Below are 57,671 nucleotides of genomic sequence, written 5' to 3'. Positions count from 1 at the left end.
GCCGCCGACCGAGGCCCCGCCGCCGGTCACCACGTTGAACACGCCCGCCGGAATGCCCGCTTCCAGGGCCAGTTCGGCCAGGCGCATGGCGGTCAACGGGGTTTCCATCGCCGGCTTGATGATCACCGTGCAACCGGTGGCCAGCGCCGGCATCAGTTTCCAGGCGGCGATCAGCAGCGGGAAGTTCCACGGCACGATGCCGACCACGACGCCCACCGGCTCACGCTTGGTGAACGCGGTGAATTTGGCGCCCGGCGGCAGCGGGATCGACACATCGAAGGTCTGCCCTTCGATCTTCGTCGCCCAGCCGGACATGTAGCGCATGAACTCCACCGTGGCGTTCAGGTCCAGCGCGCGGGCCATGTTGATCGACTTGCCCTGGCTCAGGGTTTCCAGTTGCGCGAGCTCTTCGGCATGCTCCTCGACCAGGCGGGTGAAGTTCAGCAGGATGCGCTCACGGTCCGCCGGACGCAGGCCCGACCACACGCCGGACTTGAAGGCCTGGTGCGACGACTGCACGGCGCGCTCGACGATTTCCAGGGGCGCGTCGAGGGTTTCGCACAGGGTTTGCCCGGTGGCCGGGTTGACCACGGCAATGCTCGGGCCTTCGGCAAACACCCACTGGCCATCGATGAAGCAGCCGTGCTGGCGATCGAGGAATGCAGCAACCTGCGGCAGGATTTCAACGTTGCTCATGAATCACCTTCAGTTCTGTTGTTCTTTGAGGAAGCACACGACCGCCTGGCGATCATCTGCCGAAGCCATGCCCATGTAGGGCATGTAGGTGCCAGGCACATAGGCCTGGGGTTGGGTGATGAGTTGCGCGATGTTCTCGGCTTGCCAGTTGATGTTCTTGTTGCGCATGGCCTGCGAGTAGTTGAAGCCTTCCACCGAGCCGGACTTGCGCCCGATCACACCCGCCAGGTTCGGCCCCATCATGCCGGTCGTGCCTTTGCTCACCGCATGGCAGACCCCGCATTCATTGGCGAACAGTTCGGCGCCACGACTCTTGACCGGTGCGCAATCGGCCGCCAGGGCGGCCTGGGCCAGGGTGAAGGTCAACAAACCAACGAGGGGCAAACGCAGGGTGGCGAACATGGGAAACGACCTTGAAAATCCACGCGTTCGCCAGCCGGCGAACGTCAACACAGAAAGTGCCGAGGCGACGGGGCTTCGGCAGGTTGAGAGGGATTGTCGGTGCTGCGCGATTCGCAGGTTTTGCCCTGCGTGCCAGTTGTGTTGGCGGTTCTGCCAAACTGCTGCATGGGCACGACGGGTGATGGCAAAGCGACATTCAAAGTTCTGCCTATACTGCAACCCAGCCGCCCTGATCACCTGCGCTGAGGAATTGCTGGATGAATGTGACCGACTATTTTGATCGAGCCAGAATCATCAATATTTCGTCGAGAAAGGATCGCCGTGTAGAAACGGTGGAAGAATTCGCGCGCAACGGTTTTCCCTTCGATCATGAAAAAGTCAGCTTTTTCCAGGCGGTGACGCCCAGTGAGGACGATGGCTTCCCGAGCATCGGCGCCCGGGGCTGCTTCATGAGTCACTTGGGCATTCTGGAAGAGGCGATCCGCCTGAACGTAAGCAACATCCTGATCCTGGAGGATGACATTCAGTTTTCCAGGCGCATTGGCGAGTATGGCAAACAGGCCATCGAGTCCCTGCAAGGCATGGAGTGGGACATCGCCTACTTCGGCCATCCTTTTGAAGGCGACTCTAGCTCGCCCTCCTGGAAAGCGGTCGACCAACCCATACACCTGTCGCATTTCTATGCGGTAAACGGCAAATGCATTGTCAGGCTGAGGGACTTTCTGCTGCAGATCCTCGAGCGCCCGCCGGGGCATCCGGACGGCGGTCCGATGCACTATGACGCGGCCCTCAATACGCTCATTCATTCGAACAAAGACGTGCAGGCCTACTACTTCACCTGGAATCTTGGCTATCAAAGACCCTCGCGCACCGACCTGCATGCACTGTCGCTCTTCGACAGGACTCCTGTGCTGCGGGATGTCATGGGCATGCTCCGCAAGTTGAAGGCCAGGAACCTGAGACGAATTCGCTAGATCGAAAAACGCCCCTTCCCGAGCAGTGCACGGACCTGTGCACTGTCACGCCGCCCTGCAATCTGGCAAGCACAACCAACTCTTTGGCACCGAGGCAACAAGGCGCAAAAAATCCCGGCATTAGTATCTGGCGGGACGCAAACCTGCGCTCAAGAACAAGAACGGATGCCACACCATGCCCAAGTCCCCCTTGCTTCGCCTCTCGACCCTGGCGCTGATGATCAGTGCTGGCCAAGCGAGCGCCTACGAACTCTACGCCACTGACGACAGTCACCTGAACGCCACCCTGGAAGCGGTTTTCGGCGTTTTCCACAGCCAGGAAAACTACGCCCTGTCGGGTCGACTCGACGAAGGTTCGTCGTCGTGGCGCGAGGGCTACATCAAGTACGGCCTGAGCTTCGACCAGGGCCTGGCGGGGGTCGGCACGGCGTACGGCGCGGCGAACATGCTCAGCTCCGGCACCTGGGGCGACGGTGATGCCGCCGGCTTCACCGACGGCTCGGAACGCACCAGCAAGTTCGAAGACGCCTACCTCGGCTGGCGCTCGAGCGACCTGTTCCCGGTGCTGGGCGCTGACGGTATCGACCTGTCGTTCGGCCGCCAGAACATCATGGTCGGCGACGGTTTCCTGATCAACGGCGATGCGCTGAACCTGGGCAAAGGCCTGGCCGACGGCGAGTTCAATCGCGGTGGCGCCTACTGGCTGGCCGCGCGCAAGGCCTTCGATGAAACCGCAGTGCTGCGTATCGGCGGCAAGGAAGGCTGGCGCAGTGACCTGATGTGGCTCAAATCCAACAATCGCGCCCAGGCCATGACCGAAATGTACGTCGGCACCCTGGAACACGTGTCCGAGGCCGGTACTGTCGGCCTGACCTACATCGACACCACGGACGTCGACGAGCAGTACGCCTCCCCCGCGCAACTCGAGCGCGACGGCATGAAGACCTACAGCCTGCGCGCCACCGGCAACGCCGGGGTCAAGGACCTGTTCCTCTCCGGCGAATACGCCAAGCAGGACAAACCCCACACGGCCACCGAGGATGCCTGGTACCTGGAAGCTGGCTGGACCTTTTCCGAAGCACCCTGGACGCCCTATGCCGGCTACCGCTACAGCCGTTTCTCGGAAGGCTACGACACACTGTTCTACGGTTTCAGCCGCGGCTTCGGCACCTGGTTCCAGGGTGAAGTGGCGGGCAACTATGCCGGCCCGTTCAACAGCAACTCGCGCATCCAGCAACTCAAGTTCACCGTCTCGCCGTTGGAGAACCTGACCGTCGGCGCGATGTACTTCAACTTCGACACCATCGACCGCGACCTGGGCAACACCGATGGCCACGAAGTCGACCTGTACGCCGAATGGCACCTCAACGACCACCTCACGGTGATGCCGCTGGTGGGCCTGTTCCAGCCGGACAAGAGCGCCGACCAGGGCGGCACGCAGTTGGGCAACAACGACAAGAACCTCTACAGCCAGCTGATATTCGCCACTACTTTCTAATCTCGAGCCCCTGTAGGAGCTGCCGCAGGCTGCGATCTTTTGATCTTGAAAGTCAAAAGATCGCAGCCTGCGGCAGCTCCTACAGGTTCGTGATGGCAGCGCCAATGCATTCCAGGGAAAAAGGTGTTTCCAATGCACAAAAGATTTCTCACGATACAGAGCAAGATCACCCTGCTCGCCGGCCTCTGCCTGGTGTTGGTGGTGGGCTTGCTGATGGGCCTGTCGCTCTACCAGACGCACCAAAGCAGCCAGCAAGTGGCCCGGGCCAGCAGCGACATGCTCGCCGACGCGGCCAAGGAACACATGCAGGCCCTGGGCAAAGTGCAGGCCATGCAAGTGCAACGCACCTTCATGCAGACCCACGAATACGGCCAGGGATTATCGCGGTACCTGTTGTACCTGAGGCAACTCCAGCACCAGGGCAACCTGACCCGCCAACAACTGCGCCAGGCGCTGAGTACCCAGCTTCATCAAGCCCTGATCGACAAGCCCGACCTGCTCGGGCTTTACGTCATTTTCGAACCCGACGCGCTGGACGGCGCCGATGCCGGTTTCGCCGACAAGCCGGACCTGGGCAGCAACGAAACCGGACGCTTCTCCCAGTACTGGGTGCAGGGCAACCCCGGCGAACTGCAAGCGGTGATCGGCGATGAAGGCCTGCTGGCCAACACCGAGCCGGGCCCCAGCGGCGCACCCTACAACGCCTTCTACACCTGCGCCCGCGACACCCGCCAGGCCTGCGTGCTGGAGCCCTACTTCGACGAGGCATCGGGCAGTCGCAAGCTGGTGACCAGCGTCGCCTTCCCGCTGCTGGAGAACGGCAAAGTCATCGCCGTGGTCGGCCTCGACATCAACCTCGCCGCGTTGCAAAAGAACAGCCAAGCCAGCGCGCTGCAGCTGTTCGACGGCCATGGCCAGATCAGTATCGTCAGTCCCCGTGGCGTGATCTCCGCCAACAGCCAGGACATCAGTCGCCTCGGCCAACCGATGGACAACGCCCAGGTGATGGACGCCTTGCGCCAGGGTCGGCCGAAGGTGTTTGTCGACCCGCAGCAGATCAAGGTCCTCGAACCGCTGCCGCCGATTGCCGGTGCCGCGCCCTGGGGTGTGCTGGTGGGTGTACCACAAGACGTATTGCTGGCACCGGTCACCACCCTGCAAAAACAACTCGATGCCAAAAGCATGCAAAGCACTGCGCTGGAACTGCTGCTCGGTGGCGGCTCGGCCCTGCTCGGCCTGCTGCTGATGGGCTACACGGCACAGCGCATCACCCGGCCGCTAAAAGTGCTGACCCGGGTCATGGAAGATATCTCCCTCGGCGAAGGCGACCTGACCCGGCGCCTGCAAGTGCAATCGCGGGATGAAATCGGCCAGTTGGCCACGGCGTTCAACCGTTTTGTCGAGCGCATTCACCAGTCGATCCGCGAAGTGTCGTCGGCGGCCCATGGCGTCAACGAAGGTGCCCGCCGCGTGCTGGACGCCTCCAATTCGTCCCTGAGCAATTTCGACGATCAATCGAGCCGCACCAACAGCGTCGCCGCCGCCATCAACCAGTTGGGCGCCGCTGCCCAGGAGATCGCGCATAACGCCTCCGATGCCTCACAGCAGGCTTCTTCCGCCCGACAACAAGCCGAAGACGGTCGCCAGGTGGTGCAGCGCACGATAGAAGTGATGAACGAACTGTCCGGCAAGATCAGCGCGTCGTGCAGCAACATCGAAGTGCTCAACGACAAGACCGTGAACATCGGGCAGATCCTCGAAGTGATCAAGGGCATCTCCCAGCAGACCAACCTGCTGGCACTCAACGCCGCCATCGAAGCGGCACGTGCCGGTGAAGCGGGCCGTGGCTTTGCCGTGGTTGCCGACGAAGTGCGCAGCCTCGCTGGCCGCACCCAAACCTCGGCACTGGAGATCCAGCAAATGATCGAGGAGCTGCAAGTGGGCGCCCGCGACTCGGTCACCACCATGACCGAAAGCCAGCAGCACAGCGAAGAAAGCGTCACCATCGCCAACCTCGCCGGCACCCGCTTGAGCAGCGTGACCCAACGCATCGGCGAGATCGACAACGTCAACCAGTCCGTCGCCGCCGCCACCGAAGAACAGACCGCCGTGGTCGAGGCCTTGAACGTCGACATCACCCAGATCAACACGCTGAACCAGCAAGGGGTGGAGAACCTGCAGGCGACGTTGCGGGCTTGTACGGAGCTGGAGCAGCAGGCGGGAAGGTTGAATCAGTTGGTGGGGAGTTTTCGGATCTGAGATAGCTGTTGCCTGATCTACCGTCTTCGCGAGCAAGCCCGCTCCCACAATGGGATCTTCGCCATACACATATCTTGTGTTCACTGAAGATCCCCTGTGGGAGCGGGCTTGCTCGCGAAGAGGCCATCAATCCAGCATCCATGACAACTGACACTCCGCCATCGCGAGCAAGCCCGCTCCCACACTTTGATCTTTGCCACACACAAATCCCGAGTTCACCGAAGATCCCCTGTGGGAGCGGGCTTGCTGGCGAAGGGGCCATCAAATCCAACATCCATGACAACTGACACTCCGCCATCGCGAGCAGGCTCACTCCCACACTTTGATCTTTGCCACACACAAATCCCGTGTTCACTGAAGATCCCCTGTGGGAGCGGGCTTGCTCGCGAAGAGGCCATCAAATCCAACATCCCTGGCGACTGACACTCGCCATCGCGAGCAGGCTCACTCCCACACTTTGATCTTTGCCACACACAAATCCCGTGTTCACTGAAGATCCCCTGTGGGAGCCAGCCTGCTGGCGATGAGGCCATTACTTCCAACATCCCTGGCGACTGACACTCCGCCATCGCGAGCAGGCTCACTCCCACACTTTGATCTTTGCCACACACAAATCCCGTGTTCACTGAAGATCCCCCTGTGGGAGCGGGCTTGCTCGCGAAGAGGCCATCAAATCCAACATCCCTGGCGACTGACACTCCGCCATCGCGAGCAGGCTCACTCCCACACTTTGATCTTTGCCACACACAAATCCCGTGTTCACTGAAGATCCCCTGTGGGAGCGGGCTTGCTGGCGATGAGGCCATCAAATCCAACATCCCTGGCGACTGACACTCCGCCATCGCGAGCAGGCTCACTCCCACACTTTGATCTTTGCCACACACAAATCCCGTGTTCACTGAAGATCCCCCTGTGGGAGCCAGCCTGCTGGCGATGAGGCCATTACTTCCAACATCCCTGGCGACTGACACTCCGCCATCGCGGGCAAGCCCGCTCCCACATTTGATCCTCGGCGAACACAGTCTTTGTGTTCACTGGAGATCGAGTGTGGGAGCGGGCTTGCTCGCGAAGGGGACGGCACATTCAACATCAATGTCGACTGACACACCGCTTTCGCGGGTAAGCCCGCTCCCACATTTGATCCTCGGCGAACACAGTCTTTGTGCTCACTGGAGATCGAGTGTGGGAGCGGGCTTGCTCGCGAAGGGGCCGGCACATTCAACATCGATGTCGACTGACACTCCGCTTTCGCGGGCAAGCCCGCTCCCCCAGGGGGCAGCGGCGAGTCGCTGCGACATTACTCCTCCACCGACAGTGGCTTGTTCAGTTCTCCGATCTTTTCCAGTCGAGCCCTCACGATATTGCGGCTGATGTTCAGCAGTCGTCCGGTCTGCAATTGGTTGCCATGGCAGAAACGGTAGGCCGCACGAAAGATGGTCTCCTCGATGTGCTCGTAGAGGTCTGGAATGTTCTGCTCGAACAGCGCGTTGAGCGCCGTTTCCAGGTCCACCGGGCCGGCAATGGCATGACTCGTTTGAACCGTTTGCTCCTGTTCATGGCGGATGCCTGAGGAGCGCATGTCCACCAGGTGCAAGTCCCCCGGTGCGACTCGCTGGTTACGGCACACCAGCAAAGCGTGGTGAATGGAGTTTTCCAGTTCGCGGATGTTGCCCGGCCAACTGTGTTCCAGCAGTTTTCGCTCCGCCTCGACACTCAATGAGGCGCGGTTGTAACCCAGGCGCTGGCAGTGCTCCTCAAGGAAAAACTCGGCCAGTGGCAGGATGTCGCCCGGCCGTTCGCGCAAGGGCGGCAGGCGAATCGTGGCGACGTGCAGACGGTAGAACAGGTCCTCGCGAAAATGCCCGGCAACGACTGCATCGGCAAGGTTGACGTTGGTCGCGGCGACCAGTCGTACGTTGATCGGAATCGGCGTACGCGAACCCAGGCGCACCACCTCTCGCTCCTGCAATACCCGCAGCAGCTTGACCTGCATGTTCAGTGGCAGATCGCCGATTTCATCGAGAAACAGCGTGCCGCCATTGGCCGCCTCGAACCAACCGGCCTTGGTGGTCGTGGCACCCGTGAATGCGCCTTTCTCATGCCCGAACAACTCGCTTTCCACCAGGGTTTCGGCAAACGCACCGCAATTGACCGCCACAAAGGGCTCACGCCCGCGGCGGCTCAAGTGGTGGATGTGGCGGGCGACCAGCTCCTTGCCGGTACCGGTTTCGCCGATGATCAACGTATTGGCTTCGCTGGGCGCCAGGCGCTCGATTCTACTGAGCAACTCCTGTGAGCGCGGGTCCTTGAACACCAGAACGGTGGCCCGCACCGATTTGGTCAATTCGCGGGCGTTTGGATGTGTGATCAGCGACATGGTGCATTCCTGGCAGTAAAAGCGCGAGCTCAATAGTGCACGAAGATATATAGACTAAAAAATTATTAATTAGTATTTATATATTCCCAATACGAATAAGCCATTGAACTGTTCCTGCCCTGTTGCTGGAGCAGCAATGGGCAAGCATCACCCTGCTGACAGATCAGCACCCAGCCTGGCTTACCACGCTCGCTCACTTCCTCGAAAGCCCCGCCGCGCAAGGCCTGCAGACGTTTTTGCGCGCAGTGGCATGCAATCTGCTCTCTCCCTGGGCGTGTTTGCCAAATAGCCACACAGGGAGATTTCAATGAAAAGTTTCTGGCGCAACGGCCTGGTCGCATTGACCGGCTTACTGCTCAGTGCCATCGCACTGGCCGAACAGGCTCCGACCGCGGTGAAGATCGCCATTGTCGCCTACACCCAAGGTGGCAAACCGGTATTTGGCGGGATCGCCGGGCGAGTGATCGAGGACGGCTGGCTTGAACAACAACTGAGCCAGCGCGACATCAAGCTGGAGTGGATCGCCCTGCCCCACGCCGGCGCCGGTCCGCAGATCAACGAAGGCTTCAGCAACAACAGCATCGACTTTGCCGTGCGCGGCGACCTGCCTTCCGTCATCGCCGGTGCGGGTGGTGTGCCGGGCAAGCTGATCGTGCCCGGTGGTAGCGGTAACAACATCTACCTGGTGGTACCGGCAGGCTCCGAGGCCAAGAGCATCGAAGACCTCAAGGGCAAGCGCGTGGCCCTGCACCGCGGTCGCCCCTGGGAATTTGCCTTCAGTAACTTCCTCGCAAGCAAAAGCCTCAAGCTCGATGATTTCAAGATCGCCAACCTCAACCCGCAGGTCGGCGCGGCAGCCGTGTCCGCCGGTAAAGTCGACGCGGCGGTGCTGCTCAGCGAAGCCTATGCCCTGGAAGACAAAGGCGTAGGCAAGATCATCTGGTCGACCAAACAAGGCGCCAACGACTGGCGCCTGGTCTCCGACCTGTGGGGCACCGACCTTTTTGTCCAGCAACACCCGGACCTGACTCAATTGCTGGCCACTGCCTGGGTCAAGGCTGCCTGGTGGATCTCCCAGGAGCAGAATCAGGACGCGTACTACCAACTCTCCTCCCGCGCCGGCACCGCTGAAAGCGTGTTGCGCCGCGACGACCAGAACGATCCCGTGGCCTGGAAAGATCGTTGGGCGCCCAAAAGCGACCAGCAACTCAAGGCCCACTACCAGGCGCTGACAGCCTACGCCCTGGCTAATCACCTTATCCGCGACAACTACGACATCACCCCATCGCTGGCCACCGGTTTCACCAACCAGGCGCTGATCGATCTGAAGCTCACCGACTACTGGCCGGCCCTGCGTGGCCAGGTCAGCACCCTCCATGAATAGGGAAATCCAGATGAAACTGCCGCAAAAATTCGTCTTCGGGCTGAGCGTCCTGGCGCTGTCCTTGAACGCCATGGCCGCCGGCGTGCATGCACCCAAACCCGATCCGCTGCAAGGCGACGGCCGAGTCTCGGCGTTCTACACCTGGCAAGACGTGATCCCGACCACACCGGGCAAACTGCTGCGCAGCGAGCCGTTGGACAAGACCCTTAGCCTGCCCAACGCCGCCAGCGCCCAGCGGATTCTCTACAGCTCCACCGACGGCATCGACAACAAGACCCCGATCGTGGTCTCGGGCACGCTGTTCCTGCCCAAGGGCAAGGCGCCGGCCGGTGGTTGGCCGGTGGCCAGTTGGGGCCATGGCACCGTCGGTGTAGCGGATGTTTGCGCGCCGTCCTGGCAAGGTCGCTCCTATCGTGACGTGCAATACCTCAGCCGCTGGCTGGACGAAGGTTATGCCATTGTCGCCACCGACTATCAGGGCCTTGGCGTTCCCGGTGGCCATCCGTTGCTGAACAATCGCATGGCGGCCTACGGCATCCTCGATGCGGCCAAAGCCGTGGTCGCCGGAGTTCCGGGGCTGGCCAACAAAGTGCTGATCGTCGGGCAGTCCCAAGGAGGCGCGGGCGCGTTCGCCTCCGCCGCCTACGCGCCGACTTATGCGCCCGACCTCGGCGTCAAAGGCAGCATCGGCACCGGCGTGATCTACACCGTGGGTGCGAAAAACGTCGGTGAACAGGACGTCAACAAGGTCGACGCGTCACTCGCCTACGGCTTCTACACCTTGCTGGCAGCCCAGCAGTATGACCCGAGTATCAACCCCAAGGACTTCTACACCGACAAGGCCTTGCCACTGTTCGAGCAGGCCCGCACCAGTTGCCTGGCGGCGCTGGTCAGCGATGTGGTGGGCGTCGGCCTGACACCGGCCAATGCGAAAAAAGACTACCAGGGCGACCAGCTCGCGGCGTGGCAGAAGCAGGTGTCCTACCCGACATTGAAACTGGCCCAACCGATATTCATCGGCACCGGTGCCGAAGACAAGACCCCGGCCGCCTCGACCCAGGTCGCGCTGATGCAGGACGCCTGCAAGACCGGCTCGGTGGTTGAGGGCCATCTCTACAAAGGGTTGGGCCACAGCGAAACCGTCAACGCCTCCCTCAAGGACTCAGTGCCGTTCGCCCACAAGGTCATCAACGACCAGCCGATCACCCCGATCTGCAATCCCAGCGTGCAGTGAGACGGAGCCCTCGACATGAGCATTGAATTCTTCACCCGCCTGCCCCTGCATGGCGAAACCCAGTTCCTCCCCGGCGACCCGCGCAACCGTGGCGACTGGCACCGTGGCGGCCCGAGCACCGGCGCTGTCTCGGCCTTCAGCGTCGGTGACCACTTCACTTACATCGATTACCTGGGACAGATCGCCAAAGCCGCGGAAATCAACGGCTTCGGTGGCGCGCTGATGGTCAACGCCCCCTCCGGCGAAGAGCCGTGGACGGTCTGCTCGTTGCTGGCACGGGAAACCCGAACGCTGAAATTCGTCACGGCGTTCCAGCCCTATCACTACACGCCGTGGGTGGCGGTGCAGCAAGCCGCGACTTATCAGCGCGCCACCGGCAACCGGTTGGTCTGGAACATCATCAACGGCGGCTCGGACGCGATTCAGCGCCAGGTCGGCGACTTCAGCGATCACGATGAGCGCTATGAACGGGCCATCGAGTTCATGGACGTGGTCAAGGGTTATTGGCACAACGAGAACTTCCACTACGAGGGCAAGTTCTACAAAGCCGAAGGCGGTGGTTTGCGCGGGCCGTTGAAAAAGGCCGAGCTGCCACTGATCTGCACGGCGGGCTCATCGATCCCGGCCCGGGAGTTCGCGGCCAGGCACGCCGACTTCTACCTGATGCGCGCTGAGCACCCGGACGAAATTGCCGCGCTGATTGCCGATATACGCGCGCGTGCGTTGAAGTATGGGCGCACCGACATTCGTTTTGGTTTGTCGATCGATGTCATTACCCGCGAGACCGAGGAACTGGCCCGCACCGAGGCCAAGCGCTTCTTCGATGAAGGCATCGCCAGGGGCGCGGTCAAGGCTGTGGCTGCCCATGCCGGGCTGCGCACCGCGCGCAAACTCAGCTACGAAAATGAATTCGCGCAAAAAGCCGAGACCCAAGGCTTCGACGACTTTTTCATCCACCCCAACGTCTGGACCGGTTTCGGCTACATCGGCATTCCACCAGGCTGCGCGCTGGTGGGCAGCTACGAAAATGTCGTGGCGCGGATTCGCGAGTACAACGCCATCGGCATCGATCTGTTCTTCCTCGCCGGCTACCCCCATCTGGAGGAAGCCTATCGCCTGGGCGAGCACATCCTGCCGCACTTTCGCAGTGAACGCGTGCAATTGAGTCGACCGTCAGAAGCGCCGCTGGAGTTGCGCTCCGCCAACGGCCCGGCCGGAGCCTGATGCCATGAGCGACGATCACTCATCATTCAGCCGCCGGGATTTTCTCGGCCACAGTGCGCTGCTGGGCGGTGGCTTGCTGCTCGGTGGCGGCCTGCTCGCCGGTTGCGGCCCGAGTAGCGAAAAGCCGATCGCCAGCGCCATTGGCGACGATCAACCGCGATATGGCGGACGTCTGCGCCTGGGCATTCTCGACGGTAACCAGAGCGGCAACCTCGACGCCCACAAACCCATCGGCAGCGGCATCGTTCGCGGCTTTGCTCTCTACAGCAAGCTGTGGGAATGGGACGAGCAGATGCAACCGCGCCTGGCCCTGGCCGAATTCGCCGAGCCGAATGCCGATGCCAGCAGCTGGACGCTTCGCCTGCGTCCAGACCTGGAATTTCACCATGGCAAGACCATCGACGCCGATGACCTGATCTTCTCCATCCGCCGCCTGACCGACCCGCAACTGGCATCGCCCTATGCCGCGCTGCTGCACTGGGTGGACCGCGACAACCTGGTCAAGCTCGATTCGCGCACCGTACGCCTGAACTTTCGCGAAGGCCGCAGCTACATGCCGTTGGCGGAAACCTGGGTCAATTTTGGCGGCATCGTGCCGGTGGACTATCACCCGGTCAGCAACCCGGTGGGCGCCGGCCCCTACAAACTGAAAAGCTTCACCCCCGGCCAGCGTTCGTTGTTCACGCGGTTCGAGAACTACTACAAGGACGGCAAACCCTACGCCGACGAGCTGGAGATCATCGACTTCAAGGATCAGGTCTCGCGCCTGGCCGCCCTGCGTTCCGGACAGATCGACATGGCCAACGTGATGCCCACCGAACAGCTGGAAGTGCTGCAGCGCGATCCTCGGCTGAGGGTGCTCAAATCGGTGACCGGCAACTGGCTGTCGTTCGACATGAACCTCGACAAACCACCGTTCAACGATCCACGGGTACGCGAGGCGTTTCGTCTGTTGGCTGATCGGGAGGAACTGGTGCGCCGGGCGCTCAATGGTCAGGGCCGGGTCGCCAACGACCTGTATGCGCCGAGCGATCCGACGTTCAACCATGGCCTTGGACCGCGTGCCCACGACCCGCAACGGGCGGCGCAACTGCTCAAGGAAGCCGGGCATGAAAACCTTGAACTGGAACTGGTGACGACACCCGGTCCGGGACTGACGTCAGCGCTGGTGCTGGCGGAACAGGCCAAGCGCATTGGCGTGACCCTCAAGGTCAAGCAGGTCGACCTGGCCACTTTCCAGGGCCCGCAGCGCAACGACTGGACCTTGAGTACCGGCGGCAGCATCGGCGCACCGTTCCTGGCCAGTGCGATCCATACCGACGCGCCATTTGCCGTGTCGAACAAGACCCACTTCCACGACCCGCAGTTCAGTGAGCTGTTCCTGGCGGCCATGGCCCAACCCGACCTGGAAAAACGCAGGGCCCTGGTGCATCAGGTGCAGCAAATCCAGTACGAGCGCGGCGGCCTGTTGATCTGGGGTTACGCCGATCTGCTCGATAGCGTGGCCAACCGCGTAGGCGGCGCGGCGGCCGAGGAGTCGCTGTTCAGCACCTGGCGCTTTGAAAAGCTCTGGTTGAAAGACACGGCCTGACACACCGCGACCTGTGGGAGCCGCCCTGCTGCGGGCGGCGTTCCGGCGATGGTGGCGGTGAACGTTACGACGTCATCGCCGGCAGGCCAGCTCCCACGGGGTTTTGCCGGGTGTCAGGGACATCGCCATACCCATTTTTTTTGTTGCGAGGCTCATTCGTCATGCCCTCTATCGCCTTTCGTTTGCCTGTAAAACGCTCCGCCCTGGCTATGGCGGTGGTGTCGACATTTTCGCTACCAACCTTCGCCGCCGACACCCAACTGCAAACCGTCACTGTCCAGGCCAGCGCCAGCGATTCCGACGATGACGCCCTGCCCACCCGGCCGGAGTCTTCGATCTACGGCGGAATCGAAACCAAGGTGCTCGACACCCCGCGCTCGATCACTCAGGTCAATGCCGAGCAACTGGCCAACGACCCGATCCGCAGCGCCGACGACCTGGTCAAATACGCGCCGGGCATCACCCGTGGTGGCGGCCAGAACGCCGGGATCGCGCCGCAATTTCGCGCCCAGGGCTCTGAAGTCTTCCAGGACGGCCAGCGCGCGTACGGTGTGCGCCACCCGGCCAACTTCAACGCCTATGAAGGCGCCGACATCGTCGCCGGTCCGTCATCCGTCACCTATGGCTCGGTGTCCGGCAGTGGCGGCTACGTCAATTACCTGAGCAAGAAACCCAATTTCAGCGAGTTCAAGACCCGGCTCAGCGGTGAGTTGGGCACCTGGGTACCCGACGGCGAATCCCGTGACTCGAGCAAATTCAGCGTCGATAACACCGGCCCGCTGAGTGACAATCTCGCCTACCGGATCAGCATTACCAAGCAGCGCCAGGAGGATTACTACGACAACGTCGACAACAACTTCGACGCCTTCTACGGCGCCCTCGCCTGGCGCAATGACAACGTGCGCGTCGACTGGAATGCCAGTTACGACGACTACTACGACTACAACATCACCCACGGCTGGAACCGCGCCAACCAGGCGTTGGTCGACCACGGCAAGTATTACGCCGGACGGGCCACGCCGATCATCCAGAACGGCAACACCCTGTGGTCGCCGGTACTCGCTTCCGGTGCGGCTGATGCGCCGACCCTGGGCTGGGTCCAACGCCAACGTAACGCCCAGGGCCAATACAGCGTGGTCGATGGCAGTTTTCAGTCAGCTTCCCCAAACACCCAAAGCAACCCCGGCAGCCTGCGAGGCTGGGTTTACGACCCGTCGCTGGCGGGCAACGGCCTGACCTCGCTGTCGTCCCAAACCGGCCAGCGCGACGAGGATGAAAACACCTCCCGGCGCTTCACCACGCAACTGCGGGTAGAAGCCGATCTGACCCCCACCATCACCCTGGCCAACAACACGTTTTACCAACGCTCACGGGACATGACCGACGCCGTCGGTTCTTTCCAGGTGCAGTCCAAGGACAATATTTTCGATAACCGCTTCGAGTTCCGCTCGCGCAACGAAGTGCAGTTGGGCGGCTTGACCCTGCGTGATGACAGCAATACCGGGCTGATCTACCGCCGCGAGTTCAACCAGTCGATCGCCGCCAACAACAGTTTCGGCTCGACCATCAACGCCTATGACCTGACGCAGGACCCTTCGGGCAAAAATCCGGGGGATCTGCTGGGGCTGACCGGTTCCAATCCCGCCGGTGGCAATGCCGGCTGGATTGGCCAGCCCGGCGTGTCGCAATTCTCCAACTTCTATGGTTGGCTGAATCTGCCCCCGATGTACCCGGCCGGTCACGGGCTCTATGCCGAATCCGTCGCGCCTTACACCGCTGAAAGTACCTGGTCCACGCGGACGTTGTTCACCCAGCACAACCTGCGATTGGGTGAGCGCGTCGGCCTGAACATCGGCGCCAGCCGCAGCTGGATCGATGCCGAAATCGAAAACCCGTTCGTGCTCGCCGGCGGCAACCCACGCAAGGACAGTGACAACTACCGGCTGTTCGCCTTTCAGGTCAGCCCATACGTAAAGCCGACCGAAAACAGCACGCTGTACTACACCTTCGATCGCTCGCTGGCGGTCAACACCGGGTTCTTCTCCAACGGCCTGGGCTGGGGCAGTGGTGCTGGCGCCAACCTGCTCAACCCGCTGGCGTTCGAAAGCCTCAGCGTGCTGCACGAAGTGGGGTTGAAAGTCGAAGCCGTGCCCAACGAACTGTTCATGACCCTGGCAGCGTTCAAGCAGGAACGGGATCAGTCACCCGACAGCAACAACAACATTGCCCGACTGGTGATCAAGGGCGTGGAGTCGACCATTCGCTACCAGCCCGATGATCACCTGCGCACGGCACTGAACCTTTCCAAACTCACCGCCTACAACGAATTTGCCTCCCAGGCCGGTTTTGCCTCGGCGGGGTTCATACCCGACAACGGCACGGTGTTCGGCGACAACAACAGCCTCAACCAGCGGCCGTCCGGGCGCTTCGACGCGGTGCAGATTCCCGAGTACACCGCCAGCGGGTATGTCGACTATCGCTTCGACTCAGGTTTTGGCGCGGAGCTTTCCGGCTGGTGGACCAGCAGCTGGTACCTGAACCTGAGCAAGACCGTGAAGATCCCCGACGAATACAACCTCGACCTTGCCGTGTATTACCGCCAGCCGCAGTGGAGCACCACCCTGCGCGTGCTCAACCTGACCAACGAGCTGAACTTCGTCAGCGGCCTGGCCGGTTCCACCAATACGTTTTTGCAACCCATGCCTGGCCGCACCTTGCTGGCCCAGGTGGATTACCAGTTCTAAGCCCGCGGCCAGCCCGCCTTCCGCCCTCAGGAGTGTTCCAATGTCCATTGAATTTGTCGGCATGATTTTCCCTCGCCAGTGGTCCGAGACCCGGGGCGTGCGCAGCCCGGATTTCGATCTGGGGTTTATCCGCCACCACGCCCGTGCCCATGAACAGGCCGGCTTCGACCGGGTGCTGATCGCCAGCGGCCCGGGCAGCGCCGACAGTCTGCAGATCGCGGCCTATGCCGCCGCTCATACCGAGCGCCTGGGTTTCATGATCGCCCACCGTCCAGCCCTCACTGCCCCGACCGTTGCCGCGCGGGCTTTCGCGACACTGGATCACACCACCGGCGGCGGCCGGATTCGCCTGCATGCCATCACCGGGATCACCGCCGAACCCCAGGAAGGCGACTTCCTGCTGGACAAGACCGAACGCTACAAACGTACTGACGAATACCTGGAGATCGTCCGGCGCACCTGGACGGCTGAAGAACCGTTCGACTTCGAGGGGGAGTATTTCAACATCAAGGGCGCTTTCTCACCGGTCAAGCCGTTGCAGCAGCCGCACATTCCGATTTCCTTCGGCGGGTCTTCGGACATCGCCTATCAGATCGCGGTAAAGCATGCGGACCTGTATGCCTTGTGGGGTGAACCCTTGAGTGGTGTGGCCGAGCAGATCGGCAAACTGCGGGCGGCTGCCAGCGCGGCGGGTGTCGAGGCGCCGCGAGTCAGCCTGTCCGTACGCTTGATTCTGGGTGCTACCGAGGAACTGGCGTGGCAAAGGGCGCAACAGATCCTCGAACAGATCAAGGCCAATCCGCAATTCGCGGCCGGCAGCCCGTGGCAAAAACGTATCAAGGGCACCGGTTCCGAACGTTTGCTTGCCGCCGCAGCCCTGGGTGATCGTCATGACCGTGCACTCTGGATGCCCACCGCCACCGCCGTCGGGGCCTACGGCGACACCACCGCCCTGGTCGGCACCCCGGAAACGGTGGCCCAGGCCTTGCTCGATTATGTCGACCTGGGCGTGACCACTTTCCTTAACCGGGGTTATGACCCGCTCTATGACACCGTGGACTACGGACGCTGGATCATCCCGGCGGTGCGCGAAGAAGCCCGCCGCCGCAAAGCGCAGGTGGCATAAGCACAGCGCAATTTTCACCAACGCCATCGCCGGCAAGCCGGCTCCTACAGAACGCGTGCATGCCACAAATCCAACTTACCCCGCAAATACTGTAGGAGCTGGCTTGTCGGGCCGCCGCATCGCAGCGAAGGCGGCATAACGGCCACCATCGCTTCGCCAGCAAGCCGGCTCCTACAGATATGTGTCACGTCACAAACCCAACGTACCCCCGCAAATCCTGTAGGAGCTGGCTTGCCAGCGAAGGCGGCATAACGGCCACCATCGCTTCGCCGGCAAGCCGGCTCCTACAGAGATGTGTCACGCCACAAAATCAACATACCGCCGCAAACCTGTAGGAGCTGGCTTGTCGGGTCGCCGCATCGCAGCGAAGGCGGCATAACGGCCACCATCGCTTCGCCGGCAAGCCGGCTCCTACAGATACGTGTCATGTCACAAATTCAACATGGCCGCGCAAATCCATGTCACCGCAATGTCGGGGAGTTTTCCAGCAGGGTGCGGGTATAGGCCGCCTGCGGTTGGTCCAGGACCTGATCGACCCGCCCCTGCTCCACCACCCTTCCCAATTTCAACACCAACACCCGATCGGCAATGGCACGGACAACGCCCAGGTCGTGGGTGACGAACAGTAGCGTCAGCCCTTCCCGCTGCAATTGACGCAACAGCGCCAGGATCGATGCCTGTACCGAGACGTCCAGTGCCGAGGTGATTTCGTCGCAGATCAGCAGCTTTGGCTCACAGACCAACGCCCGTGCAATCGCCACGCGCTGGCGTTCACCACCGGACAGGCTGTGGGGATACTGGTCCGCCACCGAGGACGGCAACGAAACCCGCTTGAGCACGGCATGCACTTTTTGCCGAGCAGACGCGCCCTTGATACCGAAGAAATGCTCCAAAGGCGCACTCAGCGTCTGGAAAACCGTTTGCCGCGGATTCAGCGCCCGGTATGGATTCTGGAAGATGTACTGGATCTGATGCCGTAGCGACCCTCTGCGCTGCCGCGCCGACAGGCTCAACGACTCGCCCGCGTAACGCAGCTCGCCCTCGGCGTTTTCTCCCAGCCCGGCAACGGCACGGGCCAGGCTGGTCTTGCCCGACCCGGACTCGCCCACCAGCGCCAGGCACTCGCCGGCAGCCACCCGCAGCGACACATCGAACAGCACCTGCCGGTCGTAGGCCAGGTTCAGGTCCTTGACCTCCAACAGCGGCGGGCACTCCACCGCCTCGGCGATTGGCGGTACAGAGGCTGGGGCAACCCGTTGCAGGGCTTGAAGATGCGGGGCCAGGCAGGCCACCCGCTGCCGTAACGACAGTTCCTGCAATGACGGCTCGAGTACCGAACACGCCGCAACGCGACGGGAGCACCGCGGTGCGAAGGCACATCCTTGCGGCCGCTGTCCCGGTGCCGGTGCATGTCCGGCAATCGCCAGCAAGTCCCGGCGTTGCGACACATCGGGAATCGCCGCCAGCAAGCCCCGGGTATAGGGATGAGCCGGTTGATGGAACAGCACGTCGCGCTGTGCAACCTCGACGATACGCCCGGCATACATCACCATCACTCGGTCCACCAGGTCCTTGATCACCGCCAGGTCATGGGACACATACACCGCCGCCACGCCCAGGCTTTTACACAACCGGCGCAACGTCGCCAGGATGTGAGCCTGGGTGGTGACGTCCAGCGCAGTGGTCGGCTCGTCGAGGACGATCAATGCCGGACGCAGTACGAAGGCCAGCGCCAGCATCACCCGCTGTTGCTGCCCGCCGGACAGTTGATGGGGAAAGCGTCGCAGGAACTGCGCATCATCGGGCAGGCCGACGTCGCGCAAGGTCTCGACGATGCGCTGCTGTTGCGCGGCGCGATCGAGTTCAACCTGATGAACGCCCAGGGTTTCACGCAGCAGACTGCCGATACGCAACGCCGGATTCAGCGCGGTTGCCGGGTCCTGGGCCACGTAGCCGATCAGGCTGCCCCGAGCCCGACGCAGATCCTCGCCCGCAAGCGTCAGCAGCGATTGACCGGACACTTCGACCTGCCCGCCGACGATCCGTGCGCCCCTTCGGGCATGGGCCAGCAAGGCGGTAGCCAGGGTGGTCTTGCCGGAACCGGACTCCCCGACCAATCCAATAATTTCTCCGCGCTCAAGATTGAAGGTGACGCCGGACAGTACGTCGATCTGCCCCGGCAACTCGACGCGCAAATCGCGAACCTGCAACACCTGCGTAGTCACTACAGGAGGACGGGATTCGATCCCGGCAATAGCGTTCATGGCTGTTTCTCTCCGATCCTTGAACTGCTGCGACCGATGCCTTCGGCCAGGATATTGGTGCCATAGGCGAAGATGCCGATCAGGATCGCCGGGGCCAATACCGCCCAAGGTTGCACCAGCAAACCCGCCTGGTTCTCGTTGATCATCAGCCCCCAATCAGCCGTCGGTGGCGCGACGCCGTAACCGAGGAAACTCAACCCCGAAAGCATGCCCACGCCCCAGGTCAGCATGTTGCCGAAGTGCACCAGCAGCGGTGTAAGGATGTTCGGCAGGATTTCCCTGAACAGAATCCGCCGCCTTGAATAGCCCATCATCTGCGCGGCCTCGACGAACTCCTGCCCCGCCACCGCCACCGCGCTGCCCCGGGCCAGACGAATCACGCCCGGGGTAAAGGCGATGGACACGGTCAATACGATCAGCCAAGGCGCACGCCCCAGCATGGAGACAATCAACAGCACCAGGATCAGGTCGGGAAAGGCCAGCGACACGTCCGCCAGCCAGGTGATCAATTGATCCAGGCGTCGCCGGGAAAATCCCGCCAACAGGCCCAGGGTGCTACCCGCCAGCAACGCGATCGACGCTGCCGCCACTGACATCCACAGCACCGACACGCCGCCACTGAGCAAGCGCGACAACACGTCATGGCCGAGAAAGTCATAGCCCAGCAACGCTTTGCCCACGGGGGCGCCGTACACCGAACCGAGCATTTCCGTTGGGCTGTGGGGAGCTAAAAAAGGGCCAAGCAGTGCGAGCACTACCACCGCCAGGGTAATCAACGCGCCCTTGCGGGTTTGCGGTTGCGCCAGCCACAGCGGCCAGCGCACAGGTCGCGAATCAGTCATGCCTCACCTCTCAAGGTGCCTTGGATGGGGAGCGACGCCACCAGGGCTGGATGCCCCGACGGTTACGCCGGATCATGGTCACCCGGCGGGCGGTGCGCAGTTTTGGCGTCAGCAGCACCGTCAGCAGATCCGCGAACAGGTTGATCAACACCACGCCCAGGGTGATCACCAGCACGATGGCCTGGACCATCGGCAAGTCGCGCATCTGGATCGCCGAGTTAAGCGAAGTGCCGATGCCCGGATAGCTGAAGATCACCTCGGCCAGCAGCGCCCCGCCGATCAAGGTGCGCAAGGTCAGGGCCACGCCCTGGATCGCCGGGATCAATGCATTGGGCAAGGTGTGACGCCAGACGATTCGCCACTCGGGAATACCCCGCAGCCTGGCGGCGACGACATAGTCGGACTCCAGCGCCTCGATCATCGACGCCCGCACCATGCGCGTCAGGTACGGCAACGTCGACAGACTCAGGGCCAGCACCGGCAACACCAGGAACTGCAATTGGCGCAGCAGCGATTTGTCCGGATCGAGAATGGACACCGCCGGCAACACGTCCATGTGCGGCATGGAAAACAGCAGCACCAGACCGATGGCCAGGAGAAAACCCGGGGTGGCCTTGAGGAAAATCAGCAGCGACAGGCTCCAGCGATCCAGGCGACTGTCACGGCGCAAGGCCAATGACACGCCGAGCAACAACGCCGCTGGCACAACCACGGCAATCACCCCGGCCAGCAGCGCCAATGTGTAGCCGAAGCGGCCGAACAGGATGTTGCCGACCGGCACATTGGAGTCCAGCGATACCCCCAGCTCGCCACTCAGGGCATTTCCCAGCCAGCGCAGGTATTGCTCGATGATCGGCCGGTCCAGGCCCAACTGGCGCTGCAAGGTGAGGATGCTTTCCAGCGGCGCATCGGGACCGAGGATCACCCGCGCCGGGTCCGAGGGCAGTGCCTGCGTGGCAATGAACACCACCAGGCTGATGACCCAAGCGGTCAGCAGGCCATAACCCAGGCGGCCGATGAACCAGGACAGCCAGGCTGGCGTGCGCGGATGCTTGCAGGAAGATTCAGGCATGGTTCACCCACATTTCATCGAAACGCCATGAAGCAAAGGTCGTTTGTTCAGGCGCCAGCCCTGCGACTCGAACAGAGGCGGCATCCAGCACGTCATTGAAACCCCAGATCAGCAGCCCGCCCCGCTCGTGTTGAATAGCCTGGGCTTCATGCACGAGCACCTTGCGCTGTTGCAGATCCGGCTGTGCCAACGCCTGTTGGTACAACGAGGTGAAACGCTCGTCGTGGAAATTGCTACGGTTGTAAATGGCCTGGGGCGCGTCGTTGTGCAGCGCCGAGGCAAGGAAACCCCGGGCCGGAGTGGAGCCCGGGGACAACAACCAGTTTTCCCGTTGCGCACCGTTGAACACCGAGCCATCGACCTGGGTGACCTTGATCTCGACGCCGGCCTTCTTCGCCTGCTGGGCAAACACCAGCGCCGCATTGACGCCCGGCCCCGGCGTAGTGGTCAGCTCCACGCGCAGATCGTTTTGCCCGGCCTGGCGCAACAGCGAACGCGCCTGATCCAGGTCGTACGGACGCTGGACGATGCCGTGGTTGTACGTCGGGTCATGGGGCGAATACAGGTCATTGGCGATCCGTCCGAAACCGTTGAGGCCGCGATCGACCAGTTCACGCCGATCAGCCAGCAGACGAAAAGCCTGGCGCACTCGCTGATCCTGAAAGGGTGCCTTGGCCAGATTCAGGTTGAAGCCGGTAAACGAGGTGCTGGGCGACGCGTAGAAATTGAGCCGGGAATCGGCCTTGAGCAACGCGCTGTGCTCAGCCTGCACGCCGCTGGCGACGTCGATCTGCCCGGCACGCAACGCGGCGGCACGGGACACCTGATCCTTGAATTCGATGATTTCCAGCTCATCGGCATAGGGCTGGCCAGGCTTGTAGTAATTGGCAAAACGCTCGTAGAGCGAGCGCTGACCGGGAATGAAGCTTTTGAGTTTGTAAGGCCCGGCGCCCACCGGATTGCTGATCGGGTCGTAGTCGGTGGGAACGATGCCACCGAAACTGATCAGGGTTTCATCCAGCGGGAAAAAGCTCTGCCCCTGCTTGAAACGGATTTCAATGGTGCGCTCATCGAGTTTGCGCAGGGCATTGCGATCGATCGCACCCACCAGGCCGGCAAACGGCGATGCCAGTTTCGGATCGGTCAGGCGCAGGATCGAGAACAGCATGTCGTCGGCGCCGATGCTCTTGCCGTGATGAAACTCCAGCCCCGGCTTGATGCGAATGGTCCAGGCGCTGGCATCGGCGTTGGGCTCGGCGAACTCGGCCAGGGCCAGGCGCGTGCTGACGTCGGTGTTCCATTCCCAGAACTTGCTGTACAGAGCCCAGCCGCGAATGATCCCGCCGCCCACCGGTTTATGCGCGTCAAGGTTGCCTGACTGGTCGCCATCGATAATGCCGACCCGCAAACGACCGCCGTGCACCGGTGTACTGGACAATGCCGTTGCGCCACTGACGGCTGCTCCACTGTCGCAACCGCTGAGCAGGCTGCTGCCTGATATCAGGCCACCACAGACCGCCAGGCCGTTACCCAGAAACCTGCGCCGGGAGAATCCTTCGCTCATGAATGACTCCTCAGGCCCGCTCGACCACGTTGGCGCGTTGTGGCACCGGCGTGTCAGCGCGCAGGCGCGGCACGTCGAAACCGTGATCAAGGTCGAGCAATGGGAACAACAGGTCCGCCACCCGGTGCGCCTCATCGATCAACGGGAAGCCGGAGAGAATGAACGCCGATGTACCCTGTGCTTCGTACTCGCGAATACGCTCGGCAACCTGCTCGGCGCTGCCTACCAGATAGGTGCCGGCCGCCGGGCCGAGGATGTTGAAGCCGAACAGGCTCGGACCCAGCCAGACGTTGGGATAGATCTGCAGGTCCCTTGCCTTGGGCAGGCGACCTGCACGGACGGCGTCGACGTTGCGCTGGATCTGCGGGTCGTCGCTGCGGAAGCTGTCCAGGGTCTCGCCCGGTGGCAGTTGCCGTTCGATGGCCGCGCGTGCGGTTTGCAGCGAGGTGCGTTGCAAGAGCTTTTCGGCGTGGGCCCAGGCTTCCTCTTCGGTCTCACGGACAATGATTTGCAGGCGGGTGCCGAACGTCAGCTCGCGACCGATTTTTGCTGCCTCGGCCGCCACTTTGCGGAATTTCTCGCCAAGTTTTGGTGGGGTGTTGGCGAAGCTCAGGTACACGTCGAGCAAATGCACGGAATGGGCAACGCCCGGCCCCGAGGTGCCGGCGCCCCACAACGGGATGCCGGGTTTCTGCCTGGGCGGATGCCAGCCACCCAATGGATGACTGGCAGCGGCCGGTGTGCGCGGTGCCAGCTTGACGTACTGGCCGTCATATCCCGAGGTATCACCGGCGTAGAAGGCCTGGAAGGCTCGCCAGTACTCGAGGCTGAAGTCATAGCGCTCATCGTGGGGGTAATGCACGCCGAGGGTAGCCAGGCCGGCATCGTTGCCGTTGACAACGTTGAACAACAGACGACCGTTGGAAAACTGATCGAAGGTCAGGGCCCACTTGGCCAACACCGCGGGCGATAACTCGCCGGGGTGCTGCGCCACCAGGAAACGCAGGCGCTGGGTGGCATCGATCAACGCGGCGGAAACGGCCAGGCTTTCGTTGGGGCTGGAGCCCAGCAGCGATCCGTAATACCCCAGGCGATCACTGGCCACGGCCAGTTGCTTCAGATGCTCGAAATCGGTTTTCCAGCGGCCCTCGGGCTCCCACGGATAAGGCCCGTCGGGGGTTGTGAGGTACCAGAGAATTTTTACAGCCATGGGCATGTACCTTGGTTATGTGTCGACCTGTGGGAGCCGGCCTGCCGGCGATGAGGCCCTCGGGCCTTGCATCAATTTCTCGGCCGCCATCGCCGGCAGGCCGGTTCCCACAGGTTTTTTGGTGGCTGGGAGATCGGCGGGTCAGGTGCGACGATCGATGGCGGGCACCAGGCCAAGCTCCGTGGCTTTTTCGTACAGCCCGCTCATTTTCCATTGCTGGGTCAGCACACCGGGACCGTAGGCGCGGGAACCGCCCAGGGCATCGGCGAGCAATTGCAGTTGCGCCCCCTCCTCGAGCAACAGGATGAATTCAGCCGTGGCGCGCAAACCCTGTTTGCCCCACACGGTAGAACCACCGTTGGCTTCCAGAATCGCCAGGGTGAAAGGGTTCTCGGCAATCCTGTCGAGGATGAAATCGACTTCCGGCTGACGTCGGTCGATGTAGACCGGCAACTCCCGGGCCAGTTGATAACGCTGCACCGGCACGTAGTGAAATGGCAGGGTGCGATGGGTCTGTGCCCAGGCGCCGAGGTACGGCGAATGCACGTGGGACACGGTGGTGACATCCGGATGCTGCTGGAACAGTCGGGTGTAGCGGCCCAAACCGCCCTTGCCTTTGCCGTAGATCACCTTGCCGTCAAAATCGGTGACCGTCGCTTGCAGTGGTTTGCGGTAGTTCCACGGACCGCCGTAGTTGACCGACACCAGCAGCTCTTCGCCGGGTACGCGTTCGATGAAACCTACCGTGCCATTGGCGGTGATGGTGTTGGTTTCACGGAACACCGTGAAGGCTTCTTCAGCCTCGATCAGCACCTTGTCGATGAAGGCCTTCAGCGCTTGGCTGATCAGTTGTTCATTAATCAGTACGGTCATGGCAGTTCTCCGGATTCAGGCGCGGCGCTTGGCCAACAGTTCATGGGCGGCTTGCAACGGGCGCGGATCGACCCAGTCGGCGATGGAAAAATCGCGTTCCAGGAAGCCGTGCAGGTAAAGGAAATCTTTCTGGATATCGAGGAACTCCAGACGCTGTGCAGAGAGGTCCGGTGCCAGCGTGGTGTGGAATTCCCCGCGATAGGCCTCGGCGACCCCGGCGCTGCCGGCACGGGTTTCCTCTTCGAGAATGGCATTGAGTGCCTCGCGGTTATTGGCAGCCCAATCGGCGGCGCTGAGGGTTTGCGCGAGGAAACGCACCACCAGGTCGAAATGGTTGTCGAGCAGGCTCTGGTGCACGGTGATCGGACGCGGCGTTCCGTTGTTGATGCGATAGCGCGGTTCAGCGATCAGGTCCAGGTCGATACCCACCACCAGGCCCAGACGCCGTGCGGCATCGGCGGCGGAAGCGCCTTTGACATACACCGCGTCGACTTCCCCACGCACCAGGTAATCGAGGCCCGACCACAGGCGCTGCAACCCTTCCTGGGGATTGGCCGCCCACTCCTGGTCCTGCAGGGCGACCTCCACCAGTTCGACATCATCGAAACCCAGCCCGGCCAGGCTCAGTGCGCCTTTGTAACCGTGCAGGCTCATGGCACGAGCGATGCTCCCCGGGCGGGTTTCACCCCAGGCTGGAAGCGCCAGGCGCTTGCCTTTGAGATCCTGCGGGCGCTGGATGCCGGAGTCAGGGCGAACCAGGATGGTTTGCCATTCCTCGATCCAGGTCAGGCCGATCAAGCGGCTCGGCGCACCGGCCGCACGGGCTGCCAGCGCCGGTACGTTACCGCCTTCGCGAAACAGTCCCGGCAGCTCGTGATCATAGTGGTGATGCCCCAGTTGACGAGCCTCCTGCAGGGTCGAAACCGGCAGGCCGTCAGCGGCGAATTCATCGCTCAGCCAGCCGAGTTTATAGGCGATTCCGGAAGCCGTCGGCACCGGGCAACGGGTGAACCAGATCTGCTCCAGTTCTGCCGTGGTATCGGGTTGGATGTGTTTCGCAGCAAGCGTCATGAGCAGCTCCATCTGGTTGGGCATGTGACTGTTGCCCAAGCCATTGCAGTGCCCGTGCCAACAGCTGAAACCCCCGGTTTACGTGGCTTGGCGCCTGCAAGGAATTGACCAGGTGCTGCAAATTGCTGGCCTGCCAGCAGCAATGCGCATCGGCTGCTGCTGCTCGAGCAGTCGCGGTCGACAGGTTGCTTCTCCAGCAACACTACCCTTTCTCGCGCTTCACCAAACCTGTGCCCCGGCACGCTTTCAAGCCCTTGGCGCAGAACTTGCTCAAGGCCCTCTCAACACCCGAGAACACCGCAAAACCTGTAGGAGCTGGCTTGCCAGCGATTGGCCTTCAAGCCTTGCGCCGTACTCAAGGACGCCATCGTCGGAACGCCGCCCGCAGCCAGCCGGCTCCTACAAGGTCATCAGCAGATCAACGACAGAGGGACAGCAATGAGCAAGGTCGAACACAACCCCAGCGGGCACCTGATACAGGAACAGGCACCGATCCGACTGCTGCAGAGCGAAGCTCAAGCCATTTCCGCGGCCAGGGAAATAGCTGTGGAGATCGCCGAAATCGCCGCAGACACCAGCCAGAACGGCCAATTGCCCTGGCGTCAGGCACAACTGTTGTCCGAAAGCGGACTGACCGCCATTGGCGTGCCGAAAGCGTTTGGCGGTCTTGGCGCTTCGGTGGAAACCATCGTCGAAACCGTACGCCTCATATCAGTCGCCGACGGCGGCGTCGGCCAGTTGCTGCAAATCCACAACGTCATGTTGCGCGGGATTTTCACCGGCTACAGCGATGAGATTCGCGACCGGCTGATCCGCGATGTACTCGCTGGCAAACGTTTCGGCAACGCCTTGGCGGAAGTCGGCGGCAAGAACAAGTTCGCGCTCAAGACCCGGGTCGAGCGGCGTGCCGATGGCAAGCTGATCCTCACTGGCAGCAAGTTCTACTCCACCGGTTCCTACCTTGCCGAGTGGATCTCCCTGACGGCCGCCAGCGACGAGGGCGGCGCCGGGGTGCTGCTCAACCGCAACACGCCCGGCCTGACACTGGTGGATGACTGGGAAGCCTTCGGCCAGAAGAACTCCGTCAGTGGCACGGTGATCTTCGACAATATCGAGCTCGACGAAGGCTTCGTTTCCCAGCGCAAAGGTCCGATGAAGCGCACCGGCCTGACCTTCCCGCAGATTCTCCATGCCGCCATCGACACCGGCATCGCCGAAGGCGCGCTGGCGGCCGCGGTGGACTACCTCAACCACAACGCCCGGCCATGGGTGGAAAGTGGCGTCGATCACGCCAATCAGGAGCCGCACATCATCAAGCAGATCGGCGAATACGCCGTGGCCCTGCGCGGTGCGCAATCCTTGCTGCGCGATGCTGCACGGGTGTTCGACCAGCACGAACTCGACCCGGACAACAAGACTCTGCAGGACGAGCTGATTCTCTCGGTGGCCACCGCCCGTGCCCACTCCGACTCGGCCTCGCTGAAAATCTCCAGCGACATTTTCTCCCTGCTCGGCGCCAGCTCATCACTGAGCAAATGGAACCTCGACCGCTTCTGGCGCAACGCCCGGGTCCACACCACCCACGACCCAATCCGCTGGCGTCTGCATCACGTCGGCAACTACTACCTCAACGGCGTCGATCCGGGAGAGTACACCGCGATCCTCAACGCCAAGGAAAAACAGGGCGCCACCCGCCCCAAAGAGCAATGACATGATCGAAAAACACCCCCTATTGCGCTGCCTGGCGATCTACCGGGAAATGCCCTGGCGCTTTGCCCTGGTCGCGGCGCTGTTCATTTCCGTGAACCTCGCGCTGGTCTGGCAGCAATGGCTGATCGGGCATGCGGTGAACGACGTCAGCGCCGGTCGCGCCGTCGTGCGCCAGGCCGATGGCACCCTCGACGCCAGCCTGGGCTGGTACTGGCTGTGGCTGATGCTCGCCGTGGCCCTGGGTCGTGGCGTGTTGCAATACGCCGCCAGCGTGTGGTCACTGGTGCTCAGCCAGGAACTGCTGACGCGCCTGCGCGAACGCATCCTGCAACAGGTACAGAACCTGCACCTGGGTTATCACTGGCAGCACGGCATGGGGGAGATGATTACCCGCACCACCCGTGATGCCGACAAGGTTCGCGATGCCCTGATCAGCTTCTGGCGGCAGGTCGTGGAAACACCGCTGGTGGTGCTGGCGACGGTCGGCCTGCTCAGTTGGTACAACCCGCTGCTGGGGCTGGTGCCGTTGTTGCTGACGGTGGCAGGCCTGTGGGTTTTCGTGCGTCAGACCGAACGCCTGGTCAGCCTCGATCGCGCCGTGGGTGCCGCCTACGACCGGGTCAACCAGGAGCTCAGCGAGGGCATCGGCGGTGTCCGGGTAATCAAGTCCTTTGGCCTTGAGCACAGCCGCATCCAGCGTTTCGCCACGCAAGTGACGGTGTTCGCCGACCACGCCCGTCAGGCACTCGCCTATTCCAGCTCGCGGATACCGCTGCCGCAAGCCATCGTCGCCCTGGGTCATGTGTGGATCCTGGTGTATGGCGCGCATCTGGTGGCAACCGCCCAATTGGGCATCGGCGAGCTGGTCACCTCGCTGCTGATCGCCACCACCCTGGTGTTTCGCATCGAGGGCATTGGCCGCGTCATGCAGACCTTTGCGGACGCGCGCTCCAGCGCCGAGCGCATCTGGCAACTGCTGGACGAACCGGCGGCCATCCGCAGTGGCCAGGCCAGGTTGCCCGACACCCCCCTGGGATTGAAACTGGAACACGTCAATGTCAGTGCGCCCGGCGGCGGGCTGGATATTCTCCACGATTGTTCGCTGACCTTGCAGCCGGGTGAAATCGTCGCGCTGGTCGGTGCCACCGGCACCGGCAAAAGCCTGCTGGCCAGCCTGTTGCCGCGCCTGAGCGATGCCGGTTGCGGGCGCGTGTCGCTGGGGTCGGACAGCGCCGGATGGCAGGACATTCGTCAGCTGGACCTGGACGAACTCAGACGCCGGGTGCACGTGGTGCCCCAGGAAAGCTTTCTGTTTTCCGACACCCTGGCAGCCAACTTGCGCCTGACCGCACCCAATGCCAGCGACGAACAATTGCGCCAGGGTTTACGCCTGGCGGCCGCCGAAGATGTGCTGGACCGCCTGCCTCACGGCTTGGCCACGCCCCTGGGGGATCGCGGCGTGACGCTGTCCGGCGGCCAGCGCCAGCGCCTGAGCCTGGCCCGCGCGCTGCTGGGCGAGCCGGACGTGCTGTGCCTGGACGACGCCACCAGCGCACTGGACGCCATCAGCGAGCGCCAGTTGCTGAACAACATTCGCCAGCTGCGCCGCGACCAGGGTCGGGCCACCACCTTGCTGGTGATCTCCAGCAAGCTCTCGACCATTCTCCTGGCGGACCGCGTGCTGATGCTCCAGGACGGCCGGATCGCCGCCAGCGGCACACATGCCGAACTGCTCAACACCAACCCGGACTACCGCGACCTGCTAGGGATCGATCATGGCTAACCCAATCGCCGGCAAAGCCCTGAGCGACATCGAAATCGAAGAAATGCTGGCCAGGAAGGCCCTCGACCGCAGCATGTTCAGCCGACTGCTGCCGCTGCTCAGGCCCATTCGCAAACACATTTTCGCCGTCATCGGCATTGAATTGCTGCTGGTGTTCACGGTGTTCATGCGCCCCTGGTTCGTTCGTCAATTGCTCGACCACGGGCTGATCCAACAGGACGATCACTGGTTGCTCGATGAACGTCTGGTGCTGTGGCTCGGCCTGGGGCTGGCGCTCAGTTGGCTCGGGCGCTTCATGCTGGCCGGGGTTTCGCAGTACGTGGCTGGCAGTGCGGCGATCCGGGTGCTCAACGACTTGCGGGTGCGCGTCTTTGCCCATGTACAAGGCTTGAGTGTCAGCTATTTCGACCGAACCAAGGCCGGGCGAATCATTTCCCGCGCCGACCGTGACGTCGACGCCCTCGAACCGCTGCTGATCCAGGGACCGCCAGAGCTGCTCGGTGCTCTGCTGCGCTGCGGGCTGGCGGCGGTGATGCTGTGGCGGATCGACCCGCGGTTCTTCCTTAGCCTCGCTGCCACCGTGCCGTTGCTGGTGCTGGCGACCTGGAGCTTCAAGCGCATCTCCCACCGCAACTGGGCGAAGGTCGCGGAGAACCGCAGCCGCTTCACCGCCCATCTGGTGGAGAGCGTCAGCGGTGCGCGCATGCTGCAGCAGTGCGCCCGGCAAACGCCAAACCTGCGACGCTATCGCGGCCTGCTGGATGACTTCAATCAGGCGCTGGTGCGCGGCAGCCTGCGATCCGGCTGGTTCGCACCGTTCACCGCCCTGCTCAGCTCGGCCGGCATGGCGGTGCTGTTGCTGGTGGGTGCCTACGGCCTGGCGCAGGCGGATGTCACCGTTGGCCAGATCGCGGAAAGCCTGTTTTATGTGTTCCTGTTTCTCGGGCCGTTGCAGGAGCTGTCGGACTTGTTCGAGCACTACGCCACCGGCTCGGCATCGGCACAGCGAATTTTCCTGTTGCTCGACACCCGGCCCGACATCAGTGACAGCAGCACAGTGCAAAACCTTGGGCGAGCGAAAGGCCAGGTGAGTTTTGAACGCGTCGGCTTTGCCTACGATCCTGGCGCTGCGACACCGGTGATCAATGAGCTCAACCTGCACATCCGCGCCGGCGAAGTGCTGGCGATCGTCGGGCCTTCGGGCCACGGCAAGAGCACCCTGGTGCAGTTGCTGACACGTTTCTACGAGGTGCAATCGGGTGCGGTGAAACTCGATGGCATCGACATACGCGACCTCGCCCAGCAGGAGCTGCGGCGCAATATCGGCGTGGTACTGCAGGATAACGTGCTGTTCAGCGGCAGCATCCTCGACAACCTGCGCCTGGCCTCGCCCCTTGCCGACGATGCCAGTCTGATTGCGGCCGCACGAGAGCTGGGCGCGGACGAGGTGCTGGAACGCTTGCCGCATCAGTACCAGACCGAAGTCGGGCCGCTGGGCGGGCACCTAAGTCATGGCCAGCGGCAACTGGTCTGTCTGGTGCGCGCTTACCTGGCGGACCCGGCGGTACTGGTGCTGGACGAGGCGACCTCGGCGGTCGATATCCACACCGAGCGCCGTATTCAGCGGGCGTTTCGACGACTTTGCGAAGGCCGCACCGCCATCATCATCGCTCATCGCCTGGCAACCATCCGCGACGCCGACCGCATCGCGGTGATTCGTCACGGCCGCCTGGTCGAACAAGGGCCGCATCATCAATTGATCGAGCAGGGCGGTGCTTATGCGGCGCTGTACCAGACGTACCTGCGCAGTGCCGAAGCCGGTTCATCCATTGACGAGATCGTCGCTACTGCATCGGCGTGATCGCGACCGCCATCGCCGGCAGGCCGGCCCCCACAGGTCAGCGTTGTGACCCCGATTCTGTGGGAGCCGGCCTGCCGGCGATGGCGATTGCCAGATCACCTGAAAACCACCTGCTGCACCCCGAGCAACCATTGCTGACGCACTGCTGCTACAGCAGCACCCCCGCCCTCCCTCCCTCTCCACTCCCCCGCCAAACGCCCGGCCCTGCTGGCCAAAACCCCGCTCGCCGGGCATGGCATGTCCGTTGCAACCACCCTGGCAAGACGTCCTCGCACCTGCGCGACGCAACGCGTATCTGAATCAGGAGCACCCCATGAGCACTGAATTTTTCTGGCGCCTGCCACTGGGCACCGATGGTCCGCAGTTGACCACCGACAAACACAATCGCGGCAACCCGGACTACCGCCCGGGTCACATTGCGCCAGGGCGCTTGCCAAATGGCGAACCCGATGACTTCACCTACATTGACTACATCGCCCAGGTCGCGAAAGCCGCAGAACTGGCCGGTTTTGAAGGCGCCCTGCTGCCCACCGGGCCAGAGCCGTGGATTGCCGCGGCGGCCCTGGCCCGGGAAACCCGGCGGATCAAGTTCCTGATCGCGTTCCAGGCCACCTGGACCCTGCCGGCCTACGCCGCACAACAGGCAGCGATACTGCAGAACCTCAGCCGTGGTCGCCTGGAGTGGAACATCATCACCGGTGGCAATCCGGCCAGTCAGCGGGCCAACGGCGACTTCCTCGAACACGACCTGCGCTACAAGCGCACCGGCGAATTTCTCGACATCATCCAGGGCCTTTGGCAAAACGAGCGTTTCTCCTACGAGGGCGATATCTACCAACTGGAGAACGGCGCCCTGCCCCACGGCCTGCACAACGAGCGCAAACCCGGCGTGTACTTCTCCGGATTCTCCGACGCCGCCCTGGATGTCGCCGCCAGGCACGCCGATGTCTACCTCAACTGGGCCGAGCCCATCGACAAGCTCAAGCCACACATCGAGCGGGTGCGCGAACTGGCGGATAAACAGGGTCGCAGCGTGCGATTCGGCCTGCGGGTCGACCTGTTCGCTCGGGAAACCGAAGAGTTGGCGTGGAAAGATCTGCGTCGCCAGTTCGACAAACTCGAAGGCAAGGGCAGCGTGGTCGCCAAGGGTTTTACCAGCGGCTCCGATTCCGTCGGCGGGGCACGGCAAACCGCCTACCACCAGAACATCGATCGCTTCGACGACCTGATCATCGGCCCGAACCTGTGGGCCGGTTTTGCCAAGGCCAAACCGGGACCGACCGTGGGATTGGTGGGCAGCCACCAGAACATCGCCGAACGCCTGGTGGAATATCGCGACGCCGGATTTTCGACCTTCATCCTGGCCGGCAATCCGCACCTGGAGGAAGCCTTGCGCATCGGCCAGGAAGTCCTGCCGCTGGTGCACCAACGCCCTGTCGCAACACCTGCGACCCACTTGAAGGCCAGCGCCTGAGCGCTGCGGGAGACTGATTGATGACGCACCCCCTCGACACCCTCTGGTACACCCGCTGCCCGGTCCCCACCGGGCTTGGCATCGCTGTGCAAAAAGGCTGGCTGCAGGAAACCGTCGGCACCCTGGGCACACAGGTCCAGTCGCTGCGCGAGTCCACCGACAAAGTGGTTCGCGAATCGCACTTCGATCACACCCTGCGCAATTCGGTACGCCACGGCGGCAACATCCCGGCCATCTGGGCCCGGGCCCAGGGTCGGGAAACCCGGGTCATCGGGCTGTCCTGGGCCGACGAAGTACAACTGATCCTGACCCGTGGCGACAGCGGCATCAACACCGTGAAAGACCTCAAGGGACGCCGCTTCGGCCTGCCGGACTGGGCGGGTGCGCAGATCGACTTCACCCGCGCCCAGGCCCTGCGCGGCCTGGAAAACGCCCTGAAACTGGAAGGCCTGCAGGTCGGTGATGTGCAGTTGGTGAACTTCCGTTATGAGGGCACCTTCAGCGATCCGCAGGTGCGCACCGTCAATGGCACGCCGATCAGTACGCAGCGGGTCGAGGGACGCAACCTTGAACTCGTCGGCCTGTTGCGCGGAGAGGTCGATGCCATTTTCCTCAAAGGTGCCAGTGCGGCGCGCCAGGCACATGAGTTCGGCCTGCACACGGTGATCGACACTGGCGCCCATCCCGACCCGCTGATTCGCAGCAACAACGGCACGCCTCGCACGCTGGCGGTGGACCTGCACCTGCTGGAAAACCACTTCGACGTCGCCAGCGGCATCCTCGATTCGGTGCTGCGCGCCGAGCATTGGGCGCACACCCATCCAGAGGAAACCCGTCGCTACCTGGCCCGCGAAACCAATAGCAGCGAGTACTGGGTCAGCGCCGCCTATGGCGACGACGCTCACCTGCGCCTACGTACCGAACTGGATGAGCAGGCGATCGAGGCCTTGCAGGATTTCACCCACTTCCTGCATCGCTGGCGCTTCATTGCGAACAGTTTTGATGTACGTGACTGGATCGATCACCGGCCGCTGCAAGGGTTGCTGGAAACAAACACCGCACTGGCAGGCTAACCCGCCAGATCTCATGGATTCGAACTGAAGGCCATTATGAGCAAACCACTCGATACGCTTTGGTATACCCACAGCCCGGTCCCCACCGGGCTTGGCATCGCGGTGCAGTCCGGTCGACTGGCGCAAGCCTTTCTGCCGTTCGGTACCAACATTCAGTCCTTGCGCGAGTCCAGTGAACGGGAAGTTCGCGAAGCCCATTACGACCATCACCTGAAAAACTCGGTGCGTCACGGCGGCAACATCCCCGCCATCTGGGCCTACGCCAGCGGCGTGCAGACCCGGGTGCTGGGACTGTCCTGGAGCGACGAGGTGCAGTTGATCCTGACCACCGCGGAAAGTGGTGTGAAGAGCATTCGCGACCTGAAGAACCGTCGTTTCGGCATACCGAAATGGGCCAACGTGCAGATCGACTTCACCCGCGCCCAAGCCCTGCGCGGGCTGGAAAACGCGCTCAAGCTCGAAGGCCTGGAGGTCTGCGATGTCGAACTGGTGGACTATCCCTATGGCGGTACTTATAGCGACGACCAGAAGCAGCATGTGTTCGGTTCGGAGGTCAGCCTCGGGGTTTCTCGCTTCAGCCGTCGCAACAACGAGCTGATCGGGCTGTTGCGCGGCGACATCGACGCGATCTTTCTCAAGGGCGCGCATGCCGTGCACCTGGCCAATGAGTTCGGACTGCAGGTGGTGGTCGATACCGGCTCCCACCCTGATCCACTGATCCGCTCGAACAATGGCACGCCCCGGACGCTGACCGTGGACACGCACCTGCTGCACGAGCATTTCGATGCCAGTGTGAAGATTGTCGATACCGTGCTGCGCACCGAACAATGGGCCTGGGCCAACCCGGATGAAACCCGGCGCTTTCTTGCACGGGAGTTGAACACCAGCGAGTACTGGGTCGCCGCCGCCTATGGCGAAGACGCCCATCGGCGTTTACGCACCACGCTCGATGGCCGCTCCATTGAAGCGCTGCAGGATTTCACCGATTTCCTGCATCGTTGGGACTTCATCCCACGCCGTTTCGATGTGCGGGACTGGATCGACTTCAGCGTGCTGGAAAATGTCATTGGCTCTACCTCTCGCTTGGCGGTTTGAGTTTTTCGTCACCAGCAATGCCGCCATCGTCGGAACGTCGCCCGCAGCAGGCCGGCTCCTGCAGTCATCACTGATCACACAAAAAGCTGTAGGAGCAAGCTTGCTCGCGATGGAGGTCAACGATGACGCGGGGAGCCTGGCACCCCGCGGTGCTCTCAGGTTTTTCGCGAGCAAGCTCGCTCCTACAGGGTCCGCATCCTTGAGGCCAATACATTGCTGGCCAGGCAACACTCCCACACTCACCGCTTGCTGCTCCAGCAACACCCGCCAAGCAACTTCTGCTGAATGTCTGGCAGACTTTTCACCCCCTACTGGATCCAACTAACAAAACCCTGGAAAACCTCAACAAACACAACTATTACAAATATTAATATCCTTTAAATACAGCAACTTAATAAAACTAACCGATCCACAAAACCTCTTGGCACGATCTCTGCTCTACCCCCACTAGTGAAACTTTATCGGGGGGAGACTTAAATGCATAAACTTAATCCAATCGCCAAGAGTATCTGGCTAACCTTGTTGCTGGCCGGGGGCGGTGTCAGCGAGGGATTGCTGGCAGCCGAAACCACGGAAGCCGACAGCAGCAATACCACTACCGAACCTTCACTCAAGACCGTGACCGTCACCGCTCAACACAGGGAAGAAACCCTGCAAGAGATTCCGGTGGCGGTCTCGGCGGTACAGGGCACCAGCCTTGTCGCCGACGGCGTGCGCAACATGGGCGACATCACGACGTTCGTGCCCAACGCTTCCGCAAAAAACCCGGACGGCGATGGCCGGCCACGTTGGTACATCCGTGGCCTCGGCACCGGGGATACCGGCCCTGCGACCGTCTTCCCGGTAGGGATCTATGCCGACGACGTGTACCTGAACGCACCGATTGCCGGCGGCGGGCCGTTGTTCGACCTGGAGCGCATCGAAATCCTGCGTGGCCCGCAAGGCACCCTGTACGGCAAGAACACCACCGCGGGCGCCGTCAACGTCATTTCCAAAAAGCCGACGTTCGACACCGATGGCTTCGGCACGATCGGGTTTGGCACCAAGAACGAACGCATCGTCAGCGCAGCCCTGGGCGGTGCGCTGGTGGATGAGAAACTCGCGGCGCGGGTCTCGCTGTATTCCGAGGAGCGTGACGGTTTCCAGGAGAACCTCGTCGACGACAACACCTACGGCGACGTCAACAAGAAAGCCGTACGCCTGCAGTTCCTCGCCCAGGTGAACGACGACCTGGAAGCGCTGTGGAAAATCCACAGTCGCGAATACAAAGGAGACGGCAGCAACGGCTCGCTGGCCGTAGGGCGCTATTACAACGTTGGCTATGAAAGACCCAGCGGACGCGATATCGCCATCAATGTGAATGAAGACTCCAAGCTCAACCACGATGGCACATCGCTGACCTTGAACTGGCACCTGGGTGACTACACCCTGACCTCCATCAGTGCCTATGATTACATCCGCGGTCAGTCCACCAGCGATGCCGACTACACGCCTTACGAAGTCAACGGCGCGGCGATTGCCGATAACCGATATGCGCAATATTCCCAGGAGCTGCGCCTGGCCTCGCCACAGCAGGAAACCCTGCGCTGGCTGGTGGGGGCGCATTACTTCCACGAAGACCTCGACAGCTCAGGCCAGCGCATCATCACGCCCGGGCCGACGCCCAACGGCACCGGCTCGAACCAGATCGGCGCGACCGACTTTCGTGACCTCGACTTCGACCACACCACCGATAGCTACGCGCTGTTCGGCAACCTGACATACGACTTCACCGATGACTTCACCGTGACCGGCGGTCTGCGTTATACCCAGGAAAAGAAAGACATCGACCTCGACCTGACCCAATTGACCCGCACCAGCGCCAACGGCCCATTGGTGCCTTTGCCAGGTGTCGGCACCAATGGCAATCGCCAGGAAGCCAACACCTGGGAAGCCTGGACCTACGACCTGACGCCGGAATACCGGATCAACGACAACCTGCGGGTGTTCTTTCGCTATGCCCACGGCTTCCGTTCCGGCGGTTTCAACACCGGGCTGTCGACCAGCCTTGCGCAGCTGACCACGGTGGACCCGGAACAACTGGACGCCTACGAAATCGGCCTCAAGTCCGAATGGTTCGACCATCGCCTGACGGCCAACGCCAACATCTTTTATTACGACTACTCGGACATTCAGGTGAACCTGCTGACGGTCAACAACGGCGTACTCACCACGGCGCTGACCAACGGCGCCAAGGGTACGGTCAAGGGTGCCGAACTTGAGCTCGAGGCCCAGCCGACCGATTACCTGCACCTGCGTGCGGCGGTGTCGTTCCTGGACACCGAATACACCGACTTCAAGAACACCAACCCCAACACCGGCGTGGTCACCGGTGACTACAGCGGCAACAGCTTCGTGCGCTCGCCGCGCAACGTGGTGTCGCTCGGTGCCGACTACACCTTCCCGCTGGAGATCGGCGGCAAACTGGTGGCCGGTGGTGATGTGAGTTTCCGCGACAAGGAATACTTCCTCGCCGACCGCCAGAGCAGCGCCGACAAGACGCTCAGCCAGCCGCACTACACGTTGGCCAACACCCGCCTGACCTGGTTCAGCCCGGACGATAAAATCAGCGTCACCGGTTTCGTCAACAACGTCACCGACCGTCGCTACCAGGTTCACGGCCGTCCGAATGGCACGCTGGGCCAATACGTCATCACCTACGGCGATCCGCGCACCGTCGGCCTGAGCGTGACCAGCCGCTTCTGACCTTCGCCTGAAAGGAATTTATCCATGTTCCATCACACCCCGTTGGCCGGCGCTATCGCGCTGGTCATTGGCAGCCTTGCCGTGCCTGTGGCGGTTGCCGAAACCCGCCCCGTCGCCGGCAGCGACCACCTGGACACTGTCGTCGTGCTCGGCACCCGTCGCAGCGACGTCACTGCGCTGGAAAGCGCCGCGCCTATCGATGTCCTGTCGGGCGAACAACTGCAGCAGACCGGCGCCAGCGACCTGTCCGGCGCCCTCACGGCCCTGTCCCCTTCGTTCACGTACCCGCAATCACCCCAGGGCGCCTTTGCCGGTTCCATCGCCCAGGGCGCATCGTTGCGCGGCCTGGCGTCTGACCAGGTGTTGGTGCTGGTCAACGGCAAGCGCCGCCACACCAGCGCCAACGTCACCCGCCAGAGCCTGGTCAATGGACGCGGCGCAGCGGCGGTTGACTTGAGCCTGATCCCGTTGAGTTCGATCCAGCGCGTAGAGATCCTGCGCGATGGCGCGGCGGCCCAATATGGCTCGGATGCCATCGCCGGGGTGATCAACATCGTGCTCAAGGAAAAGGACGAGGGTGCAAACCTCGGCTACCGCTTCGGCGGTTACGACAAGGGCGACGGCATCCAGCGCAAGCTTAGCGGCTGGAAAGGTTTCGCCCTGCCCAACGACGGCTTCCTCACCCTGGGTTTCGACGCCGGCAGCCAGGACCCGGCCAGCGACACCAATCCGGACAACCGGATTTTTTACCCGGGTTCCACCAGCATCAACACGCCTCGCGAGCAGAACAACCGTTACCGGACCTGGCGTTGGGGCTCGGGCAATGTGTCGGACCAATACAACTTCGCCGCCAACAGTGAAATCGGCATTGGCGAGGGTTTGACGGCCTATGGCTTTGCCACCTACTCCCACAAGAAAACCGACGCCGAGGGATTCTTCGACCCACCGACGACGCTGCGCAACAACTACGGCAGCACCGCGTTGCAACGCTTTCCAGACGGCCGCCTGCCGATCACCCGCTATTCGCTGGAAGACTACGCCTTGACCGGCGGCCTGCGCTACGAAGACGATTTGCTGGGCAATTTCGATTTCGCCGTCAACCATGGCGACAACACCCTGAAGTCCGACGACCGCAACGCGATCAACCCCAGCTGGGGCGTCACCAGTCCACAAAGAATCCATACCGGCGAGCGTGAGGCCGATCAGACCAACGTGACCCTCGACTGGGTGCGGGATGTCCCGACCGACCGGTTGTTCAAGCCGCTCACATTGTCTGCCGGCCTGGCCTGGCGCCAGGAGAACTACGAACTGAGCGCAGGCGAGGCCGCGGGTTGGCAAAATGGCCCGCTGTTCAATACCGTCGACCCGGTTACGGGGCGGCGCATTCCGGGTTACTACTCAGGCATTACGCAAGTCGATGCAGCCTCGCTGGATCGCAACGTACTGGGTGCCTACATCGACGTCGAAGGCCAGGTCACGGAAAAATTCCAGGCGGGCGTCGCGGTGCGCAGCGAGCACTATTCGGACTTCGGCGATACCACCAACGGCAAACTGTCCCTGCGTTACGACTTCACCCCGCAGATTGCCGCCCGCGCCACCGCCAGTACCGGCTATCGCGCACCGTCCCTGGTGCAGAGTGGTTTGTCGTCGTTCAGCGTGCAGGTGGTGGAGCAGCCACCCGGCAGTGGCAACTATGTCGAGGTGCAGCAACGCACACTGCGTGCCGACAGCCCGGAAGCGGCGTTGCTGGGTGGCAAGTCGCTGAAACCGGAAGAGTCCACCAGCTATTCGCTGGGCCTGGTGTGGCGCCCACTGCCCAATGCATCGGTGACGCTGGACGCCTACCGCATCGATATCGACAACCGCATCACCCTCTCCGACCAGCTGCCGGCATCGGTTGTCTCGCCGATCTTCGCCGGAACGCCGTACGCGAACATCCAGAGTGCGGCCTTCTACACCAACGTCGCGGACACCCGCACCGACGGTGTCGAACTGTCCGGCAACTATCAGCTGGACCTGCAGCAATGGGGACAGCTGAACCTGAACGCAGGCGTAAGCCAGAACAACACAAAAATCACTGCCCTGAGGGATGTCGGCAACATCAAGGGTTCACAGATCGTAGGCCGCACCACCCAGGGCCTGATCGAAGATGGCACCCCCGAAACCAAGCTGATCCTCAGTGCCAACTGGCTGTATGACGGTTGGGGCATCACCCTGTCCCAGCGCCGCTATGGTGAATGGAAGAGCCTCAACACGACCAACCCGACCCTGGACCAGACCTATAGCCCGCAGTGGGTGACCGACCTGGACTTGTCCTACACCTTCAACAGGACCCTGAAGGTTTCGCTGGGGGCGATCAACCTGTTCGATACCCACCCGGACGAGGCTGACGGCGTGCAGTTGTACGGTGTACCGAAATACTCGATCACCAGCCCCGAAGGTGCCCAGGGCGCGTTCTACTACACCAGCGTCAGCTACGACTTCTGACGGGACTGCTGGTGGGGTGTTGCCCTGGCAGCAGTGGGTGCTGATCAGGCATCAATCTGCGCTGTTCATTCCGACGCCATCGCCGGCAGGCCAGCTCCCACAGGGTGGTGCATAACCTGTGGGAGCCGGCCTGCCGGCGATGGCGTCATCACGTCCAGGCAGGAACCATTGCAGCTGGCACAGCTCTTGCGATACCCCTTGGGTACTTCGCCGAAATAAGACCTGCCATGCGTACCCAACGTCTGCTCTCCTCCCTGACCTGGCTCATCTCCCCCGTTGCCCTGCTGTTGCTGTGGGCAGTGGTGGCCGAGGCCGGGATTTTTCCGCGCAACCTGCTGGTTCCACCCGCGCAGGTCTGGCACACATTCGAGGAACTGCTGGTCAGCGGTGAGCTGCTCGAACACCTGCTCAACAGCCTGTCGCGACTGGGGGCGGGATTTGCCATCGGCTCGCTGCTGGGCCTGGCTTTCGGCGTGCTCATGGCCTTGTCGAAGAACGTCGAGGTCTACTGCTCGCCGCTGTTCCACACCCTGCGCCAGATTCCCAGCATCGCGTTGATCCCGATGTTCGTGCTGCTGTTCGGCATCGATGAAACCTTCAAGATCATCATTGTCGCCAAGACCGCATTCTTCCCGGTAGCCCTGGCCGCCAGCGAAGGGGTCAAGGCCATCCCGCGCAGCTACTTCGAGGTCGCCGACGTCTATCGCCTGCGCTGGCCGACACTGGTCCGCGAAATCGCCCTGCCCGCCGCCGCGCCACCGATCATCACCGGCTTTCGCATCAGCCTGACCCGCGCCTGGGTGGTGCTGGTGGCCACCGAGTTGCTGGCCGCCGACAGCGGCCTGGGGCAGATGATCGAAATGAGCCGGCAGATGTTGCGTATCGATGTGGTGATGGTCGGCATCGTGGTCACCGGCCTCATCGGTTTCACCCTGGATTTCACCTTTCGCCAACTGGAACAGCGGCTGTTCCGCTGGCAGACCCGCTAGGAGTCGTCGATGTCTAGAATTCTCGCCAGATCCCGTGGCCTGCTGTTACCGCTGTTGTTGATCGCCGGCTGGGAATGGCTGTCGCGCCAGGACGCCGCCGGGGCCTACGCCTTCGTGCCGCTGTCGGCCATAGGCTCGGCCTTGATCGAACTGCTGGCCAACGGCGAACTGCTGGTCAATCTCTGGGCCAGCCTGGCCCGCACCAGCACCGGCCTGGCCCTGGGCATTTTCTTCGGCGTGCTGCTGGGGGTGCTGATGGCGCTTTCAACGCTGGCCAACCGGTTGATCGGACCACTGTTCCACTCCATTCGCCAGGTGCCGATGCTCGGCTGGATTCCGCTGATCGCCATGTGGTTCGGCAACGGCGAATTTTCCAAGGTGCTGATCGTCAGCCTCGCTGCGTTCTACCCGATGGTGCTCAACACGTATCAGGGCTTCAGCCATGTCGAGCAGCGCTACCGCGAAGTCGGCCAGGTGCTGGTCCTGGGTCGCTGGCAACGCTTGCGCCATGTGCTGCTGCCCGCGGCGCTGCCGAGCATCGCCACCGGCGTGTTGCACGCACTCGCGTTTGCCTGGGTCACCGCCGTCGGCAGCGAGCTGTTCCTGTCTTCAGGCGCCGGCCTGGGCAACCTGATGATGAACGCCGAAGCCGGCTCGCGCATGGAGGTCATCGTCCTCAGCGTGCTGTGCATCGGCCTCTGCGGCTACCTGATGACCCTGCTGTTCACCCTCCTGAGCCGCCACTTGCTGCGCTGGCGCAACATTCGTTGAAAGGCCACTCCATGAACGCAATTGCACAACATGCCTTGCTACACAGCACTCCCTTGCAGTCCGGCGCACTGCAGATCCGCGGCCTGAGCAAGGCTTACCGGATCGAAGGCCAACCACTGCCGGTACTGCAGAAGATCGACCTCGACGTTCGTCCCGGAGAATTCGTCAGCATCGTCGGTGCCAGCGGATGCGGAAAGTCCACGCTGCTGCGGCTGATCGTCGGGCTCGAGGCCGATTACGAAGGTGACATTGTGCTGGACGGCAAGCGGGTCGTTGCCACCAGCCTGGAGCGCGGGATCGTATTCCAGGACCACCGGCTGTTTCCGTGGATGACCCTGAGCCAGAACATTGCCCTGGCGCTGAAGAACCACCCGCTGTCCCGGGCGGAAAAGGACCGGCTGGTGGCCGAGCACATCAGCCTGGTCAACCTTGATGGCTTTGCCAGCGCCTACCCGCACCAGCTGTCCGGCGGCATGGCGCAACGGGCCGCCATCGCCCGGGCGCTGATCAACAAGCCGAAAGTGCTGTTGCTCGACGAGCCCCTGGGCGCCCTCGATGCGTTGACGCGGGTCCGCCTGCAACACGAGTTGCAACGCATCTGGGTGCAGCAACGTTGCACGGTGATCATGGTCACCCACGACATCGAGGAAGCGTTGTACCTGGGTGACCGGGTGATCGTCATGGACGCTCATCCCGGGCGGATCAAACACGAAATCAAGGTGGACCTGCCTCATCCGCGTGATCGCGCTTCGACGGTACTCCAGGGCTACAAAGAGCAGTTGCTGGAAGAACTGGTGGGCCATTGACCGCCAATGGCCGATCCGACGCGGCATGGAACAATTGAAGGTTCACAGGAGTAAAGAATGGGCAATGGCCAGAAACTGACGGCCGCCGACGTCGATGACTTCGCCCACGACTTCTACAGCCTGGCGCAAAAACATGCGTTGCGCGTGCACCTGCACCCGCTGCCGGGCAAGTCCGGCGCCAGCGTCGCCGGGCAGAAAGTCAAGGAGGCGTTCTGAGGAGCTGCCGCAGGCTGCTCCTACAAATGCAATTCAGCAATGCGCTCCGGCATGTTCCAGGCGATGGAACAAGCGGTTGAAGTACACCAGGCTATCGCGCGGCTCCCGCACGCCGACATTATCCAGCTCCACGAACATCACCGAGTGCGAACCCACTTCCTTGCACTCGCTGATCCGCCCCTGCAGTTGCACCAGGGCATCGCGCAGCACCGGCACTTCGGCGGCGCCGTCGTCCCACAGGTCCCAGGCAAAACGTTCAGCCATGGGCACCTGGGTCATGCCGGCGAAGTGACGGGCCAGCTCTTCCTGTTCGCCACACAGCACGTTGACGCACAGGCGACCGTTGGTGCGGAACACGTCGTGGGTGGCGCTGTTGCGGTTGACGCACACCAGCACCGTGGGCGGCGAGTCGGTGACCGAGCACACGGCGCTGGCGGTTATGCCGCAGCGGCCGCCCGGGCCATTGGTGGTGATGATGTTCACCGCAGCAGGCAGCTGCGCCATGGCGTTGCGAAAGTCGATTTGCTGCTGGCTCAGGTCGGCCATGTCGATGCCCCTTCCTTCAGGAGGACCGCTTTGAAGCGGCCCGTAGGTGATGGAACAAGACTAAGGCTGCGCGCGCGCTGCAACCATTCTGACGATCCCCATGGCGAGGTTGGGTTTCCGCTAGTCGACTAGGTGGTTTCTTTATCGCAAGGGCCGCCGACAGTGGGTATTCTGCTTACAGGCTGGAAAACACACAGCCGATGCGTGCCGCGCGTTCGCGTGCGAAAACAATAATTAGAATTTTCGTGGCAGCCCTGATGCAAACCCGCAAACCGATTGTTTACATCGTTGACGATGACAAGGACCTGCGCACCTCTCTGGCCTGGCTGCTGGAGTCGGTCAGCGTGCAGGCGCAGTGCTTCGCCGGCGCCGATGAGTTCCTCAGCCAGTACGACCCCCAGCAGCCCGCTTGCCTGGTGCTGGATGTGCGCATGCCGGAAACCAGCGGTTTCCAGTTGCAGGAGATCCTCAACCAGCGCGGCAGCACCTTGCCGACCATTTTCGTCTCGGCCCATGGCGACATTCCGATGTCGGTCACGGCGATGAAGAACGGCGCCCTGGACTTCGTCGAGAAGCCCTACAACCCGCAGCAGATGATCGACCGCATCCAGGCGGCGCTAAAGACCGCCGTGCACGCCCAGGCCGACCAGCAACAGCGGCAGAACCTGCAGGGCAAGCTGGCGCTGCTGACCAGCCGCGAGCGGGAAGTGTTGATGCTGGTGATCGATGGCAAGGCCAGCAAGGTGATCGCCCGGGAGCTGAACATCAGCGTGAAGACCGTTGACGTGCACCGCACCAAGATCAAGGAGAAGATGGGCGTGAGCAGCATTGCCATGCTGGTGCGCGAAGTGCTGCATTTGCCGGTGGATGAGCCGGCGCGGCACTGAGGGATCTGCGGCGGTCATCACACCGCCATCGCCAGCAGGCTGGCTCCCACAGGTCAGGTCCACTGTGGGAGCCAGCCTGCTGGCGATGAACGATAACGCGGTGTCAGTGCTGGCTGTAGCGCTTGCGATAGGCTCCCGGGGACACGCCAAAGCGCGATTTGAAGGCCGACGAGAAGTAGCTCGAATCCGAGAACCCCCAGGCATAACACAGCGCCGACAGCTTCTGCTCGACATCGCTGCGGCGCAGGTTTTCCGCGCAGAAGTCCAGGCGTCGGTGCTTGATGTATTGCGCCACCACCAGGCCGCGCTTGGAGAACATCCGGTACAGGCCGCGCACGGAAATGCCCACTTCACGGGCGATCAGTTCCGGGCACAGTTCTTCGTCGCTCAGGTGCGCGTCGATGAAGGCGATGATCTTGCGGAACTGCCGCTCATGGGAATCGGCAGCGCTTTCACGGGCGCTGATCCCCGGCAGCAACAGGCTGGCCAGGGCGTCGAGCACCGCTTCGCTTTCCTGCATGTCCAGGCCTTCCTGCTGGCGAGTCTCCAGCACCAGCTTGTTGGCCATCGCCGCCAGGGGGCTGTTGGCGCCGATGCGCGTGGCGCAGTTGACCGCGTTGAAGTACGAACCACGCTCCACCACCTGACGCGGCAGAATCAGCGACAGCTGTCGGCAATCGTCGTTGTAGATCATGTCGCTCGGGCGGCTGGCGTCGATCAGGGCGATGTCGCCACAGCCCAGTTGCGCGCGGTTGTCGCCCTGCTCCAGGTGCGAACTGCCGCGCAGCTGGAACACCGCGTAGTAATGGCCGTCGCTGCTGGTGCTGACGTCCTTGCTGGTGCGATACAGATGCACGTGCGCCATGTCGACCACACTGAGGCTGATCGCGCCGCTGCGAAATTCCGTCAATTGGCCATAGAAGTCGGTGTCCAGCGCCCGGGCGTCGAAACGCCCGCAGGCCTGGTTCACCTGGCTCAACCAACTTTCGAACGCCTCATTGCGCACCGTCGATGCTGTAGTCATGTCCGCAAAGCCTCAGGTTTTTTGTTGTTATTTCTCGACGTATTCCAGCGTCCTTTACCTCAAATGTCCAATACCAGACGAGCGGAAAGTGCCCGGGAAACGCAGGCGCATATCTGCTTGTTGGAGGCCTTTTCCTTGTTCGAAAGGCAGTTGTCGCGGTGCTCCGGCACGCCGTCCAGCACCTCGACGATGCAGGTGCCGCAGATGCCTTCGCGGCATTCGGTGTCGATGTCGCAACCGTGGGCCTGCAGCACGTCGACCAGGCTGCTGTCGGCCGGCACGTGCAGCACCACGCCGGAACTGGCCAGCTCCACTTCGAAACCACCGGCCGGGGCGCTGTTGGCGGCAGGGTCGGCGGCGAAGTGTTCCAGGTGAATGGCGTCGTCGGAACGGGTGCGCGCGGCCACTTCCACCACTTTGTTCATGAACGGTGCCGGGCCGCAGGTGTAGACGTGGGCCGCAGGATTGGCGCGTTCAAGGCAGGCGCTCAATGCGCCGTCCAGATCCGCCGGTTCCACGCCGTAGTGGAATTCCACATGATCGGCAAAATTCGTCGCCAACAGCTGGGTAAACGCCGCGTATTGCGCCGAACGGGCGAAGTAATGCAGGCGGTACGGCTGGCCGCTCTGCGCCAGTCGATAAGCCATGCTCAGCAGTGGCGTCACGCCGATACCGGCGGCGAACAACAGGTGTTCGCGGGCACTGTCATCGAGACGGAACAGGTTGCGTGGCGCGCCCATTTCGAGCTCCATGCCCTCTTCCACCTGCTCGTGCAGCGCGAGGGAGCCACCGCGCGACTGCGCTTCTTTTTTTACCGCCACCAGATAGGCGCGGCGATCCTCTGGCGGGCTGCACAGCGAGTACTGGCGGGTCACGCCGGTCGGCCCGGTGAGGTCGACGTGGGCACCCGGTTCATAGGTGTCGAGCGGCTGGCCGTCACTGCGCACGAGGCGAAAGGAACGGATATCCAGCGCTTCGTCGACGATCCTTTCGATCTTCACCTTCATCATTGCATCACCTGACTATTTATTTTCTTGTTAAACACAGCCCCCCTGTAGGAGCTGGCTTGCCAGCGATGGCGGCCTTCAGTCTTGCATCGCCTATGTTGACGCCTTCGCCGGCAAGCCGGCTCCTACAAGGGTTATTTTCCGGGTTGGACATCAGCGCATGAACAGGCCGCCGTTGACGTCCAGGCACGCGCCGGTTACGGACGTTGCGTTGTCGGCGATCAGCAACAGCACGCTGTCGGCGATGAACGCCGGGTCGCCGAGGGTGCCGGCCGGGATCATTTTCAGGATCTGTTCCAGACGCTCCGGGGCCACGGTTTCGCGCACCACCGGCAGGTCCAGGGGACCTGGCGAGATGCTGTTGACAGTCACCCCTTGCGACGCCAGTTCACGGGCGAAGACTTTGGTCAGCGTCGCCACGCCGCCCTTGGCCGCCGCGTAATGGGCGCCGGTGGCGGTGCCACCGTTCTGCCCGGCCAGGGAGGCGATGTTGACGATGCGGCCAAAACCACGCTCGGCGAAGTGGGCGCCGAACACCTGGCAGGCGACAAAGGTGCCGCGAAGGTTGATCGCCATCGACTCGTCGAACTCTTCGGGCGTGATGTCCATCAGCGCCGCGACTTTCGACACGCCGGCGTTGTTCACCAGAATGTCAGTGCCGCCCCAGTGCGCAGCGAGCAGGTCGCGGGCGCGCTGGAAGTCGGCCTTGCTGCGTACATCCAGCTCGATGGCGACGGCCGTGGCGCCGCTGCCGTCCAGCTCGGCGGCCAACGCCTGCACGCCATCGAGGCGCAGATCCGCCAGGCCAACGTGATAACCGGCGGCGTGCAGACGGCGGGCGATGCACTCGCCCAGTCCGCGCGAGGCACCCGTTACGAGGGCTACTCGACTCATGATGTTGCCCTCACAGAAGGAAGCCGAGCGCGCTCAGGCTGTCGGTAGAGTTGATCAGCCGAACCACTTTGCGCTCCAGGGTCGGCACGCCATCGGTGAAGCGGATGCGGTGGTTCAGGTCGGCCACGAACGGCGTGTGCACCCCGCGCTTGTAGGCGTACAGCAACTGCGCCGAATTGACTTCGACGATGTCGCCAGCCGCTTCCACCAGGCGGAAGCGCGAGACGGTGCGGATGGTTTTCGCCGCGTCCACCGCCGACGGCGAGTAGCCGGCGGTCAGGCGCTCGATGCGCAGGTCACGCATGCGTGCGTCGTCGTAGGCGTAGTTCAGCGTCGCTTCGAAATCCTCGGTGTCCGGGTCGATCGGCACGATGTACTTGCCGCTCTCGCTCCACAGGGTCGCCCACTCGGCGTAATTCTTGTGGTCGAGCAGTTCGGCTTCGCGCCAGATGAATTCGATGGTCTGAGCCAAGGGACCGGTAAAACCGTTCATGTCGTGATTGCTCATTGGCTCATCATCCTTTTCCACATGTCGTAGGCACCGCGCATGCCGCCCTCGTCGGTGGCGTGGCTGACCTTGTCGCCGTTTTCAGCGGTGATTTCGCGGTTCAGGCCGCGGTTGACCAGGATTGGCGCGTCGACGCCGGCGTACGAGCCGCGCTGTACGCGGTCCCAGGCTTCAGCATCGTCGGGGCTGCCGAAACCGAACGGGCCCTGGAAGTGTTCGTGAATGCGCATGCGTTCGCGGTTGGCGATTTCCGGGCCGCCGTCCATGCCGAGGGCGACGTGACGGATCTCGGTTTCGGTGACCGACACCGGACGCAAGATGCGGAAGAACGACATCGACATGGCGATGTTGGGGAACAGGTTCAGGTTGAAACCGGCGCCGTGCAGCGAGCGTACGATGCGGCGTACTTGATCCGCCGGCATGGTTTTCGACAGTTCTTCAGTGACGTGGGCGAAGCGTTCCTGCAACTGCTCGGTGCCGTCATCGTGATCCAGATCGACGTGCTCCGGCACCATCACCATCACGCTGTGGCCGTTGCCCAGCGAATGGGTCACGGCTTGTTCATCGGTCATGAACGAGAGCATTTCCGAGGTTTCTTCATCCACCGACGACATGAACGACTTGTGCACGATCGGGAAGTGGTAACCGTCGGTGGTGTTTTCCAGCTGGATCTTCCAGTTGCCCTTGAAGCTGAACTTGTGTTCGCCCTGGGTCTTGATCGGGTAGCCGGCGCCCTGTTTCATGAACAGGTCCATCCAGTGTCTGGCGCCGCCGAGGAAGTCTTCCAGCGGCTCGATCTCGTCGTTGTAGCTGGCGAAGACCATGCCGGCGTAGCTTTCCACGCGCAGGCTGGTCAGCGGCAGTTCGGATTTCTCCAGGATGCCTTCATAACCGTCCGGATACGGCAACGCGCGCAGCTTGCCGTCCAGGCCATAGGACCAGCTGTGGTACGGGCAGGTGAAACCGGTGGCGTTGCCCTTGTGCTTCTCGCACACGGTGGCGCCACGGTGGCGGCAACGGTTTTCCAGCACGTTGATGTTGTTCTTCTTGTCGCGAACGACGATCACCGGGCGACGGCCGATGGTGGCGGTCTTGAAGTCGCCGCTGTTGCGCACTTCGCTTTCGTGGGCAACCCACACCCAGGTGCGGTAGAAAATCTTCTCGAGCTCGGCTTCGAACAGCGCCGGGTCGTTGTACAGCGAGACGTCGACGCGGTCATGCTGGACCAGGTCTTCGGGGCTTTTCGACGTTGCGATCAGCCGGTATTCATGAGTGCTCATGCGGTTCTCCTCATGGCTTCTTTTTATGATTGATTAGTTGAGGCTTGCAGCTGCGCACCGAAGGCGCAGACCAGTTCGTCCTGACCTTTGCGACCGACGATCTGCAGGCCGACTTTGAGCCCGCCGCAATCGAGTTCCACCGGCACGCTCAGCGCTGGGTGGCCGCTGAGGTTGAAGGGGCGCACCAGCGGCGTCATGCCGGCGACGGCCTTGCTGGCGCTACGCGCTTCACTCAGCGTGGGTGGCAGGCTTGGCATCGTCGGCAGCAGCAATACGGCAAAGTCTTCCAGCGCCGCGTCCACTTGCTGGGTGAACGCTGTGCGCACGGCTTCGGCCTGGGCCAGCTCGTCACGCGTAGTGCGGCTGGCCACCAGCAAGCGTGTTTCTACATCGGAGCCAATCAGGCCCTTGCCGGTCAGGTGGCCGAACGCTGCCCAGTTTTCGAAATTGATCACGGTCAGGCCGGCGGCGAAGGCAGCTTCGAATTCGCTCAATTGCAGGTGGCTGCGACGCCAGCCCGCGCGGTCGGCGGCAGCACCGAGGCTGGCTTGCAGATGCGCGTCGCAGGCCACGTCGAGGAAGCCGACCCTGGCACCGTCACCGGGCAAACCTTGCACGGCGAAACCCGGACAAATCACCTGCATGGCGGCGATCAGATCGTCCATGGTTTTGGCGAACGGCCCGACGCAATCGAGGCTGGATTCCAGCGGATGTGCGCCAACACGACTGACCCGACCGTAAGTCGGCTTGAGCCCGGCGATGCCGCAGCAGGCCGCCGGCACCCGCACCGAACCACCGGTGTCGGTGCCGATGGCGATATCCGCCAACCCGGCCGCGACCGCCGAAGCGGAACCGCTGGACGAGCCGCCAGGAACACGATCCGGCGCTTGCGGATTGATCGGCGTGCCCGTCCAGTCGTTGATGCCGGTGACGCCAAAGGCCAGTTCGTGCAGGTTGGTCTTGCCGACGATCTGCCAGCCGGCGTTGAGGATCGCGTCCACCACTTCGGCGTTTTTAGTTGCTGCGGGTGCATCGGCAAAGGCACGGCTGCCCGAGCGGGTCGGATGGCCGGCGATGTCGATGGAGTCCTTGATGGCCACGCGCTTGCCGCTGCCACCGAGGAGGAATTCGCTGATGAACGTACTCATGCATTCAGCTCCGTGTTGAACAGCCGTTGCGTACGGAAATGCGCGATCAGCCAGGTGCCGTCGACACAGCGGAAATCGATGTTCAGACGGGTGCCGAACAGCTCGTTGCGGCCATCGGCATAGGTGGAAATCTGCTGCATGATCCACTGCCCTTGCGCCGCGCTGCCGTCGACCACGATCGATTCGCTGGTGAGGTAATGCAGGTTCAACCGGAAGTGGTCCGAAGGCGGCAGGTAACCACCGACAAAGGCGGCCACTGCTTCACGTCCGCGATGTTGGCCAAACGTCTGCGCGGTGGTGCTGCCAATGCCTTCCCAGATCGCATCGATACAGAACAGCTCAGCCAATTCGCTGACATGGGCAAGTGCCCGCGGCACATCGCACAGGTCCATGTAGCGCGCCATCAAGCGGCGCACTGCGCTTTCCCCTTCGAGTGTCTGAAGACGCTGCAGCAAGGCCTCGTTCATGGCTTACACCCTGGCCGCATCAGGGATGGTCAGCGGACGACCGATGCGCGCTTCGATCTTCGCGTAGCGCCACAGGCTGTATTGGCCGACCGGCGTGGTGCGGAACAGGTTGCAGGCGTCGATCACCGACTGGTGGCAGTCGACGTCGGCCATGATGTACACGGTCCAGGGCGAGGTGGTCGACGGGCCGACCATCAGGCGGTCATCATCCATGGCGCCGAGCACGGTGATGCCGGGCATCGCGCCGAGGTCACCCATCATCTGGCTGAAGCCTTTCCACACGCTCAGGCCTTCGCCGGTGGGCAGGTCGAAAAAGTTCTGGGTGATGCCGATGCAGAAGACGACGCGCAACGGTTCTTGAGTGGTCTGTGTCATGAGTGTCGATCCTTTTGAAATAGAGAATTCAGATGTAGCCCGGGAACGGCGGTACGCCGAGGAACACCGAGCCGGCGCCGTCGTACAGCCCTTCGCTGAGGAAGGCGTGCTGGGTCACCACCATCGAGTCGCGCAGGTAACGCTGCAGCGGATGGCGCAGGTAAATGGCGGTGGTACCGGCCAGGCTGTAGGCGCTCTGCACCACGGCGGCACCGGCCTGCGACACGTGGATGGCGGACAGGCGCAACAAGCTGGTCTGCTCCGGCGTGACCGGGTTGCCCGCGAGGATCGAGTTCCATACCTGTTCGGTGGCGTTGTAGAAGAAACCGCGCGCAGCACTGAGCTTGGCTTCAGCCTTGGCGATTTCGATGCGCACGTAAGCGCGGTCGGATAATTTCGGCGCACCGGTGATACCCGAACCGCCGGCCATGCGGCTGATTTCATCCAGTGCAGCACGGGCCAGGCCCAGGTTGACCACTGCCAGCACTTGCGCGGCGTAGGCAATCGACGGGTACCGGAACAACGGCTCATCGATGGTTGCAGCCCCGCCCCGGATAAAGGTCCAGCGCTCGTCGACGCGCTTGTCGGTGACGCGCAGGTCGTGGCTGCCGGTGCCTTTGAGGCCAACCACGTCCCAGTTCTCGACGATCTCTACCTGGTCCGGACGCAATACCGCTGTGCGCGGCTTGCCGCCTGCGGCACCGATGCCCACACCCAGCAGGTCGGCGCCTTTGCAGCCGCTGGCAAACTTCCAGGTGCCGTTGACCTGGTAGCCACCCTCTACCACCTCGGCCGGTTGCAGCGGAAACAGGCCGCCGGCAAAGACCAGGTCAGGGCTTTGCGAATAGAGTTCAGCCAGGGTTTCTGCTGGCAATGCGGCAAGATAGACGCCGGCGCTGCCGAAGCTCGCGACCCAGCCAGCAGAGCCGTCGGCTTCGGAGATGCGCTCGATCATCTGCAGAAACTTTGCCGGGGCCAGGGCGTCGCCGCCGTAGCATTTCGGCGTGGCGGCGCGGTAGATGCCCACCTGCTTGAAGCGCTCGATCATGTCCCGTGGCACGTGGGAGCCGGCGTCGAATTCGTTGCGGCGTTGGCGTACTTCTTCCAGTACCTGCGCAAAGGCCGGGCTGTCGACGACATTCTCGTCAACGCCGATCGATGCGTCTTGTTGCACGACCGCTGAACGCAGCATGGGCTTTCTCCGATTTTCTTATTGTGTAGGAGCGAGCTTGCTCGCGATGGCCGACCAGACACCGCGAGCAATCAGGCGGCCCGCGTCATCGTTGACGCTTTTCGCGAGCAAGCTCGCTCCTACAGGTAATGGGTGATGGTCACCCTTGCATTGCGGTCCAGTGTAAAAACCGCATGCCGGCGCAACTATTGGTGCGTGCAGCCCCCCAGCTAAAGAAAACCCCTAGATCCACACCGGTTACCTCTGAGCGCATCCCGCTGTGCGAGCAGGTATAAAACGCCATACTGCAAATCTCTGCCGCCAAGGGCCGTGCGATGTACTTGCCAAAACCGAACGATTTTTATGCGCTGATCGAAGCCATGCCGCTGTGCATCATTCTTCACGATGCACAGACCAAGGAAATTCTCTGGGCCAACGCTGCCGCCCTGGCGGCGCTGGGTTTTACCCTGGAGGAACTGACGCCGCTCAAGGCCCCGGACATGACCCGCGACGCACCGAAGTACCGGCGCTCGGTGGGGCTGCGCTGGCTGGAAGGCGCCGCGCGCACCGGCCAGCGCGCCATCGAGTGGTGCTATCGCTCCAAGCAAGGCGTCGAGATTCTTTCCGAGGCGGTGGCGACCCTGGTGCACCTGGACGGTCGCGATGTGCTGATGGTGCAGTTTCGCGACATCTCCAAGGAGGACAGGGTCAAGCGTGACCTCAAGCGTTTCGAAAGTCGGCTCAAGGCTTTCATGCAGGATTTGGCCGAAGGCGTGGCGGTGCTGGGCCCCGAGGGTGATATCCGCTTCATCAGCGATTCCGGCGCGCATTTGCTCGCTAGCGAAGTGCGTCAGCTGATGGGCAAGAATTTTCTCGGCTGGTGCGACGACGCTTCACGCCAGCGCCTGTTGCAACAGCTCGCCAACGAAACACCGGAGCACGCGCCGTTCAGCGTTCACTACAAAGTGCAGCGGCGCGACGGCGAGTGGCGCTGGCATGACGCAACCTGCCGCTACATCGAGATTGAGGACGATCTGGTCGGGCACCTGCTGTTGTTCCGCGACGTCACCGAACAGGTGCAGGCCGAAGAAGCGCGGCGGGTCAGCGAGCAGAAACTCGAATACCTGGCGCGCTACAACGCCATGGGCGAAATGGCCGTGGCCATCGCCCATGAACTGAGCCAACCGCTGGCCGCCACGCGCAATTTCATCGAGGGCGCGGTGATTCGCCTGGGGAACGCCGCCGACGCCGACCAGGGCGTCGCCTGGGGTCTGCAGAATGCCGTGCGGCAGATCGAGCACGCCTCGGTGATCATCAAGAGCGTGCGCGATTACGTAGTGAAACTGGAGCAGAGCGAAGAGCTGATCGACCTCAACGAGTTGCTGCGCGAAACCCGCTACTTCATCAGCCTGCGGGCCGACCCGAGCCTGGTGCGCGTGGACGTCATCACCTCTCCCGAGCCGCTGCGGGTGAGCTGCGAGAAGGTGTTGATCGGCCAGGTGATCCTCAACCTGGCGTTCAATGCGATCGAAGAAATGGCCGACCTCCCCGTCGAACGCCGTTTGCTGCGCATCCATGCCCGCGCCTACAACGGCATGGCGCTGGTGAGCATCGAGGACAGCGGCCGCGGCATCCAGGCCCAGGCGCAGGAGAAGCTGTTCGACGGTTTCTTCTCGTCCAAGGTCAGCGGCAACGGCATCGGCCTGGCGCTGTGCAAGAACATCATCGGCCGTCACCGGGGCGATATCTGGGCGCAAAACCTGGAGCCTTGCGGCGCCGTATTCAGCTTTTCCCTTCCCCTGGCCACCCCCGGCCCCCTGTAGGAGCGAGCTTGCTCGCGAAAAACGTCAGGACGATCCGGTCATTCAGGCAGCGCGCGTTATCGTTGACGTCCATCGCGAGCAAGCTCGCTCCTGCAACATGACACTGGCACAGATACACAAACACTTGGCAGGCAGGGCAATTCCTGGGATTGCCGGGCGAGGCACTATTCGATGGTCAGAATCTGCCCACTCACCCGCGATCCGCGTTACCAACAATTCAGGAAGTTCCCCTTATGCGAACAAACAGGATCTCCGTACAGTCAGCGCTAGGCCTGAGCCTGCTTGTACTCGGTTTGAACAGTGCCCGTGCGGACCTGCCGGCCGACACCGGCATCGGCCAGACCACCCTGGCCTTCCCCGCTGAACCGCACCGCGCGTTTGTCGTCGATGTCGAGTTCGAAAGCTTCGTCGCCGGCCGTGTCACCGTGGTCGACCCGGATCAGAAACGTGTGCTGGGCATGGTGCCGACCGGCTTTGCCGCGCCTTCGGCCCTGAGCCATGACGGCAAGCTGCTCTACAGCGCCGACATCTGGTATTCGCGCGGCACCCGCGGCACCCGCACCGACGTGCTGACCGCGTGGGACAGCTCGACCCTGTCGCCGGCCTGGGAAGTGCTGATCCCGAACAAGCGCGCCGAGTCGCTGACCCAGCGCTACGCCCTGAAGACCAGCGGCGACGACCGTTTCGTCTACGTCTACAACTTCACCCCCTCGACCTCGGTGACCGTGGTCGACACCCAGAGCAAGGCCGTCGCCAGCGAAGTCTCGATCCCCGGTTGCGTGCTCAACTACCCGGTCGGCAAACGCCGTTTCGCCTCGCTGTGCGGCGACGGCAGCCTGCAGGTGGTGACCCTCAACGACCAGGGCCAGGAAACCGCGCGCAACCGCACGCCGTTCTTCGATCCGAACGCAGAAAAACTGGTGGAGCGCGCGGTCAACGTCGGCGACACCTACTACTTCACCACCACCACCGGCACCGTGCGCGCCGTGGATTTCTCCGGCGACACGCCGAAAATCCTGCCGAGCTGGTCGCTGACCACCGACAAAGAAAAGAAAGCCGGCTGGGCACCGGGCGGCTGGCAGCTGATGGCCGTCGCGCCGAAGCTCAACCGCCTGTACGTGCTGATGCATGACGCCCACGAACCGATGAAATGGGAAGACCCGAGCCCCTTCATCTGGGCCTTCGATCTCAAGACCATGAAGAAAGTCGCCACCCTGCAAGCCCCGGCACCGGTGTGGAGCATGCAGGCAACCGGCGACGACAAGCCGCTGTTGCTGGGCACCGACGTTGAAGGTGGCTTGCAGATCTTCGACCTCAAGACCAACCAGCACACCGGCAGCATGGCCAAGGTCGCCAAAACCGCGACCCAGGTCATGAGCTACTAAACGAGATTCGGCCCATGCAATCAGATCCGATCTTCATTAATGCCTGCGCCCTCGCCATTTCGGCGCTGCTGGCCAGTGCCGCGACCCACAAGGTGCGCGCCCCGGGGCGCTTCGCCAAACAGCTGGCGGATTATCAACTGCTGCCTACCGCACTGGTTCGCCCGAGCGCCAGGCTTATCCCGCTGCTGGAACTGGCCATCGCTTTCGCGTTGCTGGTCCCGGTCAGCCGGGGCTGGGCGGCGTTGAGCGCGGCCAGCCTGCTGGCGCTGTACGCCGCCGCCATCGGCATCAACCTGTGGCGCGGTCGTCGCGACATCGACTGCGGCTGTGCCGGTCCAGACCAGGCACAACCGCTGCGCCCGGTGCTGCTGCTGCGCAACAGCGTGCTGGTGGCGCTGGCGCTGCTGGCCAGCGTGGCGCCGGTGGTGCGTGACATGACTGTGTTCGATGGCTTCGTCACCGTGGCCGCCGCCGCTGTCGCGCTGCTCATTTACGCCGCGGCCGATGGCCTGCTGGCGAACTCCCCTCTTCTGCTCAAATTGATTGGTAGGTGATCGAAATGGAAGGCTTGATAGTTTCCAATGTTCTGCTCTGGGTGCTGCTGGTGGCCGTGGCGTTTGTCGTCATGGGCCTGGTCCGTCAGATTGGCGTGCTGCACGGTCGCCTGGCGCCGGCCGGCGCGCTGATGGTCGACAAAGGCGTGGCCGTCAACGAAGCCGCACCGCAAATCACCGCCGCCGACCGCAAGGGCCGCCCGGTGAACTTCGGTTATGCCGGTGAAAAATCGCAACTGCTGTTTTTCCTCTCGCCGACCTGCCCGATCTGCAAGTCCTTGCTGCCGGCGATCAAATCCATCGCCAAAGAACAGGCCGGTACGCTCGACGTGGTGTTCGTCAGCGATGGCGACATGGATGCCCAGCAAGCGCTGATCCGCGAACACAAGCTCGAAGACGCCACCTACGTGGTCGGCCCGGAAGTGGGCATGACCTACCAGATCGGCAAGCTGCCGTACGCCGCCCTGATCGACAAGTCCGGCACCCTGCGCGCCAAAGGCCTGGTCAACTCCCGCGAACACCTGGACAGCCTGTTCGAAGTTGAGCACTTGAAGCACGCCACGCTGCAGCAATACCTCAACGCGCAGCCCCACGACCATGACCACAGCCACGGCCATAGCCACTGATAAGGCAGGGAGACCTTCATGAAACTGCTGGATCTGTTGTTCGAGCGCTCGACGCGCCGTGTTGCCGACACTACTTCGCGCCGCAAACTGCTGTCGCGCATGGGCTCGCTGATGGTGGCCGGTGCCGCCCTGCCCCTGCTGCTGCCCCTGGATCGCACCAGCAAGGCGCTGGCCGCCACTGACCCGAAGGCCGGTGACCCGGGTGATCCGAACAGTTGCGACTACTGGCGCTACTGTTCCATCGACGGTTTTCTGTGCAGTTGCTGCGGCGGATCGGTGACGTCCTGCCCACCGGGCACCGAAGCCTCGCAAGTGACCTGGATCGGCACCTGCCGAAACCCGGCCGACGGCAAGGACTACATCATTTCGTACAACGACTGCTGCGGTAAGCAAAGCTGCGCGCAGTGCGCCTGCACCCGCAACGACAGTGAAGAACCGGCCTACCGCCCGTTCAACAACAACGATGTGAACTGGTGCCTGGCGGCCAAATCGCACATCTATCACTGCACCGTTTCGATCATCCGTGGCGTGGCGGTCTGACACCCACCGCCGGTTGCCCTG

The 57,671-nt window shown here is 62.5% G+C and carries 46 protein-coding genes and 2 pseudogenes (1 of these 48 running past the window's edge); 28 read left to right on the top strand and 20 right to left on the bottom strand.

Annotated elements, in window-relative coordinates; translation table 11 throughout:
• Together ACM6I6_RS06550 and ACM6I6_RS06545 are read right to left on the bottom strand one after the other, a co-directional pair.
• On the bottom strand, window positions 1–696 hold the 5' portion of the coding sequence (locus ACM6I6_RS06550; protein ID WP_323608510.1) for an aldehyde dehydrogenase family protein. The gene continues 795 nt to the left of window position 1, outside the view; the window shows 696 of its 1,491 coding nt (coding positions 1–696); its start codon is at window positions 694–696; its stop codon lies beyond the left edge, outside the window.
• A gap of 9 nt (window positions 697–705) precedes the next feature.
• Complete coding sequence (locus ACM6I6_RS06545; protein ID WP_414919630.1) at window positions 706–1,098, bottom strand: c-type cytochrome; 393 nt, start codon at window positions 1,096–1,098, stop codon at window positions 706–708.
• A gap of 257 nt (window positions 1,099–1,355) precedes the next feature.
• On the opposite strand from ACM6I6_RS06545, the gene ACM6I6_RS06540 reads away from it, so the two are divergent.
• The 4 genes and pseudogenes from ACM6I6_RS06540 (at window position 1,356) to ACM6I6_RS06525 (ending at window position 5,829) form a co-directional block, all read left to right on the top strand.
• Window positions 1,356–2,072 carry a glycosyltransferase family 25 protein gene (locus ACM6I6_RS06540; protein WP_274076200.1) on the top strand — a complete coding sequence of 239 codons (717 nt, stop codon included), beginning with the start codon at window positions 1,356–1,358 and terminating at the stop codon, window positions 2,070–2,072.
• A 175-nt stretch (window positions 2,073–2,247) separates the two neighbouring features.
• The gene (locus tag ACM6I6_RS06535) at window positions 2,248–3,570 is read left to right on the top strand and encodes a hypothetical protein (RefSeq protein WP_414919629.1); all 1,323 of its coding nucleotides are present in this window, start codon (window positions 2,248–2,250) and stop codon (window positions 3,568–3,570) included.
• A 132-nt stretch (window positions 3,571–3,702) separates the two neighbouring features.
• Window positions 3,703–4,974, top strand: a pseudogene (locus ACM6I6_RS06530) (HAMP domain-containing protein); the annotation flags it as partial.
• Window positions 4,975–4,998: 24 nt separating this feature from the next.
• Entirely contained in the window at window positions 4,999–5,829 is an 831-nt protein-coding gene (locus ACM6I6_RS06525; RefSeq protein ID WP_414919637.1) for a methyl-accepting chemotaxis protein, read from the top strand.
• 1,297 nt (window positions 5,830–7,126) lie between these two features.
• On the opposite strand, the gene ACM6I6_RS06520 is transcribed toward ACM6I6_RS06525, so the two are convergent.
• The gene (locus ACM6I6_RS06520; RefSeq protein ID WP_274076189.1) at window positions 7,127–8,206 is read right to left on the bottom strand and encodes a sigma-54 interaction domain-containing protein; all 1,080 of its coding nucleotides are present in this window, start codon (window positions 8,204–8,206) and stop codon (window positions 7,127–7,129) included.
• A 307-nt stretch (window positions 8,207–8,513) separates the two neighbouring features.
• On the opposite strand from ACM6I6_RS06520, the gene ACM6I6_RS06515 reads away from it, so the two are divergent.
• The 6 genes from ACM6I6_RS06515 to ACM6I6_RS06490 all read left to right on the top strand — a co-directional run bounded on the left by ACM6I6_RS06515 (window position 8,514) and on the right by ACM6I6_RS06490 (window position 17,509).
• The gene (locus tag ACM6I6_RS06515) at window positions 8,514–9,590 is read left to right on the top strand and encodes an ABC transporter substrate-binding protein (protein ID WP_323608506.1); all 1,077 of its coding nucleotides are present in this window, start codon (window positions 8,514–8,516) and stop codon (window positions 9,588–9,590) included.
• A gap of 10 nt (window positions 9,591–9,600) precedes the next feature.
• Window positions 9,601–10,824 (top strand): lipase family protein, encoded by a 1,224-nt coding sequence (locus ACM6I6_RS06510; RefSeq protein WP_274076187.1) that lies wholly within the window; start codon window positions 9,601–9,603, stop codon window positions 10,822–10,824.
• A 15-nt stretch (window positions 10,825–10,839) separates the two neighbouring features.
• Window positions 10,840–12,048, top strand: coding sequence for an LLM class flavin-dependent oxidoreductase (locus tag ACM6I6_RS06505; protein ID WP_274076186.1), 1,209 nt, complete (start codon window positions 10,840–10,842; stop codon window positions 12,046–12,048).
• Window positions 12,049–12,052: 4 nt separating this feature from the next.
• Window positions 12,053–13,639, top strand: a complete 1,587-nt coding sequence (locus tag ACM6I6_RS06500; RefSeq protein WP_414919628.1) for an ABC transporter substrate-binding protein — start codon at window positions 12,053–12,055, stop codon at window positions 13,637–13,639.
• A 161-nt stretch (window positions 13,640–13,800) separates the two neighbouring features.
• Window positions 13,801–16,383, top strand: coding sequence for a TonB-dependent receptor plug domain-containing protein (locus tag ACM6I6_RS06495; protein WP_414919627.1), 2,583 nt, complete (start codon window positions 13,801–13,803; stop codon window positions 16,381–16,383).
• Window positions 16,384–16,423: 40 nt separating this feature from the next.
• Window positions 16,424–17,509, top strand: coding sequence for an LLM class flavin-dependent oxidoreductase (locus ACM6I6_RS06490; protein ID WP_414919626.1), 1,086 nt, complete (start codon window positions 16,424–16,426; stop codon window positions 17,507–17,509).
• Between the two features lie 461 nt (window positions 17,510–17,970).
• Here the strand turns inward: ACM6I6_RS06490 and ACM6I6_RS06485 are convergent, their stop codons facing one another.
• The 7 genes from ACM6I6_RS06485 to ACM6I6_RS06455 all read right to left on the bottom strand — a co-directional run bounded on the left by ACM6I6_RS06485 (window position 17,971) and on the right by ACM6I6_RS06455 (window position 26,405).
• Window positions 17,971–19,773, bottom strand: coding sequence for a dipeptide ABC transporter ATP-binding protein (locus ACM6I6_RS06485; protein WP_414919625.1), 1,803 nt, complete (start codon window positions 19,771–19,773; stop codon window positions 17,971–17,973).
• A complete protein-coding gene (locus ACM6I6_RS06480; RefSeq protein WP_414919624.1) occupies window positions 19,770–20,615 on the bottom strand; it encodes an ABC transporter permease in 846 nt (281 codons plus the stop codon). Before ACM6I6_RS06480 ends, ACM6I6_RS06485 begins: the two co-directional genes overlap by 4 nt.
• Window positions 20,616–20,625: 10 nt before the next feature.
• A complete protein-coding gene (locus tag ACM6I6_RS06475) occupies window positions 20,626–21,687 on the bottom strand; it encodes an ABC transporter permease (protein ID WP_274076180.1) in 1,062 nt (353 codons plus the stop codon).
• Complete coding sequence (locus ACM6I6_RS06470; RefSeq protein WP_323608499.1) at window positions 21,680–23,251, bottom strand: ABC transporter substrate-binding protein; 1,572 nt, start codon at window positions 23,249–23,251, stop codon at window positions 21,680–21,682. Before ACM6I6_RS06470 ends, ACM6I6_RS06475 begins: the two co-directional genes overlap by 8 nt.
• Window positions 23,252–23,261: 10 nt before the next feature.
• Entirely contained in the window at window positions 23,262–24,461 is a 1,200-nt protein-coding gene (locus tag ACM6I6_RS06465) for an LLM class flavin-dependent oxidoreductase (RefSeq protein ID WP_323608498.1), read from the bottom strand.
• A 141-nt stretch (window positions 24,462–24,602) separates the two neighbouring features.
• Entirely contained in the window at window positions 24,603–25,334 is a 732-nt protein-coding gene (locus tag ACM6I6_RS06460; protein WP_274076177.1) for a class II aldolase/adducin family protein, read from the bottom strand.
• A 15-nt stretch (window positions 25,335–25,349) separates the two neighbouring features.
• A complete protein-coding gene (locus ACM6I6_RS06455) occupies window positions 25,350–26,405 on the bottom strand; it encodes an ABC transporter substrate-binding protein (RefSeq protein WP_414919623.1) in 1,056 nt (351 codons plus the stop codon).
• Between the two features lie 438 nt (window positions 26,406–26,843).
• On the opposite strand from ACM6I6_RS06455, the gene ACM6I6_RS06450 reads away from it, so the two are divergent.
• The 12 genes and pseudogenes from ACM6I6_RS06450 to ACM6I6_RS06395 all read left to right on the top strand — a co-directional run.
• Complete coding sequence (locus tag ACM6I6_RS06450; protein ID WP_414919622.1) at window positions 26,844–28,115, top strand: acyl-CoA dehydrogenase family protein; 1,272 nt, start codon at window positions 26,844–26,846, stop codon at window positions 28,113–28,115.
• 1 nt (window position 28,116) lies between these two features.
• Window positions 28,117–29,898 (top strand): ABC transporter ATP-binding protein, encoded by a 1,782-nt coding sequence (locus ACM6I6_RS06445; protein ID WP_274076174.1) that lies wholly within the window; start codon window positions 28,117–28,119, stop codon window positions 29,896–29,898.
• On the top strand, window positions 29,891–31,759 hold the full coding sequence (locus ACM6I6_RS06440; protein ID WP_414919621.1) for an ABC transporter ATP-binding protein: 1,869 nt from the start codon (window positions 29,891–29,893) through the stop codon (window positions 31,757–31,759). Before ACM6I6_RS06445 ends, ACM6I6_RS06440 begins: the two co-directional genes overlap by 8 nt.
• 313 nt (window positions 31,760–32,072) lie before the next feature.
• A complete protein-coding gene (locus ACM6I6_RS06435) occupies window positions 32,073–33,233 on the top strand; it encodes an LLM class flavin-dependent oxidoreductase (RefSeq protein ID WP_274076172.1) in 1,161 nt (386 codons plus the stop codon).
• 20 nt (window positions 33,234–33,253) lie between these two features.
• Entirely contained in the window at window positions 33,254–34,306 is a 1,053-nt protein-coding gene (locus tag ACM6I6_RS06430) for an ABC transporter substrate-binding protein (protein ID WP_323608491.1), read from the top strand.
• A 36-nt stretch (window positions 34,307–34,342) separates the two neighbouring features.
• On the top strand, window positions 34,343–35,401 hold the full coding sequence (locus ACM6I6_RS06425; protein ID WP_323608490.1) for an ABC transporter substrate-binding protein: 1,059 nt from the start codon (window positions 34,343–34,345) through the stop codon (window positions 35,399–35,401).
• Between the two features lie 477 nt (window positions 35,402–35,878).
• On the top strand, window positions 35,879–38,146 hold the full coding sequence (locus tag ACM6I6_RS06420) for a TonB-dependent receptor (protein ID WP_414919620.1): 2,268 nt from the start codon (window positions 35,879–35,881) through the stop codon (window positions 38,144–38,146).
• Window positions 38,147–38,170: 24 nt separating this feature from the next.
• Window positions 38,171–40,633 (top strand): TonB-dependent receptor plug domain-containing protein, encoded by a 2,463-nt coding sequence (locus ACM6I6_RS06415; protein WP_414919619.1) that lies wholly within the window; start codon window positions 38,171–38,173, stop codon window positions 40,631–40,633.
• A 227-nt stretch (window positions 40,634–40,860) separates the two neighbouring features.
• The gene (locus ACM6I6_RS06410) at window positions 40,861–41,622 is read left to right on the top strand and encodes an ABC transporter permease (RefSeq protein ID WP_274076167.1); all 762 of its coding nucleotides are present in this window, start codon (window positions 40,861–40,863) and stop codon (window positions 41,620–41,622) included.
• A gap of 9 nt (window positions 41,623–41,631) precedes the next feature.
• On the top strand, window positions 41,632–42,393 hold the full coding sequence (locus tag ACM6I6_RS06405; RefSeq protein WP_274076166.1) for an ABC transporter permease: 762 nt from the start codon (window positions 41,632–41,634) through the stop codon (window positions 42,391–42,393).
• 11 nt (window positions 42,394–42,404) lie between these two features.
• Window positions 42,405–43,199 (top strand): ABC transporter ATP-binding protein, encoded by a 795-nt coding sequence (locus ACM6I6_RS06400; protein ID WP_406592508.1) that lies wholly within the window; start codon window positions 42,405–42,407, stop codon window positions 43,197–43,199.
• Between the two features lie 72 nt (window positions 43,200–43,271).
• A pseudogene (locus ACM6I6_RS06395) lies at window positions 43,272–43,415 on the top strand (MotA/TolQ/ExbB proton channel family protein); the annotation flags it as partial.
• A 33-nt stretch (window positions 43,416–43,448) separates the two neighbouring features.
• Here ACM6I6_RS06395 and hpaC read toward each other — a convergent pair.
• Window positions 43,449–43,961: a 4-hydroxyphenylacetate 3-monooxygenase, reductase component gene (hpaC, locus tag ACM6I6_RS06390; protein WP_274076164.1), complete on the bottom strand. Its 513-nt coding sequence runs from the start codon at window positions 43,959–43,961 to the stop codon at window positions 43,449–43,451.
• 257 nt (window positions 43,962–44,218) lie between these two features.
• On the opposite strand from hpaC, the gene ACM6I6_RS06385 reads away from it, so the two are divergent.
• Window positions 44,219–44,848, top strand: a complete 630-nt coding sequence (locus ACM6I6_RS06385; RefSeq protein ID WP_274076163.1) for a response regulator transcription factor — start codon at window positions 44,219–44,221, stop codon at window positions 44,846–44,848.
• A gap of 103 nt (window positions 44,849–44,951) precedes the next feature.
• Here the strand turns inward: ACM6I6_RS06385 and feaR are convergent, their stop codons facing one another.
• The 9 genes from feaR to ACM6I6_RS06340 form a co-directional block, all read right to left on the bottom strand.
• Window positions 44,952–45,872: a transcriptional regulator FeaR gene (gene feaR, locus ACM6I6_RS06380; protein WP_414919618.1), complete on the bottom strand. Its 921-nt coding sequence runs from the start codon at window positions 45,870–45,872 to the stop codon at window positions 44,952–44,954.
• Between the two features lie 59 nt (window positions 45,873–45,931).
• The gene (locus tag ACM6I6_RS06375; RefSeq protein WP_406592510.1) at window positions 45,932–46,882 is read right to left on the bottom strand and encodes a PDR/VanB family oxidoreductase; all 951 of its coding nucleotides are present in this window, start codon (window positions 46,880–46,882) and stop codon (window positions 45,932–45,934) included.
• Between the two features lie 150 nt (window positions 46,883–47,032).
• On the bottom strand, window positions 47,033–47,773 hold the full coding sequence (locus tag ACM6I6_RS06370) for an SDR family NAD(P)-dependent oxidoreductase (protein WP_414919617.1): 741 nt from the start codon (window positions 47,771–47,773) through the stop codon (window positions 47,033–47,035).
• A 10-nt stretch (window positions 47,774–47,783) separates the two neighbouring features.
• Entirely contained in the window at window positions 47,784–48,281 is a 498-nt protein-coding gene (locus ACM6I6_RS06365; RefSeq protein ID WP_414919616.1) for an aromatic-ring-hydroxylating dioxygenase subunit beta, read from the bottom strand.
• The gene (locus tag ACM6I6_RS06360) at window positions 48,278–49,561 is read right to left on the bottom strand and encodes an aromatic ring-hydroxylating oxygenase subunit alpha (RefSeq protein ID WP_414919615.1); all 1,284 of its coding nucleotides are present in this window, start codon (window positions 49,559–49,561) and stop codon (window positions 48,278–48,280) included. The genes ACM6I6_RS06365 and ACM6I6_RS06360 overlap by 4 nt, the downstream gene beginning before the upstream one ends.
• 23 nt (window positions 49,562–49,584) lie before the next feature.
• The gene (locus ACM6I6_RS06355; protein ID WP_406592513.1) at window positions 49,585–50,709 is read right to left on the bottom strand and encodes an amidase; all 1,125 of its coding nucleotides are present in this window, start codon (window positions 50,707–50,709) and stop codon (window positions 49,585–49,587) included.
• Window positions 50,706–51,176 (bottom strand): nuclear transport factor 2 family protein, encoded by a 471-nt coding sequence (locus tag ACM6I6_RS06350; RefSeq protein WP_406592514.1) that lies wholly within the window; start codon window positions 51,174–51,176, stop codon window positions 50,706–50,708. The genes ACM6I6_RS06355 and ACM6I6_RS06350 overlap by 4 nt, the downstream gene beginning before the upstream one ends.
• A gap of 3 nt (window positions 51,177–51,179) precedes the next feature.
• Window positions 51,180–51,551, bottom strand: a complete 372-nt coding sequence (locus tag ACM6I6_RS06345; protein ID WP_046816379.1) for a hypothetical protein — start codon at window positions 51,549–51,551, stop codon at window positions 51,180–51,182.
• A gap of 28 nt (window positions 51,552–51,579) precedes the next feature.
• On the bottom strand, window positions 51,580–52,743 hold the full coding sequence (locus ACM6I6_RS06340; protein ID WP_414919614.1) for an acyl-CoA dehydrogenase family protein: 1,164 nt from the start codon (window positions 52,741–52,743) through the stop codon (window positions 51,580–51,582).
• A 314-nt stretch (window positions 52,744–53,057) separates the two neighbouring features.
• Here ACM6I6_RS06340 and ACM6I6_RS06335 point away from each other — a divergent pair, with 314 nt between their 5' ends.
• The 5 genes from ACM6I6_RS06335 (at window position 53,058) to ACM6I6_RS06315 (ending at window position 57,650) form a co-directional block, all read left to right on the top strand.
• Complete coding sequence (locus ACM6I6_RS06335; RefSeq protein WP_414919613.1) at window positions 53,058–54,545, top strand: sensor histidine kinase; 1,488 nt, start codon at window positions 53,058–53,060, stop codon at window positions 54,543–54,545.
• A gap of 233 nt (window positions 54,546–54,778) precedes the next feature.
• Window positions 54,779–55,930: an amine dehydrogenase large subunit gene (locus ACM6I6_RS06330; RefSeq protein WP_414919612.1), complete on the top strand. Its 1,152-nt coding sequence runs from the start codon at window positions 54,779–54,781 to the stop codon at window positions 55,928–55,930.
• 14 nt (window positions 55,931–55,944) lie between these two features.
• Window positions 55,945–56,484 (top strand): MauE/DoxX family redox-associated membrane protein, encoded by a 540-nt coding sequence (locus tag ACM6I6_RS06325; RefSeq protein ID WP_323608474.1) that lies wholly within the window; start codon window positions 55,945–55,947, stop codon window positions 56,482–56,484.
• 5 nt (window positions 56,485–56,489) lie between these two features.
• Complete coding sequence (mauD, locus tag ACM6I6_RS06320; RefSeq protein ID WP_075949195.1) at window positions 56,490–57,110, top strand: methylamine dehydrogenase accessory protein MauD; 621 nt, start codon at window positions 56,490–56,492, stop codon at window positions 57,108–57,110.
• 18 nt (window positions 57,111–57,128) lie between these two features.
• On the top strand, window positions 57,129–57,650 hold the full coding sequence (locus tag ACM6I6_RS06315; protein ID WP_027620621.1) for a methylamine dehydrogenase light chain: 522 nt from the start codon (window positions 57,129–57,131) through the stop codon (window positions 57,648–57,650).
• The last annotated feature ends 21 nt before the right edge of the window (window positions 57,651–57,671 follow it).

This window comes from Pseudomonas sp. IT-P218 (assembly GCF_949767605.1).
GTDB classification, from domain to species: domain Bacteria; phylum Pseudomonadota; class Gammaproteobacteria; order Pseudomonadales; family Pseudomonadaceae; genus Aquipseudomonas; species Aquipseudomonas putida_AE.
Note: the sequence above shows the minus strand (reverse complement) of the source record. Positions and strands in the feature narration are given on the sequence as shown.

What these genes read in the sequence shown, in the direction of transcription:
- ACM6I6_RS06435 (WP_274076172.1), top strand. Translation starts at nt 32,073, where the DNA reads ATGAGCACTGAATTTTTCTGGCGCCTGCCACTGGGCACCGATGGTCCG.
- ACM6I6_RS06490 (WP_414919626.1), top strand. Translation starts at nt 16,424, where the DNA reads ATGTCCATTGAATTTGTCGGCATGATTTTCCCTCGCCAGTGGTCCGAG.
- ACM6I6_RS06415 (WP_414919619.1), top strand. Translation starts at nt 38,171, where the DNA reads ATGTTCCATCACACCCCGTTGGCCGGCGCTATCGCGCTGGTCATTGGC.
- ACM6I6_RS06510 (WP_274076187.1), top strand. Translation starts at nt 9,601, where the DNA reads ATGAAACTGCCGCAAAAATTCGTCTTCGGGCTGAGCGTCCTGGCGCTG.
- mauD (WP_075949195.1), top strand. Translation starts at nt 56,490, where the DNA reads ATGGAAGGCTTGATAGTTTCCAATGTTCTGCTCTGGGTGCTGCTGGTG.
- ACM6I6_RS06480 (WP_414919624.1), bottom strand. Translation starts at nt 20,615, where the DNA reads ATGACTGATTCGCGACCTGTGCGCTGGCCGCTGTGGCTGGCGCAACCG.
- ACM6I6_RS06375 (WP_406592510.1), bottom strand. Translation starts at nt 46,882, where the DNA reads ATGATGAAGGTGAAGATCGAAAGGATCGTCGACGAAGCGCTGGATATC.
- ACM6I6_RS06515 (WP_323608506.1), top strand. Translation starts at nt 8,514, where the DNA reads ATGAAAAGTTTCTGGCGCAACGGCCTGGTCGCATTGACCGGCTTACTG.
- ACM6I6_RS06500 (WP_414919628.1), top strand. Translation starts at nt 12,053, where the DNA reads ATGAGCGACGATCACTCATCATTCAGCCGCCGGGATTTTCTCGGCCAC.
- ACM6I6_RS06545 (WP_414919630.1), bottom strand. Translation starts at nt 1,098, where the DNA reads ATGTTCGCCACCCTGCGTTTGCCCCTCGTTGGTTTGTTGACCTTCACC.
- ACM6I6_RS06315 (WP_027620621.1), top strand. Translation starts at nt 57,129, where the DNA reads ATGAAACTGCTGGATCTGTTGTTCGAGCGCTCGACGCGCCGTGTTGCC.
- ACM6I6_RS06350 (WP_406592514.1), bottom strand. Translation starts at nt 51,176, where the DNA reads ATGAACGAGGCCTTGCTGCAGCGTCTTCAGACACTCGAAGGGGAAAGC.
- ACM6I6_RS06340 (WP_414919614.1), bottom strand. Translation starts at nt 52,743, where the DNA reads ATGCTGCGTTCAGCGGTCGTGCAACAAGACGCATCGATCGGCGTTGAC.
- ACM6I6_RS06465 (WP_323608498.1), bottom strand. Translation starts at nt 24,461, where the DNA reads ATGGCTGTAAAAATTCTCTGGTACCTCACAACCCCCGACGGGCCTTAT.
- hpaC (WP_274076164.1), bottom strand. Translation starts at nt 43,961, where the DNA reads ATGGCCGACCTGAGCCAGCAGCAAATCGACTTTCGCAACGCCATGGCG.
- ACM6I6_RS06475 (WP_274076180.1), bottom strand. Translation starts at nt 21,687, where the DNA reads ATGCCTGAATCTTCCTGCAAGCATCCGCGCACGCCAGCCTGGCTGTCC.
- ACM6I6_RS06485 (WP_414919625.1), bottom strand. Translation starts at nt 19,773, where the DNA reads ATGAACGCTATTGCCGGGATCGAATCCCGTCCTCCTGTAGTGACTACG.
- feaR (WP_414919618.1), bottom strand. Translation starts at nt 45,872, where the DNA reads ATGACTACAGCATCGACGGTGCGCAATGAGGCGTTCGAAAGTTGGTTG.
- ACM6I6_RS06325 (WP_323608474.1), top strand. Translation starts at nt 55,945, where the DNA reads ATGCAATCAGATCCGATCTTCATTAATGCCTGCGCCCTCGCCATTTCG.
- ACM6I6_RS06405 (WP_274076166.1), top strand. Translation starts at nt 41,632, where the DNA reads ATGTCTAGAATTCTCGCCAGATCCCGTGGCCTGCTGTTACCGCTGTTG.
- ACM6I6_RS06370 (WP_414919617.1), bottom strand. Translation starts at nt 47,773, where the DNA reads ATGAGTCGAGTAGCCCTCGTAACGGGTGCCTCGCGCGGACTGGGCGAG.
- ACM6I6_RS06335 (WP_414919613.1), top strand. Translation starts at nt 53,058, where the DNA reads ATGTACTTGCCAAAACCGAACGATTTTTATGCGCTGATCGAAGCCATG.
- ACM6I6_RS06345 (WP_046816379.1), bottom strand. Translation starts at nt 51,551, where the DNA reads ATGACACAGACCACTCAAGAACCGTTGCGCGTCGTCTTCTGCATCGGC.
- ACM6I6_RS06520 (WP_274076189.1), bottom strand. Translation starts at nt 8,206, where the DNA reads ATGTCGCTGATCACACATCCAAACGCCCGCGAATTGACCAAATCGGTG.
- ACM6I6_RS06365 (WP_414919616.1), bottom strand. Translation starts at nt 48,281, where the DNA reads ATGAGCAATCACGACATGAACGGTTTTACCGGTCCCTTGGCTCAGACC.
- ACM6I6_RS06360 (WP_414919615.1), bottom strand. Translation starts at nt 49,561, where the DNA reads ATGAGCACTCATGAATACCGGCTGATCGCAACGTCGAAAAGCCCCGAA.
- ACM6I6_RS06470 (WP_323608499.1), bottom strand. Translation starts at nt 23,251, where the DNA reads ATGAGCGAAGGATTCTCCCGGCGCAGGTTTCTGGGTAACGGCCTGGCG.
- ACM6I6_RS06425 (WP_323608490.1), top strand. Translation starts at nt 34,343, where the DNA reads ATGAGCAAACCACTCGATACGCTTTGGTATACCCACAGCCCGGTCCCC.
- ACM6I6_RS06455 (WP_414919623.1), bottom strand. Translation starts at nt 26,405, where the DNA reads ATGACGCTTGCTGCGAAACACATCCAACCCGATACCACGGCAGAACTG.
- ACM6I6_RS06535 (WP_414919629.1), top strand. Translation starts at nt 2,248, where the DNA reads ATGCCCAAGTCCCCCTTGCTTCGCCTCTCGACCCTGGCGCTGATGATC.
- ACM6I6_RS06430 (WP_323608491.1), top strand. Translation starts at nt 33,254, where the DNA reads ATGACGCACCCCCTCGACACCCTCTGGTACACCCGCTGCCCGGTCCCC.
- ACM6I6_RS06505 (WP_274076186.1), top strand. Translation starts at nt 10,840, where the DNA reads ATGAGCATTGAATTCTTCACCCGCCTGCCCCTGCATGGCGAAACCCAG.
- ACM6I6_RS06540 (WP_274076200.1), top strand. Translation starts at nt 1,356, where the DNA reads ATGAATGTGACCGACTATTTTGATCGAGCCAGAATCATCAATATTTCG.
- ACM6I6_RS06355 (WP_406592513.1), bottom strand. Translation starts at nt 50,709, where the DNA reads ATGAGTACGTTCATCAGCGAATTCCTCCTCGGTGGCAGCGGCAAGCGC.
- ACM6I6_RS06420 (WP_414919620.1), top strand. Translation starts at nt 35,879, where the DNA reads ATGCATAAACTTAATCCAATCGCCAAGAGTATCTGGCTAACCTTGTTG.
- ACM6I6_RS06495 (WP_414919627.1), top strand. Translation starts at nt 13,801, where the DNA reads ATGCCCTCTATCGCCTTTCGTTTGCCTGTAAAACGCTCCGCCCTGGCT.
- ACM6I6_RS06400 (WP_406592508.1), top strand. Translation starts at nt 42,405, where the DNA reads ATGAACGCAATTGCACAACATGCCTTGCTACACAGCACTCCCTTGCAG.
- ACM6I6_RS06330 (WP_414919612.1), top strand. Translation starts at nt 54,779, where the DNA reads ATGCGAACAAACAGGATCTCCGTACAGTCAGCGCTAGGCCTGAGCCTG.
- ACM6I6_RS06445 (WP_274076174.1), top strand. Translation starts at nt 28,117, where the DNA reads ATGATCGAAAAACACCCCCTATTGCGCTGCCTGGCGATCTACCGGGAA.
- ACM6I6_RS06460 (WP_274076177.1), bottom strand. Translation starts at nt 25,334, where the DNA reads ATGACCGTACTGATTAATGAACAACTGATCAGCCAAGCGCTGAAGGCC.
- ACM6I6_RS06450 (WP_414919622.1), top strand. Translation starts at nt 26,844, where the DNA reads ATGAGCAAGGTCGAACACAACCCCAGCGGGCACCTGATACAGGAACAG.
- ACM6I6_RS06410 (WP_274076167.1), top strand. Translation starts at nt 40,861, where the DNA reads ATGCGTACCCAACGTCTGCTCTCCTCCCTGACCTGGCTCATCTCCCCC.
- ACM6I6_RS06385 (WP_274076163.1), top strand. Translation starts at nt 44,219, where the DNA reads ATGCAAACCCGCAAACCGATTGTTTACATCGTTGACGATGACAAGGAC.
- ACM6I6_RS06440 (WP_414919621.1), top strand. Translation starts at nt 29,891, where the DNA reads ATGGCTAACCCAATCGCCGGCAAAGCCCTGAGCGACATCGAAATCGAA.